We start from the raw sequence: 56,957 nt of genomic DNA, 5'->3' as shown, positions 1-56,957 counted from the left end.
GGTCGTGGACTTCAAGAACACGGTCATCATCATGACGACCAACCTCGGCACCCGGGACATCTCCAAGGGCTTCAACCTGGGCTTCGCCGCCACGGGTGACACGAAGTCCAACTACGAGCGCATGAAGAACAAGGTCTCGGACGAGCTCAAGCAGCACTTCCGGCCCGAGTTCCTCAACCGCGTCGACGACGTGGTCGTCTTCCCGCAGCTGACGCAGGAGGACATCCTGCGGATCGTCGACCTGATGATCGGCAAGGTGGACGAGCGCCTGAAGGACCGGGACATGGGCATCGAGCTCTCCCAGTCCGCCAAGGAGCTGCTGTCCAAGAAGGGTTACGACCCGGTGCTGGGTGCGCGTCCGCTGCGTCGCACGATCCAGCGCGAGATCGAGGACTCGCTCTCGGAGAAGATCCTCTTCGGCGAGCTGCGTCCCGGTCACATCGTGGTCGTGGACACCGAGGGCGAGGGCGAGTCCCAGACCTTCACCTTCCGCGGTGAGGAGAAGTCGGCGCTGCCCGACGTCCCGCCGATCGAGCAGGCGGCCGGCGGTGCCGGGCCGAACCTGAGCAAGGAGGCGTAAGCCTCCGGCGGATTGGCCGAGTTGAAAGGGGCCGGTGCCTTTGGGCGCCGGCCCCTTTTCGGGTGTCAGGACAACTGACCGTTGTAGTCGGGCAGTTTGAAGGTCTTGTCGGCGTGGCCGCCGGAGAGGTCGGTGGCGCTGTTGCCGATGTTCGCGATGATGTCGTAGCCCTTGTTCTCGATGTCGACGCGCTGGGCCGTCTTGTAGGCGGCGACGTCCTTGAAGAGGTCGAACAGGCCGCGGACGTACAGGCCGGAGACGGTGTAGCCGTCGTGTTCGAGGTTGTACTCGGTCGGCAGGTAGATGATGCCGGGGCGGGCCGTGACGAAGAACAGCGAGACGCCGTGCTCCTGGGCGTACTGGGCGACGTTCAGGACGGGCTTGTTGGCCGGCTGGGGGTAGCTGAAGCCGAAGTCGGTCTCCAGCGCGGTGTTGTCGATGTCGAAGACGATCGCCTGCTTCTCGCCCGGCCGAGCGGCGGCGATGCGCTCCTTCAGGTACGGCAGGGCCTGGTCCATCACCGCCTGGCAGTCCTTCTGCCAGGTCGCGTAGTCCACCTTCGTGGTGGCGGCGGTGACGGTGGTGACGGTGGTCTCGCTCGCGGTCGCGGCCTGGGCCGGGGCGGCCAGGGCGGTGAGCGCGGTGAGCGCGGTCACGGTGGCGGCGGTGGCGGCGATGCGGCCAGCCCAGGGGCCTGTGGTCATCGGTGGGGGTTCCTCTCGCGCAGGGCCTGAATGTCAGGTGCATGATCTGTGGCGAGGGTGGCGCGAGAGGAACCGTAGGGTTACCGGATGGTAGGCGCCTAGAGGTGTGCGTCACATTTCCGTGATCGTCGGCTCAGGGTTCAGGCGTGGGGCCATGTCATCGTGATCAAACACGGCAGCGGCAGCCACTCGCAGTGCGCGCACCTGCCCGTACGACCCCGAACTACGGCTCCGCCGTCGATCCGGTCGCCATTCTGCGCGGTAAGGGCGTCACCTTCTGGACCCCCTGGGCTAGTCCTTCCGGCGGGCGCGCTCGTGTGCCTGTGTGATCAGGTCGAGGGCGACTTCGAGAGCGGCCGCGCGCCTCTTCTCGGGGTCGCCCTCCAGGTCTTGCATCACGAACATCCCGGCGTGCATCGTGAACATCGCGCTGACCGAGCGCACCTGGTCGACCAGATCGGCGTCCGGGTCGATGAGGATGTCCCGCATGCCCCGCATCCGGTCCTTGAAGGTGTCGCCGATGCGCAGTTCCCGTACCGTCGCCTGGTTCTCCTGCATGAAGCGGAACAGCGGCTCCGCGCCGGCGAGGGCCGCGCTGTAGCGCCGTACGATCTCCTGCTTCGTCTCCAGTGTCTGCGGCTGCTGCCGGCCCCACTCGATCAGGTCCTCCAGCGGCTTCGTCAGATCCTCGAAGAGGCTGACGATGATCTCTTCCTTCGTCTTGAAGTGGTAGTACAGGGCTGCCTTCGTGACGTCGAGACGCTCGGCGATCTCGCGCAGTGAGGTCTTCTCGTAGCCCTGCTCCGCGAAGAGTTCGAGCGCCACGTCCTGGATGCGCTGGCGGGTGTTGCCGCGGCGCTGCTGCTTGGTGCCGTCCATGGTGACGCCCATCCTCGTACTCCTCCTGCGCTCACGGAAACTTACTTGACGCCCGGCTAGTAGCAGGTCTACCTTCCCAGTGTAGGCAACTAGCCGGGCGGCAAGTAAGTAGAAGTCGCAGAGGAATGGAAAGAGAGATGGCGGACACAGTCGAGAGCGCCGACGAGCTGAAACAACCTAAAAACGTACGGACCGTCATATTCGCGCTGATGATCGCGATGATGCTCGCGATGCTGGACAACATGATCGTGGGTACGGCGATGCCCACGATCGTGGGCGAACTGGGCGGCCTGGAGCACCTGTCCTGGGTGGTCACCGGCTACACCCTGGCGACCGCGGCCTCGACCCCGGTCTGGGGCAAGCTCGGTGACATGTACGGCCGCAAGGGCGCCTTTCTCAGCTCGATCGTGCTGTTCCTGGTCGGCTCCGCGCTGAGCGGCATGGCCCAGAACATGGGGCAGCTCATCGGTTTCCGGGCCGTTCAGGGGCTCGGCGCCGGCGGTCTGATGGTCGGTGTCATGGCGATCATCGGCGACCTCGTGCCGCCGCGGGAGCGGGGCAAGTACCAGGGCATGATGGCCGGCGTCATGGCGCTGGCGATGATCGGCGGCCCGCTGGTCGGCGGCACCATCACCGACAACTGGGGCTGGCGCTGGGCCTTCTACATCAACCTGCCGCTCGGCGCCGTCGCCCTCGCGCTGGTCAGCGCCGTGCTGCACCTGCCGAAGAAGCGGGCCAAGGCGGGCATCGACTACCTCGGTGTCGTCCTGCTGACCGTCGGCATCACCTCGATCGTGCTGGTCACCACCTGGGGCGGCAGCGAGTACGCCTGGACCTCCGCGCGGATCATGGAGCTGATCGGCATCGGTGTGGCCGCGCTGGTCGGGTTCGTGTTCTGGCAGACCAAGGCCGCCGAGCCGGTGGTGCCGCTGCACATCTTCAAGAGCCGCAACTTCACCCTGATGTCCTTCATCGGCTTCATCACCGGCTTCGTGATGTTCGGCGCGACCCTCTACCTGCCGCTGTACCAGCAGTCGGTGCAGGGCGCCTCCGCCACCAACTCCGGTCTGCTGCTCCTGCCGATGCTCGGCGCGATGCTGGTGACCTCGATGGTCGCGGGCCGGGTCACCACCAACAGCGGCCGCTACAAGGTCTTCCCGATCGCCGGCGGCGCCCTGATGGTCGTCGGCCTGTACCTGCTGTCCACCATGGACACCGGTACGACCCGGCTGACCTCCGGCATCTACATGGCCGTCCTCGGCCTGGGCATGGGCTGCCTGATGCAGATCACCATGCTGGTCGCGCAGAACAGCGTGGAGATGAAGGACATGGGCGTCGCGTCCTCGTCCACCACCCTGTTCCGTACGCTCGGCTCCTCCTTCGGTGTCGCCGTCATGGGCGCGCTGTTCAACGACCGCGTCAAGCACGTCATGGCGGAGCGGGCCGGCGCGGCCGGTAAGCACATGACCGAGAAGAGCGCGGCGCTGGACGCGAAGAGCCTGAAGAAGCTGCCGCCGCTGATCCGCGAGGCCTACCAGCACGCGGTGTCCGCCGGTACGCACTCGGCGTTCCTGCTGGGCGCGGTGATCGCGGTGCTGGTGCTGGCCGCGGCCCTGTTCGTGAAGGAGGTCCCGCTGCGGGGCGCCGGTGCCGGGCCTTCGCCGGAGAGTGAGGATGCCGCTCCGATGGTGATGGCCGAGGCCGTGTGACCTCACCCTGACTGAAGACCCCCGGTCGGTGTCCGCCCCGGGGGTCTTCCTTTTGCCCTGCCCGCCCGGGATCGAGCGGGCCGGGGAGATGCTGCGCCCCGCGGGGCTCAGCGGCCCGTCGCCAGGGTCGCTCCGCCCGTCGCCTCCAGGACCACGCCCGTCAGGAAGCCGTTGGTGGCGAGCAGGTGGACGGCGCGGGCGATGTCCTCGGGGCGGCCGACGCGGCCCACGGGAGTGATCGCGGCGAAGCCGTCGAAGAGGGACTGGCGCTGCTCCGCGGGCACGGCGTCCCACCAGGGCGTGTCGACGACGCCCGGCGAGACCGCGTTGATCCGGAGCGGGGCCAGCTCCACGGCGAGCGGCGGGACGAGGGATTCCAGGGCGCCGTTGATCGCGGCGAGGCCCGCGGTGCCGGGCAGGGCGGCGCGGGCGGAGGCGGCGGTCACCAGCGTCACCGAGCCGTCGCGGCGCAGTGCGGGCAGTGCGGCCTGCAGTGCCTGGACGTGCGGCCAGAACTTGCCGTCGAAACCGGCCGCCAGCTCGGTCAGGTCCAGCTCGGCGAAGGGGCCGCCGCCCTTGCTGCCGCTGAGCGCGAGGACCAGGTGGTCGACGGGGCCGCTGTCGGCGAAGAAGGTGTCCAGCGCGGCACGGTCCGTCGCGTCCAGCCGGCAGGCCGAGACCTTGCCGCCGATGCGGTCCGCCGCGGCGTCGAGGCGGTCCTGGCCGCGGCCGGTGACGATCACCTCCGCGCCGTCCGCCGCGAAGGCCGCGGCCGCCGCCTCCCCGATGCCCGAGCTGCCGCCCATGACGACGACTCGCTGTCCGGCGAGGGCGGGGGCGGGGATGCTGTCCGGAGTGCTCATGGGTGGCTCTCTCCCGAGGTTCACCGGGTTCCGGCCCTTTGCCGAGAACACCGGTCTCGTTAAAGAGTTACCGAGACCGGTAGTCTCGTCAAGCCTTTTTCGGGGAGGATGAGCCCGTGCACGACAGCAACGAACCCCGCCCGCACACCGGACGGCGCCGTAACGAGGCCGCGCGGCGGGCGATCCTCGATGCCGCGCTGGAGCTGCTCGCCGACGCCGACGGCGCCCCGGTGAGCGTGGAGACCATCGCGCGCGCGGCCGGGGTCGGCAAGCAGACCCTCTACCGCTGGTGGCCGTCGAAGGGTGCCGTCCTGTTGGACGCACTGACCGACCGCGCCGCCCAGGAGGTGCCCGCACCGGACACCGGCAGCCTGCGCGAGGACCTGCGCGCGCTGGCCGTCGCCACGTTCGAGGCGTCCGGGCGTCCGCCATCCGGGCCGGCGCTGCGGACCCTGGTCCGGGAGGCTGCCCGGGACGCGCACCTGGCCGACCTGATGCGGACGTTCACGCAGGCACGGCGGGATGACGTACGGGCGGTGCTGGAACGGGGGCGTGAGCGGGGGGAACTGGCCGCCGACCGGGATCTCGATCTGCTGGTCGACCAGTTCTACGGGTTCTTCTGGTACCGATTTCTGCTGGGGCATGCGCCGTTGGACGCGCGGACGGCGGTGCGGTTCGCCGACGACCTGCTTCGCTGAGCGACGTCAGGCCGTGCCCGACGGCATCATCGGGTAACTCCCCGTCGCCGTCGGCGCGTGTTCCGGGAGCCACAGGACCGCCACCGCGCCCTCCGCGGGGAGGTCGGGTGGGGAGCCGGCGGGGCGGATGTTGCGGAACGTCAGGCGGGCGCCGAGGACGCGGGCCTGGCCGGCCGCGATCGTCAGGCCCAGGCCGTGGCCCTGGCCGGCGCGGTCCATGCTGCCCGTGCGGAAGCGGCTCGGACCCTCCGCGAGGAGTTCCTCGGGGAAGCCGGGGCCGTGGTCCCTTATGCGGATGACCCGGCCCTCGACGGTCACCTCGATCGGCGGGCGGCCGTGCCGGGCGGCGTTGGTGAGGAGGTTGAACAGGACCCGTTCCAGGCGGCGCGGGTCGGTGGTGACCTCCGACTCGTGCACCACCCGTACGGCGATGTCCGGGTCCTTGGCCGCGACCCGCCGGGCGACGAACTCGCCGAGCAGGATGTCCTGCAGCTCCGCCCGCTCCGACGCGCCGTCGAGGCGGGCCACCTCCAGGACGTCCTCGACCAGCGTGCGCATCGCCTTCGCCCGGTCCAGGACCAGTTCGGTCGGGCGGCCCGGCGGGAGCAGTTCGGCGGCCGTGAGCAGGCCCGTCACCGGGGTGCGCAGCTCGTGCGCGATGTCGGCGGTGACCCGGCGCTCGGCCTCCAGGCGCTGGCGCAGCGCGTCCGCCATGGCGTCCACCGCGCGCGCGAGATCGTCGGTCTCGTCCCGTACGACCCCGCCGATGGCCTCGCGCACCCGGACGTCGGTCTCGCCCTTGGCGACCTGGTTCGCGGCCGCGGCCGCCTTGCGCAGCCGGCGGGACAGCTGGCCGCCGATCAGCACGCCGAGCGCGCTGCCGCCCAGGACGACCGAGACCGAGCCGATGATCAGCGCCGAGTCGAGATCCTTCATCATGCCGACCGAACGGTCCGGCAGATGGCTGTGGTACGACAGCACATGCCCGTTCTTGACCGGCACGGCCGCCCAGATGTCCGACAGCCCGCCGTGGTCGGTGACGTCGCTGCCCATCCGGCCGTCCTCGACCTTCTCGCGCAGCGCCTGCGGGAGGTCGGGGTCGTCGACCTTGACGTTGGGGAAGTTCGGGCGGCGGTTCAGCTCGTAGTTGCGCTGGGCGATCTGGACGCGGTCGTTGGCCAGTTCGCGCGCGTTGTCCAGCATCGAGACGCGGGCCGCATTGTGCACGACCAGGCTCAGCACGATCGCCACGAGCCCGGCCACCAGCGCGATCGCCGCGCTCAGCTTCCATCTGAGCCCGGTGCGCAGGTTCGCCTGCTCCATGAGCAGCATCGGCCGCCGAAGGAACCCCGTCATGCGCGCTCCGCTCAGGCCTTCAGCTTGTAGCCGAAGCCGCGGACCGTCTCGATCCGGTCCTGGCCGATCTTCTGGCGCAGCCGCTGCACATGCACGTCGACGACCCGGGTGTCCCCGCCCCAGCCGTAGTCCCACACGCGCTCCAGCAGCTTGTCCCGGGAGAGCACGGTGCCCGGCGCGGAGGAGAACTCCAGCAGCAGCCGCATCTCGGTGGGCGTCAGTGCCACCGGCTGTCCGGCGCGGCGCACCTCCATGCCCTCGGTGTCGATCTCCAGGTCCCCGAAGGTGAGCACGCCGCCGGACACCTCGTCCGCGGGCTGCTCGGCGTGCGCACCGCCGCCCGCGTGCCCGAAGCGGCGCAGCACCGCCCGGATCCGGGCGACCAGGACGGCACCGTCGAACGGCTTGGTCACATAGTCGTCGGCGCCCGCCTCCAGGCCGAGGACGACGTCGATGGAGTCGGCGCGCGCGGACAGCATGATCACCGGCACGGTCGACTCGTCCCGGATACGCCGGCACAGGCTGACCCCGTCCAGCCCCGGGACCATGACGTCCAGCAGCGCGATGTCGGGGCGGTCGGCCCGGAACGCCTCCAGGCCGGACAGCCCGTCGGGCATGGCGGTGACCGCGAAGCCGTCCCGCTCCAGGGCGAGCTGGGTGGCCTCGCGGATGACGTCGTCGTCCTCGACGAACAGGACGTGGGTCTGGTCTGCCATCCCGGTGCTCTCAGTCCTCGTGGTCGGTCGGCTGTGGTGGTCGGTCGATCGGCGCGATCGGTGGTGGGCGGTGGCGGTCGGTCAGTTGTCGGGCGCGGGCGTCGTGTCGCCGCCGGCCTTGCTGTAGTCGGTCTCGTGGCGGTTTGTCTCGGCGAACCGGCCCGTCTTCCAGCGGTACGTGATCACGGTCTCCTGGGACGGGTTCGACACCGGATCGTCCGTGTCGTAGACCTGCTTGGTCACGGTCAGGTTGTCCCCGTCGATCTCCGCGTAGACCGGCGACTCCTCCGCCTTGAAGACATTCTGGTACGTGCCGCCGACATTCCGGTACACATACGAGCCGATACCCACCAGGTCGCCGCAGGTCAGCACGTTGACCACGACGTCGTTGACGGATCCGCCGGTCAGGTCGCCGTAGGAGACGTCGACCTGGTACTCGCCGCCGCTGCACGGCTTCAGCTCACGCTTCACCGTCGTGGAGACCGCCGGGTCCTTCCTGATCAGTGCGACCGCGTCCACCCGCCGGTAGCCGCCGGACGGGCTCGGTGAGGGGGAGGCGACGGCTCCCGCGACCGCCGATGCGTGTGCCGGGCCCTCGTCCCGGGCGCCCGTGCCTCCCGTGCCGCACGCGGCTACGAAAAGGGCGAGGGCGGCGAGCACGGCCGCCGCCGTGATCACCGCCTGTGTACCGCCTGGGGCCCGGTCAGGCCCGGCCTCTGTCAGGCCGCGCAACGCTCCCGCTCCTCACGCTCCAGCGCGCGTGCGTCCAGATCGCGCGCCTCCAGCTCCTCGCGAAGCCGGGCGAGCGCCCGGTGCAGCGTGCTCTTGACCGTACCGGCCGACATGCCGAGGGCGGCGGCCGTCTCCTCCGTGGACATCTGCTCCCAGTGTCGCAGTACTACAACACTGCGCTGTTTCGGTGCGAGTACCTTCATGATGTCCATCAGGAGAGCCCGGTCGGCGTGCTGCTCGGTGGAGTCGTCCACGGACGCGTCCGGCAGCTGCTCGGTCGGGACCTCCTCCAGCTTGCGCGCCCGCCACCACTCGGTCCGAGTGTTGATCATGACGCGCCGCAGGTAGGCGTCGGCGAGCCGCTTGTCGGCGATGCCCTCCCAGCGGCCGTACGTCCGCACGAGCGCCGTCTGCAGCAGATCCTGGGCGTCGACGGGGTCCGGAACCAGCCGACGGGCGCTGCGCAGCAGCGCGTCCTGCCGGGTACGGACGTACTCCTCGAATTCGAGCACCTCGCCCTGCGCCATGATCAACCGCCTCCGTTGCCCGTGAACTCCGGCCTGTGCCTGAAGTCCCGTCCTGCGTTCCCCGTGTCTGTGTCCCGGTGGTCCGCCGGGCACGGAAACGAAGTTAGGCAGTCGTTGTCACGGCGTTGTGCGGGCCAGCCTTCGGCTAGCAATCGGCTATCCGTCGGTTGTGTAACGGCCGTAGGTTCGGGGTAAAGAAGGCGACCGGTATGTCCCTTTATGGGGAGGTATGTCGGCCGAGATGCTCGGTAACGGAAGCTCCGTCCCTGTGGCTTGGCTGTCCGTCAGCTCAGCGGCAGCCGGTACAGGCCGCCCGCCAACGGCTCCACCAGACCGTCCGTCACGAGCCCGTCGAGCGCGCGGGCGCGCTGCACCGGCTCGTGCCACACCCGGTCCAGTACCGCCTGCGGCACCGGCGCGTGCGCCTCGCGCAGCACGGCGAGCAGCTTGCCGCGCACCTGGCGGTCGGTGCCGGCGTACGTCTGCCCGCGCCGCGGCGGACCCTCGTGCTCCGGCTTGCCCGCCAGCCGCCAGGCGCACTGCGCGGCGATCGGGCACCGCGCGCACCCCTCGTTCTTCGCCGTGCACACCAGTGCGCCCAGCTCCATCGAGGCGGCGGCCCAGCGCGCGGCGGTCTTCTCGTCCGCGGGCAGCAGCTCGCGGGCGAGCCTGCGCTCGGCGGCCGTCGTCGCGTTGGGCGGGTACTGCACCCCCGTCACCGCCCGCGCGAAGACCCGGCGCACATTCGTGTCCAGCACCGCATGCCGCTGCCCGTACGCGAAGGAGGCGACGGCCGCCGCCGTGTACTCGCCGATCCCGGGCAGCGCCAGCAGCTGTGCATGATCCGTCGGTACGTCCCCGCCGTGCCGTTCCGTTATGGCGACCGCGGCCCCGTGCAGCCTGAGCGCCCGGCGCGGATAGCCGAGCCGCCCCCAGGCGCGCACCGCTTCCCCGGGAGCCTCCTTCGCGAGATCGGCCGGGCGCGGCCAGCGGGCCAGCCACTCCTCATACACCGGCAGCACCCGGCTGACCGGGGTCTGCTGGAGCATGAACTCGCTGACCATCACACCCCACGGGCCCGCCTCCGGGCGGCGCCAGGGGAGGTCGCGGGCATGGGCGTCGAACCAGGCGATCACGGGGGTGTGCAGCTTCTCAGTCATGGCCTTCCGATCCTGCCACGCCTCACCGGGCAGGACGGGTGACGGCACGGTCACCGAGCGTGGCGAAACGCGAAGAACCTTGGCCGTTACGGCAGTTACCGGAATGATGATCCGGAAAAGTTGGCGTTCGCGCGGCGGGTGGCGCAAGACAGCGCGCCGATCTCTCGTACAGTTTGGGCCGTGGGATCTCTGCGCAATCCGGTCGGGCCGCTTCCCTCCTCCATCTACTGGCGAAGGAGGGCCGTCATGCTGGCCGTGGTCGCCGTACTGGCGCTGCTGATCACCTGGATCGTCATGGCCGGCGGCGGGGGCGGCAAGAAGAACACCGACGCGTCCAACGGCAAGAATCCCGCGCACACGATCACGCCCGGCCCGTCCTCGTCGGGGCCCGCGATCAGCCAACACCCGGGCGGGCGCGACGAGTCGAGCGGTGGGGACTCCGGCGGGAGCGGCTCGGGTTCGGGTGACGGTTCTTCTTCGGGTTCCGCCGGCTCCTCCGGCTCCACGGGTTCGGCAGGCTCCTCGGGCTCCGGTGACGGCTCGGCCTCGGGTGCGGCGGGCGGCACCGGCGTCGTCGCGGGCGACGCGCTCCCGGCTTCCTCCCCGCTGCCCGCCTGCACGTCCTCCGCAGTGGCGTTGAGCCTGAAGAGCCTGAGCAACACCTACTCGCCGGACCAGACGCCCACCTTCCAACTCACCGCGAAGAACAGCTCTTCCGCCGACTGCAAGATCGATCTCGGCCCGAAGAACGCCGTGTTGACCATCACGCCGTCGACCGGCAGCCACGCCTACTGGACGTCGTCCGACTGCCCCAAGGGCGCGGCGAACCTCGTCTTCCGGGTGCCGGCGGGCCAGAGCATCACGTACACGGTGAAGTGGGACCGCAAGCCGAGCGCCCCGCAGTGCGGGACGCCTGCGGCGGGCTCGGCCAAGGCGGACACGTATCTGTTGGAGGCGCGGACGCCGGGGTTCGGGCAGCAGCAGGCTTCGTTCGTGCTGTCGGCGGACTAGGGCGCCTGGCAGCTCGGGCGGCCCCGTCGTAGGGCGGCTGCGGTTTGTCGTGGTGCTTCGCGCCCACGCGGCGGAGCCGCATATCGATACAGCCCCGCGCCCCTTTGGGGCGCGCTACACGTACCGCTCCAGAATCGAAGACTCGGCCAGCCGGGACAAGCCCTCCCGCACGCTCCTCGCCCGCGCCTCGCCCACCCCGTCCACGGTCTGCAGGTCGTCCACACTCGCGGCGAGCAGCTTCTGCAGGCCTCCGAAGTGCTCCACCAGCCGGTCGATGATCGCGCCGGGCAGGCGCGGGACCTTGGCCAGGAGACGGAAGCCGCGCGGGGACACCGCGGAGTCCAGGGTCTCGGGAGACCCGGTGTAGCCCAGTGCCCGCGCCACCGTGCTGAGTTCGATGAGCTCCCCATGGGTCAGCGCGTCCAGCTCGGACAGCGCCTCCTCGACCGTGCGGGAGCGCTTCGCCGTCGGCTCGGGGACGTAGTCCCGTACGACCAGCTCGCGGTCCGGCTCGACGCCCGCGATCAACTCCTCCAGCTGGAGGGCGAGAAGGCGGCCGTCCGTGCCCAGTTCGACCACGTACTCGGCGATTTCGGTGGCGATGCGGCGGACCATCTCCAGCCGCTGCGCGACGGCGGACACGTCTCGGACCGTCACCAGGTCCTCGATCTCCAGCGCCGACAGCGTGCCCGCCACCTCGTCCAGCCGGAGCTTGTACCGCTCCAGCGTGGCCAGTGCCTGGTTCGCGCGGGACAGGATCGCCGCCGAGTCCTCCAGTACGCGGCGCTGGCCGTCGACGTAGAGGGCGATCAGCCGCATCGACTGGGAGACGGAGACGACGGGGAAGCCGACCTGCTTGCTGACCCGGTCCGCCGTACGGTGCCGGGTGCCCGTCTCCTCCGTCGGGATCGTCGGGTCCGGCACCAGTTGCACGCCGGCGCGCAGGATCTTGGACAGGTCCGACGACAGCACGATGCCGCCGTCCAGCTTGCACAGCTCGCGCAGCCGGGTCGCGGTGAACTCCACGTCCAGCACGAAGCCGCCCGTGCACATCGCCTCGACCGTCTTGTCGGAGCCGAGGACGATCAGCCCGCCGGTGTTGCCGCGCAGCACGCGCTCAAGGCCGTCACGCAGGGCCGTACCGGGAGCCACGGCGCTCAGCGAGGCGCGCATCAGGCCATCGGAACCGGCACTCCCACCGGACTTTCCGGGAGCTGCTGCCCGGTCGTTGGCTGCCACTGCACTCCTCCGGTCGCAGGTTCTGACGCGCCCCCGCTCCCGCACGCGGTTCGTACGGACGGGCGAGACCTGGGCAAAGTCTACCGGCGCTGCTCCGCCTCCCGTGGGGCCTCTCCGCGACGGGAGCGGGGCAGGACCCGCAGCGCGTCCCCCATGTCCGCGACTTCCAGGACCTTCATACCGGGCGGCACCTTGCCGGGATCGGTCGGCACGAGCGCGTGTGTGAAGCCCAGCCGGTGCGCCTCGGCGAGCCGGCGCTGCACGCCCGTCACCCGTCTGACCTCGCCCGCGAGGCCCACCTCGCCGATCGCCACCAGGTTCTTCGGCAGCGGGGTGTCGCTCGCGGCGGAGGCCAGCGCCAGCGCGATCGCGAGGTCGGCGGCAGGCTCGGACAGCTTCACTCCGCCCACCGTCGCCGAGTAGATGTCCCGCTTGCCGAGCGCGCTGATCCGCCCGCGCTGCTCCAGCACCGCCAGCATCATCGACACCCGGGACGTCTCCAGGCCCGAGGTCGTCCGGCGCGGGGAGGGGATCTGGGAGTCCACGGTCAGCGCCTGCACCTCGGCCACCAGCGGGCGGCGGCCCTCCAGGGTGACGGTCAGGCACGTGCCCGGCACCGGTTCGTCCCGCCGGGTCAGGAACAGGCCGCTGGGGTCGGCGAGGCCCGTGATGCCCTCGTCGTGCAGCTCGAAGCAGCCGACCTCGTCCGTGGCGCCGTAGCGGTTCTTCACACCGCGCACCAGGCGCAGGCGCGCGTGCCGGTCGCCCTCGAAGTGGAGGACGACGTCCACGAGGTGTTCGAGGAGGCGGGGGCCCGCGATCGCGCCGTCCTTCGTGACATGGCCCACGAGGAGCGTGGACATGCCCCGCTCCTTCGAGGCGCGGATGAGGGCGCCCGCGACCTCCCGCACCTGGGCCATGCCGCCGGGTGCGCCGTCGATCTCCGGGGAGGCGACCGTCTGCACCGAGTCCAGGATCAGCAGGGACGGCTTGATCTCGTCCAAGTGACCGAGGACGGCGGACAGGTCGGTCTCGGCGGCGAGATAGAGGTGGTCGTCGAGGGCGCCGATACGGTCGGCGCGCAGCCGCACCTGGCTCGCCGACTCCTCACCCGTCACATAGAGCGTGCGGTGCTGGTCGCTCGCGGACTTGGCGGCCACGTCCAGCAGCAGGGTGGACTTGCCGACCCCGGGCTCGCCCGCGAGCAGCACGACCGCGCCGGGGACGAGTCCGCCGCCGAGCACCCGGTCCAGCTCCGGCACGCCGGTCGTGCGGGCGGTGGCCTGGCGGCCGTCGACCTGGCCGATCGGCAGCGCGGAGGTGGTGACCCGGCCGGGTGCCGTCGTACGGACCGCGGGGGCGCCGTACTCCTCGACCGTGCCCCACGCCTGGCATTCGGGGCAGCGGCCGAGCCACTTGGCCGTCTGCCAGCCGCACTCGGTGCAGCGGTAGGACGGGCGGTCCTTGGTGGTCTTCGTACGGGCAGCCATGCGGAAACCGTAGCCCGCGGCACTGACAATCGGCGGGCCGGTGCGGCAGGAGCGGCGGGCGGGACACATGTGGGTGGGCCGATATCAGCCACCGCCCATCGGAATCCGGCCGCGGAATGAAGGGTTCCTGTCCCCTTATGAGGGATCGTTTCACCCGTACGGATTAAAAGTGCTCAAGGTACGCGAAGGGGCACCCCAGCGCCGCCTACGGTCGCACGGATGATGAGCAGCAGTCCGGGGACCACGACCCGCACCACCGGCGCGCACCGGGCGCAAGGCGCGGCGCGCGAAGCACGTGAGGCGCGCGAGGAACGCGACCGCGCCGCCGCGCGCACCCTCGCCCACCGGCCGCCGGCGCGCTACGAGCCGTATCTGGACGGACTGTTCACCTACTGCCTGTCGGTGCTGTGCGACCACGACGCGGCCACCGCCGCCCTCGGCGACGTCCTCGCCCTGGCCGAGCGGCGTGCCCACCGCGTCCCGGAGGCCGCCGCCGACCGCAGGGCCTGGCTCTACGCCCTGGCCCGCTGGGCATGCCTGCGCGGGCTGGCCGAGGCCAAGCAGAAACGTCAGGCCACGCATGCGGCGGGCCGCCCGGCGCCGGCGAAGGCGGGCGGGGCGGTGGCGAAGGCGGATCGTGCGGCGGCGGGCGCAGGCGGTGCGGCGGCGGGCGCAGCCGGCGGTCCGGCGGGGAAGCAGGTCCCCGCGCCCTCCCTCGCCCCCGAGATCCAGGAGCAGCGGCGTCGTGAACTCGCCCTGCTCGCGTGGCCGGAGGCGGCCGGTACCACCCCGGAGCAGCGCGAGGCGCTGGAACTGGCCGTCCGCCACCACCTCACCGCCCACGAGGTCGCCGCCGTCCTCGGCATGGAGCCCGCCGTCGCGCGCGAACTGCTCGCCTCCGCCGCCTGCGAGGTCGAGCGCACGCGCGCGGCCCTCGCCGTGGTCGAGACCGGCGTCTGCCCGAGCGTGGCCCACCTCACGGGCGACAGCCGCCTGGTCCTGAGCACCGCGCTGCGCCGGGAACTGGTCCGGCACGTCGACGACTGTCCGCGCTGCCGCCGGATCGCCGAGCGCGCCGTCCCCGGCCGCTGGCCCGGCGCCACGGTCACCCCGGCAGAGCTGCCGGTGCTGGAGGCTCCCCGTGCGGCCCTGCACCTGGCCCTGGCCCACCACCCGCGCGCGCGTGGCGCGGCCGTACCCCGCTTCGACCGGCGCGGCTTCCCGATGGACCCCAAGGACCGCGCGGCCCGCCGCGACCGCCTTCGCGCGCGTGCGGTGACGACGACGGTCGTCGCCACGGTCGTCGCCGCCCCCGTGCTGGCCCTGTGGGCCGCGTACCGGGGCGCGCCCACGGCGGAGGGGGACGGCCGGTCGCCCACCGCGAGCGAGACACAGGGTCCCGACGCCCTCGCCGACGACCAGGGAGGCGGCTACGAGAACGCGGGCAACGCGCGCGTGAAGCCCGGCGATCGCATCGGCAGGAACGGCAAGGCGGACGTCTCCGTGGAGGTGGTCAGCGTCGCGGGGGCGGGTACGAAAGGCGCCGGACAGCTGGCCGTCAGCGCGGCCAACGACGGCGACACCACGCTGATCACCCTCACGGCCTCGGGCCCCGCCCCGGTCCGCTGGTCGGCGTCCACGTCGGCGGTGTGGCTCTACCTCAGCCGGTCATCGGGAACCCTGAACCCCGGCGACACGTTGACGATCAAGGTGTACGTCGACCACCTCCGCGAGCCCTCCGGCCACTGGCACGCACAGGTGGCGATCTCCCCGGCGGGCGCGGTGGTCACGATCGACGGCTACGGCACAGCCCCCACCGGCCCGACGTCCCCACCCCCGAACACCCCGACCCCCACACCAACCCCGACAAACCCACCCACAACAACCCCACCGACCTCCCCACCCCCCACCACCTCAACTCCCACACCACCGCCCACAAGCCCACCTCCCTCACCCACCCCGACGCCGACTCCGTCCGACAGCGGGACGCCGAGTCCGTCAGGCAGTCAGGGATGAGCTGGGGGAAGAGCGGGAAAAGGGGTGAGGGCGGCCGGCGGGCGAGTTGCGGCCGGCGGGCGAGTTACGGTGCCGGGTCCGCCGGGTGCGGGGCGAGGAGGGGGAGCTGGGATGCCAGGCGGGCCTCGCAGAGCTCGACCAGGCGGTCGTACCCCGCCTTGCCCATCAGCTCGGTCAGCTCGGCCCGGTACGAGACGTACACCGGCTCGCCCGCGCCGTGCGCCGACGTCGCCGACGTACACCACCAGTGCAGGTCGTGCCCGCCCGGACCCCAGCCCCGGCGGTCGTACTCGCCGATGGAGACCTGGAGGACGCGCGTGTCGTCGGGGCGGTCGATCCAGTCGTACGTCCGCCGGATCGGCAGCTGCCAGCACACGTCCGGCTTGGTCTCCAGCGGCTCCCGGCCCTCCCGCAGCGCGAGGATGTGCAGCGAGCAGCCCGCGCCGCCCGCGAAACCGGGCCGGTTCTGGAAGATGCAGGAGCCCTGGAAGGGGCGGGTCTGGCGGGAGCCCTCGTCGTCCTCCGACACCCAGCCGTGCCGCGTGCCCTCGGCGTGGTGCTGCCAGATCTCCGGCGTGAGCCGCGCCACATGCGCGGCGACCCGCTTCTCGTCGTCCTCGTCGGAGAAGTGCGCGCCCAGCGAGCAGCACCCGTCGTCCGCGCGGCCCGCCTGGATGCCCTGGCAGCCGCTGCCGAAGATGCAGTTCCAGCGAGAGGTCAGCCATGTCAGATCACAGCGGAAGACCTGTTCGTCGTCCGCCGGATCAGGAAACTCCACCCACGCGCGCGCGAAGTCGAGCCCCTTCTCGTCGCTCACCTTCGGGGCCTGCTCGGACTTCTTGGACGACTTCTTGGACACGGACGACCTCGCCTGCGCAGAATCCTTCGCTCCCTTGGAGGATTTGGGATCCTTCGCCTTTTTCGTCTTTGGCACAGCACCAGGGTAAGTGGCCCGGCACCGCTTCGGGGACCGAGGACGGACGATCTGGCAGTAGCGTTCCGTATATGAGACTCGGTGTCCTGGACGTGGGTTCGAACACGGTGCATCTGCTGGTGGTGGACGCACACCCCGGCGCGCGCCCGCTGCCCGCGCATTCGCACAAGGCCGACCTTCGGCTCGCCCAACTGCTCGACGGCAGCGGTGCCATCGGCGAGGACGGCATCCACAAGCTGGTCGCCGTCGTCCAGGACGCGCTCCAGGCCGCCGAGGACAAGGGTGTCGAGGACCTGCTGCCGTTCGCGACCTCTGCCGTCCGCGAGGCCGACAACGCCGACGACGTCCTTGCGCGCGTGGAGGCCGAGACCGGCGTACGCCTCCAGGTCCTCTCCGGCGCTGAGGAGGCCCGGCTCACCTTCCTCGCCGTCCGCCGCTGGTTCGGCTGGTCCGCCGGGAAGCTGCTGGTCCTGGACATCGGCGGCGGCTCCCTGGAGATCGCCTACGGCATAGACGAGGAGCCGGACGCCGCCGTCTCCCTGCCGCTCGGCGCCGGCCGGCTCACCGCAGGCTGGCTGCCCGGCGACCCACCCGCCCCCGAGGACATCCGCGCCCTGCGCCGCCATGTGCGCACGGAGATCGCCCGCACGGTCGGCGAATTCAGCCGCCGCGGCACCCCGGACCACGTCGTCGCCACCTCCAAGACCTTCAAGCAGCTCGCCCGCATCGCCGGCGCCGCCCGCAGCGCCGAGGGCCTCTACGTCCAGCGGGAACTCAAGCGCGAGTCCCTGGAGGCCTGGGTCCCGCGCCTGGCCGGCATGACGGCCGAGCAGCGCGGCGAGCTCCCGGGAGTCTCGGAGGGCAGGGCCGGCCAGCTGCTGGCGGGTGCGCTGGTGGCCGAGGCGGCGATGGATCTTTTCGGGGTGGAAAGCCTTGAGGTCTGCCCGTGGGCGCTGCGCGAGGGCGTGATCCTGCGGCGCCTGGATCACATGGGATCCGCGTAGAAACCCAAGGGGCGCGGGGCTGCATCGATATGCGGCTCCGCCGCGATGGGGGTACCTCCCTGCTCGAACGAAGTTGAGAGCTTGGGGGAGCGAGAACGCACCACGCACCCGCACCCGCCCGAATGGCAAAGCTCACAACGGCGAACAGGCACCCAACGCCCGAGCCATTCAACCCCGTAAGGTGACGGACGTGGCTGAACCCAGGTACGTCCCCGTCGCGCTGTCGACAGCCTCCGTCTACCCGGAGTCCACTGCGACGGCCTTCGAGATCGCCGCGCGCCTCGGGTACGACGGTGTCGAGGTCATGGTGTGGACGGACCCGGTCAGCCAGGACATCGAGGCGCTGCGCCGCCTGTCGGACTACCACGGCATCCCGGTCCTGGCCGTGCACGCCCCCTGTCTGCTGATCACACAGCGGGTCTGGTCGACCGACCCCTGGGTCAAGCTCCAGCGGGCCCGCGCGGCCGCCGAGAAGCTGGGCGCCTCCACCGTCGTCGTACACCCGCCCTTCCGCTGGCAGCGGCAGTACGCGCGCGACTTCGTCGACGGGATCTGGCGGATGGCGGACGAGACGGATGTACGGTTCGCCGTCGAGAACATGTACCCGTGGCGCTACCGCGACCGGGAGATGCTCGCCTACGCGCCCGACTGGGACGTCACCCAGCACGACTACCGGCACTTCACGATCGACCTCAGCCACACGGCGACGGCCCGCGCCGACGCCCTGGAGATGGTCGACCGCATGGGCGGCCGGCTCGGCCATGTCCACCTCGCCGACGGCCGGGGCTCCGCCAAGGACGAGCACCTGGTGCCCGGCCGCGGCACCCAGCCCTGTGCCGAGCTGCTGGAGCACCTCGTGGTCAGCGGATTCGACGGCCATGTCGTGATCGAGGTCAACACGCGGCGGGCGATGTCCGGCGCCGAGCGCGAGGCCGATCTCGCCGAGGCCCTGTCCTTCACCCGCAAACACCTGTCCTCGGCGGTACGGGTGTCCCGGCCATGAGCGAGACCCCGTCCTCCGCCGAGAGGGATGCCGAGAAGCCCGCCGAGCAGGCTGTCGGGAAGCCCGCCGAGCAGGCTGTCGGGAAGCCCGCCGAGCAGGCTGCCGGAAAGGCGGCCCGCAGAAGGGGCAGGCCCCCGCGCACGGAATCCGCCGACACCCGCGACCGCATTCTCACCGCGGCCCGCGAGGAGTTCTCCGAGCGCGGCTACGAGAAGGCGTCCGTCCGGGGCATCGCCAAGGCGGCCGGGGTCGACTCGGCGCTCGTCCACCACTACTTCGGCACCAAGGAACAGGTCTTCGAGGCGGCCGTCGCCGTGGCCTTCGCGCCCGCGCTCGACGCGCCGGACGCGGTCGCAGCCGGCCCGCTGGACGGGGTGGGGGAGCGGCTGACCCGCTTCATCTTCGGCATCTGGGAGAACCCCACGACCCGCACCCCGCTGCTGGCCATCGTCCGCTCGGCGGTCAACAACGACACCGCGGCCGCCGTCTTCCGCCGGCTGATCGCCTCCCAGCTGCTGCGCCGGGTCGCCGCCCGGGTGGACCTGCCGGACCCGGAACTGCGCGCCGAGCTGGCGGCCGCGCAGCTGGTCGGTGCGGCGATGCTGCGCTACGTGATCAAGCTGGAGCCGCTGGCGTCGGCCGACCTGGAGCAGATCGTCGCGCGCGTCGCCCCGGTCGTACAGCACCACCTCACGGACCGGTGAGACCGACGGCCGGGTGAACGGCCGCGATGAAACGCGCGTCCCGCATTCCGGACAACCACGTCCAGCCCTTGGAGCACCGGCGTACGCTCGGAGACAACCAGAAATGTCTGGCAGATCTTCGAAGGAGCGAGCGACGATGCCCGAGCTGAGGTCCCGCACAGTCACCCACGGCCGCAACATGGCGGGCGCCCGCGCCCTGATGCGCGCCTCCGGTGTACCCGGTGCGGACATCGGCCGGAAGCCGATCATCGCGGTCGCGAACTCCTTCACCGAGTTCGTGCCGGGCCACACCCACCTCCAGCCGGTCGGCCGGATCGTCAGCGAGGCGATCACGGAGGCGGGCGGCATCCCGCGCGAGTTCAACACGATCGCCGTGGACGACGGCATCGCCATGGGCCACGGCGGCATGCTGTACTCCCTGCCCTCCCGCGACCTGATCGCGGACTCGGTGGAGTACATGGTCGAGGCCCACTGCGCCGACGCCCTGGTCTGCATCTCCAACTGCGACAAGATCACCCCGGGCATGCTGCTGGCGGCCCTGCGCCTGAACATCCCGACGGTCTTCGTCTCCGGCGGCCCGATGGAGTCCGGCCGGGCCACGCTGGTCGACGGCACGGTCCGCACGCTCGACCTGGTCGACGCGATCTCCGACGCCGTCAACGACAAGATCTCGGACGCGGACATCCTCCGTATCGAGGAGAACGCCTGCCCGACCTGCGGCAGCTGTTCCGGCATGTTCACCGCCAACTCGATGAACTGCCTGACCGAGGCCATCGGCCTGTCCCTGCCCGGCAACGGCTCGGTCCTCGCCACCCACACCGCGCGCAAGCAGCTCTACGTCGACGCCGCCCGCACGGTCATGGACCTCACCCGCCGCTACTACGAGCACGACGACGAGTCGGTCCTCCCGCTCAACATCGCCACCTTCCAGGCCTTCGAGAACGCCATGGCCCTGGACATCGCGATGGGCGGCTCCACCAACACGATCCTGCACCTGCTGGCCGCCGCCCAGGAGGCGGGCGTCCCCTTCGGGCTGGAGCAGATCGACGCCGTCTCGCGCCGGGTGCCGTGCCTGGCGAAGGTGGCCCCGAACGTCGCGAAGAACCGCACGTACTACATGGAGGACGTGCACCGTGCCGGCGGCATCCCGGCCCTGCTCGGCGAACTGCACCGCGCGGGCCTGCTCAACGAGGACGTCCACGCCGTCCACAGCCCCTCCCTCGCCGACTGGCTGAAGACCTGGGACGTGCGCGGCGGCTCCCCCTCCCCGGAGGCGGTGGAGCTGTGGCACGCGGCGCCGGGCTGCGTCCGCTCCGCCGAGGCCTTCTCCCAGTCCGAGCGCTGGGAGGCCCTGGACGAGGACGCGGAGGGCGGCTGCATCCGCTCCGTCGAGCACGCGTACTCCAAGGACGGCGGCCTGGCCGTGCTGAAGGGCAACCTGGCGGTCGACGGCTGTGTGGTGAAGACGGCCGGTGTGGACGAGTCGATCTGGACCTTCGAGGGCCCGGCCGTCGTCTGCGAGTCCCAGGAGGAGGCCGTCCAGCGGATCCTCACCCACGAGGTCAAGGACGGCGACGTCGTCGTCATCCGCTACGAGGGCCCCAAGGGCGGCCCCGGCATGCAGGAGATGCTCTACCCGACCTCGTACCTGAAGGGCCGCGGCCTCGGCAAGAGCTGCGCCCTGATCACCGACGGCCGCTTCTCCGGCGGCACCTCGGGCCTGTCCATCGGCCACGCCTCCCCCGAGGCGGCCTCCGGCGGCACGATCGCCCTGGTCCAGGACGGCGACCGCATCCGCATCGACATCCCGAACCGCACGATCGAGCTCCTCGTCGACGAGGCGGAACTCGCCCGCCGCGAGCAGGCGCTGGGCGGGGTGTACGCCCCGAAGAACCGCGAGCGCAAGGTGTCGGCCGCCCTGCGCGCCTACGCGGCGATGGCCACCAGCGCGGACAAGGGCGCCGTGCGCGATGTGACCAAGCTGGGCTGAGCCCGCGCATCCGCCGAGGGGCCGCTCCCGACGGGGGCGGCCCCTCGGCATGTCAGCAGCCGGCCGGACTCCGTAGGTCACCAGTCGGCCGGGTTCCGCGCGGCCACGCCGAACACGGTTCCGTCGGGGGCGCCGGCGTAGACGTGGCCGTCGACGACCAGCGGTGCCGGCAGGTCGGCGGTGACCACGTCCGCGTCGGCGCCGAGCCGCGCCGGAGTCTGCCCGACGAGGCGCCCGCTGCGCGCGTCGACGGCCAGCAGGCGCCCGTCGGCGGCGGTGACGTAGACGTGCGCACCGTCGCCGACCGGGACCGAACCGCGGCTGACGGACGTCTCCAGGTGCCACAGCCGCTTGCCCGCGCCCAGGTCGACGGCCTCCAACGAGCCGCCCGCGGCCAGCAGATACACGGTGTCCGCGTGCACGGAGGCCTGCGGTGACACACGCGGGACCGGGAGGGCCACCCGGCGCGAGGCCTTGGCGGCCGGTGTGTAGCGGACCACGGCGTCGGTGGCCCAGGACTTGTCGACGGACAGGAAGAACACGGATCCGCCCTGGCTCCCGACGGGGTCCAGGATGCCGTCCAGCGACGCCTCCCAGCGCACCGCACCCGTGCCCGGATCCACGGCGGCGACATGCGTGTGCGCCCCGTCCCGCGACGAGGTGGTCGCGTACGCCAGCGGATCCCCGGCGAACGAGGCGAGCGACGGCGTGCTGTAGCCGGGCAGGCGCCGGTGCCACCTGGTCCGGCCCGACCTGCCGTCCACCCCGGTGACCGTTCCGTCCGCGCCCGTGATCAGGGCCGCACCCCCGGCGTACCGGACCGTGGTGCCGTGTGGCAGCCGCCGCTTCCACACCTCGGCGCCGGAGCGCGGGTCGCGTGCGGTCAGCAGGGAGCCGCCGGCCGTGCAGAACTGCACGAGCGAGCCGGCCGGAACCGGCGCCCCGCACACGGGCCCGGCGGCAGCGGAGCGACGCCACAGCAGCTTCCCGTCGGCAGGGGAGAGGGCGAAAGCGGCGCCGCCCCGTGCGCAGAACACCGCCCCCGCCCCGTACGCGCACTGCGGCATCCCCGACGCCTCGGACGCCGGCCTGACCTGCCAGGAACTGAACGCGGCCGCCTTGGCGTGCGGGCTCGCACCGGCCGGCGTACGGCCACCGCCCCCGAGCAGCTGGACCGAGGCCACCGCGGCGGCCACGACGAGCCCGAGCACCCCGGCCCCCACCGCCACCTTCCTGCCGACCCGCCTGCGGCCCACCGGCTCGGGCCGCTTCCCCGCGGCCGGCCGCTCGGCCGCCGATTCGTCGTCGCCGCCCGTGCGCTGCGCCGGTATGAACGCCTGCGTGTCGTACGAGGCCGCCACCGACCGCAGCTCCCGCATCAGCTCGTCGGGCGTCGGCCGGTCCTCGGGCTCCTTGGCCAGACAGCGCAGCACCAGCGGCGCGAGACTCTCCGGCACCCCGGTCAGATCGGGCTCGTCGTGCACGACCTGGTAGGCGACGACGTACGGGCTGTCCGAGTCGAACGGCCCGCGCCCGGTCGCCGCGTGCACCAGCACCGAGCCGAGCGCGAAGATGTCGGCGGCGGGCCCGACCTCGCGCGGCCGCCGGAACTGCTCGGGCGCCATGAAGGGCGGCGTACCGATCAACTTCCCGGTCTCGGTGCGCAGTTCACTGTCCTTGGGTCGGGAGATACCGAAGTCGATGACCTTCGGCCCGTCCTCCGCGAGCAGCACATTGCTCGGCTTCAGATCCCGGTGCACGACCCCCACCCGGTGGATGTCGCGCAACGCCTCGGCGAGCCCGGCCATGAGCCGCCGCAACTGCGCCGCCGGCATCGGCCCGTTCCGCTTGACGTGCTCGGAGAGCGTGGGCCCGGGAATGAACAGCGTGGCCATCCAGGGCCGCTCGGCCTCCGGATCGGCATCGACGACGGACGCGGTGAAGGCACCGCTCACCCTCCGGGCGGCGGCCACCTCCTGCCGGAAACGGCCCCTGAACTCCCGGTCCCGGGCGAACTCGGCGTGTACGACCTTCACCGCGAGCTTCATCCCGGAGGTGCTGCGGGCCAGATGGACGACCCCCATGCCGCCCGACCCCAGACAGGACTCCAGCAGATAGTGACCGGCGTACTCGGGAAGTTCCGCTTCCGCGCCCGCCCCCGTGTTTCTCCGTGGCGCCATGGGACCACCCCCGTGCTGTTCGTCCGCGCGCGCGACGCACGGAGCCTAGTCGATGACTCGTGCGAGACAGAGGCGGCTTGCTAGCCTGCGCGCGCGAGTCGCGCACACCTGTGCCGCGGCCCGATCACGGGGATCACTGACACCCATGGCGACCATGGGGTTCACGGGGAGGTTTCACATGGCTGTTGACCGTACCGAAGAGGTCGAGGCCGACGCGGTGACGGCGGAGACGACCATCCGCACGTACCCGGTCGCTCCGGGCGTCCGTCTGAACGTCCGCAGCGGCCCGGGCACCAACTACGGCATCGTCCGCGTCCTGCCCGAGGGCATGAGCGTCCCGATCTTCTGCCAGGCCCCCGGCACGACGGTCTCGGGCCCGTACGGCACGTCGAACATCTGGGACAACATCGACAACGGCGAGTACGTCTCCGACGCCTACGTCCAGACCGGCAGCGACGGTTACATCGCCTCGCGCTGCGGCTGACCCCACTCGGAGCCCGCCCCTGCCCGGCGCCGCAGCCGTTCGCCATAATCGATGCCGTGAGCGACGAAACCGGCACCCCCGGCACCCCGGCGGGCTCCCCAGGCGGCGCGGCCCAGGGCGGAGGCCCCCGCCCCGAGCCCCTGCGCTTCTTCGGCACCTCCTGGGTGGACCACGACAACGGCTACGCGGCCCGCCGCGCCGGCGTCGCCGCCGGCTCCCTCGCCGCGGCCGTCGCCGCCTGCCTGATCCTGCGCTTCGCCTACGAGGGCATCCGGATCGCCGACACCGGCTCCTTCGTGACCGTGCTGGTCATCGCCATGTTCGCGATCTGCAGCGCGCTCGCCTTCCGCAACACCTGGGAAGGCTTCGGCAAGCGCCAGGACCCCCAGCGCCAGGCCTCCCTGCGCGGCCTCCTGGCCATCGGCTTCGTCGGCTCCCTCCTCGCCTACTTCTTCCGCTCCCTCACCGAGGCCCCGGGCGAGAAGCTCCACCGCGAGGAGTACGACAGCGCCCGCGAGGCCTACGACCGCCGCACCTCCCGCCGCACCGGCAACCCGTCGAAGAAGAAGCGCCGCACGTGAGGAAGCCACGGCACACGTGAGGAAGCCACGGCGCACGTGAGGCCGGCGGCCACGGGTGCGACCGGGTCCACCGGGCTGCGGCTCGCTTTCGGCCGACGGTTCCCGCCCCGAAAACCACCTGTGGCGCCCTCGTCCCCTCACCCACCATGGCCGTATGACCACGACGCCACCACCGCCGGCCTCACCCGCCGCCCGAGCCCACTCCTTCAACGCCGCAGCCGCCCAGTACGCCGCGCACCGCCCCTCCTACCCGCCCGCCCTCTTCGACACCGTCGAGGAGCTGGCCGGCCGTCCGCTCACCGGGGCCAGGGTTTTGGACGTGGGCGCCGGCACCGGAATCGCCACCTCCCTCCTGCACGAGCGCGGCGCCGACGTCCTCGCCGTCGAGCCCGGTGCGGGCATGGCCGCGGAGTTCCGCCGCGCGCTGCCCCACCTCCCGATCGTCCGCGGCAGCGGCGACGCCCTCCCCGTCGCCGACGCCCACGCGGACGTCGTCACCTACGCCCAGGCGTGGCACTGGACCGACACCACCCGTTCGGTGCCGGAGGCCCTGCGCGTGCTGCGGCCGGGCGGCGCGCTGGCGCTGTGGTGGAACACCGACGCCTTCGACATCGACTGGATCGCGGCGGCGGCCGAACGCAAAGGCCGTTTCTTCGGCATCGACATCGCCGAGGCACGCAAGGCCGCCGAACGCACCGAACGGGCCGACCCCAGCGGCCGTCTGGACTTCACCCGCCGCACGGTCCGCTGGAGCCGCCGCGTCCCGATCGACACCCGCCTCGGCAACATCGGCAGCCAGTCGATGTTCCTCGTCGCGCCCGAGGACCGCAGGACCGCCTTCCTGGAGGAGGAGCGCGGCCACCTGCTGAAGGTCTTCCCGGACGGGATCGTCGAGGAGACGTACGACGTGCTCCTGCTCGTGGCCCGCAAACCCTGACCTCGACGCAGTCCCACCCACAGCGGCGGCCGGACCCTCCCGGCCGCCGCTGCCGTATGCGCACCCCTTGACGGCTGTGCCGACCCGGAACCATTATTCATCACATGATGAATTATGCGGCCGCCGGCCACGCCGCCATCCGCGCCGACGACCTCACCGTCGTCCGCGGCCGACGCACGGTCCTGCACCACCTCCGCTTCACCGTCCCGCCCGGCCAGATCACCGGCCTGCTCGGCCCCTCCGGCTGCGGCAAATCCACCCTCATGCGCACCGTCGTCGGCACTCAGGCCAGGGCCACCGGCACCCTGGACGTCCTCGGCCGGCCGGCCGGCCACGCCACCCTGCGCAGCCGCGTCGGCTACGTCACCCAGGCGCCCTCCGTCTACGACGACCTGACCGTCCGCCAGAACCTGGAGTACTTCGCCGCGATCCTCGACCCGGGCCGAGCCGCCGCCGAACGCCGCCACGACCACGTCACCCGGGCCATCGCCGACGTCGACCTCACCCGCCACGCCGACGCCCTCGCCGGCACCCTCTCCGGCGGCCAGCACAGCCGCGTCTCCCTGGCCGTCGCCCTGCTCGGCGCCCCCGAACTCCTCGTCCTCGACGAACCCACCGTCGGCCTCGACCCCGTCCTGCGCCGCGACCTGTGGAACCTCTTCCACGCCCTCGCCGCCGACCGCGGCGCCACCCTCCTCATCTCCTCCCACGTCATGGACGAGGCCGAGCGCTGCCACCGCCTCCTCCTCATGCGGGAGGGCGAGATCCTCGCCGACGACACCCCCGACGCCCTGCGCACCCGGACCGGCGCGGACACCGTCGAAGCCGCCTTCCTCCACCTGGTCGACGAAGCCGCCACCGCACACCGCACCCAGGAGCAGAACCGATGAGCACGATCACCCCCGCGACCGCGACCGCGCCCGCCACCCCCACCGGCGCGCTCAGTGCCTCCCGCACCACCGCCACCGCGCTCCGGGTCCTGCGCCAGCTCCGCCACGACCCGCGCACGATCGCGCTGATGCTGCTCGTCCCCTGCGTGATGCTCATACTGCTGCGCTACGTCTTCGACGCGAGCCCCCGCACCTTCGACAACATCGGCGCCTCGCTGCTCGGCATCTTCCCGCTGATCACGATGTTCCTGGTCACGTCCATCGCCACCCTGCGCGAACGCACCTCCGGCACCCTGGAACGCCTCCTCGCCATGCCCCTCGGCAAGGCCGACCTCATCGCCGGCTACGCCCTCGCCTTCGGCGCCATCGCGATCATCCAGTCGGCCCTGGCCACCGGCCTGGCGCTCTGGCTCCTCGGCCTGGACGTCACCGGCTCCCCCTGGCTGCTACTCCTGGTGGCCCTCCTCGACGCCCTGCTCGGCACGGCCCTCGGCCTCTTCGTCTCGGCCTTCGCGGCCTCGGAATTCCAGGCGGTCCAGTTCATGCCGGCGGTGATCTTCCCCCAGCTCCTCCTGTGCGGCCTGTTCACCCCGCGCTCCGACATGCACCCCGCCCTGACGGCGATCTCCGACGTCCTCCCCATGTCGTACGCCGTCGACGGCATGAACGAGGTCCTCCACCACACCGACATGACCGCGACGTTCGTACGCGACGTCCTGATCGTGGCCGGCTGCGCACTCCTGGTCCTGGCGCTGGGCGCGGCGACGCTACGGCGCCGCACCGCGTAGCCGTTCCGCCCACCGGACAACGGGCCCGTACGCCGGAACCCGGTGCCAGACTGGCCTCCATGAGCCAGAAAGTCGCAGTCCTCGGCACCGGCAAGATCGGCGAAGCCCTGCTCAGCGGAATGATCCGCGCCGGCTGGGCCCCCGCCGACCTCCTGGTCACGGCCCGCCGCCCCGAACGCGCCGAAGAACTCCGCGCCCGCTACGGAGTCAGCCCGGTCACCAACGCCGAGGCCGCCAAGACCGCCGACACCCTGATCCTCACGGTCAAGCCGCAGGACATGGGCACCCTCCTGGACGAGCTGGCTCCGCACGTCCCCGCCGACCGCCTGATCATCAGCGGTGCCGCCGGCATCCCCACCTCCTTCTTCGAGGAGCGGCTGCCCGCGGGCACCCCGGTGGTCCGCGTCATGACCAACACCCCCGCCCTCGTCGACGAGGCCATGTCGGTCATCTCCGCCGGCAGCCACGCCACCGAGGCGCATGTCGCGCACGCCGAGGAGATCTTCGGCGCCGTCGGCAAGACCCTCCGCGTCCCCGAGTCCCAGCAGGACGCCTGCACCGCCCTGTCCGGCTCCGGCCCGGCGTACTTCTTCTATCTGGTCGAGGCCATGACCGACGCCGGCATCCTGCTCGGCCTGCCCCGCGACAAGGCCCACGACCTCATCGTCCAGTCCGCGATCGGCGCCGCCGTGATGCTCCGCGACAGCGGCGAACACCCCGTCAAGCTCCGCGAGAACGTCACCTCACCGGCCGGTACGACGATCAACGCCATCCGTGAGCTGGAGAACCACGGTGTCCGCGCCGCCCTCATCGCCGCCCTGGAAGCCGCCCGCGACCGCAGCCGCGAGCTCGCCTCCGGTAAGAAGGACTGAACTTCAGGGACGAGAGTTGACACACCTCACCTCGATCCGTAGTGTTCTCCGAGTTGTCTGACGTGAGCGCCGATCCAGGTCGGTCCCCGGACAGCCATTCCGCAAGTCCCCGCCACTCATCGGCGCTTCGGCGTCGACTGCTTTGGCGTGCGTATTTGCGAAATGAGGAATCCGCGTTCGAAAGGACGCCGCCCCCCGATTAGCTCGGGAGCAAGGAATCCGCTAAAGTCTCACTCGTCGGAACGGCCCAACGGACCGGGAAGACAAACCCCCTGACTGGGAGTCAGACGCCGAAAGGATCTGATAGAGTCAGAACCGCCGGAAAGGGAAACGCGAGAGCGAGGACCTGGAAAGCGCCGAGGAAATCGGATCGAGAAAAGATCTGATAGAGTCGGAAACACCGAAGGGAAGCCCGGAGGAAAGCCCGAGAGGGTGAGTACAAAGGAAGCGACCGTTCCTTGAGAACTCAACAGCGTGCCAAAAATCAACGCCAGATATGTTGATACCCCGTCTCCAGCATCTGCTGGGGCGAGGTTCCTTTGAAATAACACAGCGAGGACGCTGTGTGCGAGAGGATCATTCCTCCTCTTGCACCGCTCTCGTGGTGTTCATCCCGATCACGGGAAAACATTCACGGAGAGTTTGATCCTGGCTCAGGACGAACGCTGGCGGCGTGCTTAACACATGCAAGTCGAACGATGAAGCCCTTCGGGGTGGATTAGTGGCGAACGGGTGAGTAACACGTGGGCAATCTGCCCTTCACTCTGGGACAAGCCCTGGAAACGGGGTCTAATACCGGATACGAGGTTCGGAGGCATCTCCGATCCTGGAAAGCTCCGGCGGTGAAGGATGAGCCCGCGGCCTATCAGCTTGTTGGTGAGGTAATGGCTCACCAAGGCGACGACGGGTAGCCGGCCTGAGAGGGCGACCGGCCACACTGGGACTGAGACACGGCCCAGACTCCTACGGGAGGCAGCAGTGGGGAATATTGCACAATGGGCGAAAGCCTGATGCAGCGACGCCGCGTGAGGGATGACGGCCTTCGGGTTGTAAACCTCTTTCAGCAGGGAAGAAGCGCAAGTGACGGTACCTGCAGAAGAAGCGCCGGCTAACTACGTGCCAGCAGCCGCGGTAATACGTAGGGCGCAAGCGTTGTCCGGAATTATTGGGCGTAAAGAGCTCGTAGGCGGCTTGTCACGTCGATTGTGAAAGCCCGAGGCTTAACCTCGGGTCTGCAGTCGATACGGGCTAGCTAGAGTGTGGTAGGGGAGATCGGAATTCCTGGTGTAGCGGTGAAATGCGCAGATATCAGGAGGAACACCGGTGGCGAAGGCGGATCTCTGGGCCATTACTGACGCTGAGGAGCGAAAGCGTGGGGAGCGAACAGGATTAGATACCCTGGTAGTCCACGCCGTAAACGGTGGGAACTAGGTGTTGGCGACATTCCACGTCGTCGGTGCCGCAGCTAACGCATTAAGTTCCCCGCCTGGGGAGTACGGCCGCAAGGCTAAAACTCAAAGGAATTGACGGGGGCCCGCACAAGCGGCGGAGCATGTGGCTTAATTCGACGCAACGCGAAGAACCTTACCAAGGCTTGACATACACCGGAAAGCATTAGAGATAGTGCCCCCCTTGTGGTCGGTGTACAGGTGGTGCATGGCTGTCGTCAGCTCGTGTCGTGAGATGTTGGGTTAAGTCCCGCAACGAGCGCAACCCTTGTTCTGTGTTGCCAGCATGCCCTTCGGGGTGATGGGGACTCACAGGAGACCGCCGGGGTCAACTCGGAGGAAGGTGGGGACGACGTCAAGTCATCATGCCCCTTATGTCTTGGGCTGCACACGTGCTACAATGGCCGGTACAAAGAGCTGCGATACCGTGAGGTGGAGCGAATCTCAAAAAGCCGGTCTCAGTTCGGATTGGGGTCTGCAACTCGACCCCATGAAGTCGGAGTCGCTAGTAATCGCAGATCAGCATTGCTGCGGTGAATACGTTCCCGGGCCTTGTACACACCGCCCGTCACGTCACGAAAGTTGGTAACACCCGAAGCCGGTGGCCCAACCCCTTGTGGGAGGGAGCTGTCGAAGGTGGGACTAGCGATTGGGACGAAGTCGTAACAAGGTAGCCGTACCGGAAGGTGCGGCTGGATCACCTCCTTTCTAAGGAGCACTTCTTACCGGGTTCGCTCGGTCAGAGGCCAGTACATCGGCGAACGTCCGGTGCTGGTTGCTCATGGGTGGAACGTTGATTATTCGGCCGGATGTCACGGGTCGGAGGCTGCTAGTACTGCTCGCAAGAGCGTGGAACGCATGATCTCCGGACGGGGTCCGGCCGGGCACGCTGTTGGGTGTCTGAGGGAACGAACTTTCCTCAGTCGCCGGCCCCAGTAAACTCACTGGCTTGCTAGTGGGGTGATGGGTGGCTGGTCGTTGTTTGAGAACTGCACAGTGGACGCGAGCATCTGTGGCCAAGTTTTTAAGGGCGCACGGTGGATGCCTTGGCACCAGGAACCGATGAAGGACGTGGGAGGCCGCGATAGTCCCCGGGGAGTCGTCAACCAGGCTTTGATCCGGGGGTTTCCGAATGGGGAAACCCGGCAGTCGTCATGGGCTGTCACCCTTGCCTGAACACATAGGGCAAGTGGAGGGAACGAGGGGAAGTGAAACATCTCAGTACCCTCAGGAAGAGAAAACAACCGTGATTCCGGGAGTAGTGGCGAGCGAAACCGGATGAGGCCAAACCGTATGCGTGTGAGACCCGGCAGGGGTTGCGCATGCGGGGTTGTGGGATCTCTCTTCCACGGTCTGCCGGCCGTGGGACGAGTCAGAAACCGTTGATGTAGGCGAAGGACATGCGAAAGGTCCGGCGTAGAGGGTAAGACCCCCGTAGTCGAAACGTCAGCGGCTCGTTTGAGAGACACCCAAGTAGCACGGGGCCCGAGAAATCCCGTGTGAATCTGGCGGGACCACCCGCTAAGCCTAAATATTCCCTGGTGACCGATAGCGGATAGTACCGTGAGGGAATGGTGAAAAGTACCCCGGGAGGGGAGTGAAATAGTACCTGAAACCGTGTGCCTACAAGCCGTGGGAGCGTCGGAATGTGCTTGCACATTCTCGTGACTGCGTGCCTTTTGAAGAATGAGCCTGCGAGTTTGCGGTGTGTTGCGAGGTTAACCCGGGTGGGGAAGCCGTAGCGAAAGCGAGTCCGAACAGGGCGATTTTAGTAGCACGCTCAAGACCCGAAGCGGAGTGATCTAGCCATGGGCAGGTTGAAGCGGAGGTAAGACTTCGTGGAGGACCGAACCCACCAGGGTTGAAAACCTGGGGGATGACCTGTGGTTAGGGGTGAAAGGCCAATCAAACTCCGTGATAGCTGGTTCTCCCCGAAATGCATTTAGGTGCAGCGTCGTGTGTTTCTTGCCGGAGGTAGAGCACTGGATAGGCGATGGGCCCTACCGGGTTACTGACCTTAGCCAAACTCCGAATGCCGGTAAGTGAGAGCGCGGCAGTGAGACTGTGGGGGATAAGCTCCATGGTCGAGAGGGAAACAGCCCAGAGCATCGACTAAGGCCCCTAAGCGTACGCTAAGTGGGAAAGGATGTGGAGTCGCACAGACAACCAGGAGGTTGGCTTAGAAGCAGCCACCCTTGAAAGAGTGCGTAATAGCTCACTGGTCTAGTGATTCCGCGCCGACAATGTAGCGGGGCTCAAGCGTACCGCCGAAGTCGTGTCATTGCAGCATATAGCCCCAACGGGTGCTGTGATGGGTAGGGGAGCGTCGTCTGCCGGGTGAAGCAGCACCGGAAGGTAGTTGTGGACGGTTGACGAGTGAGAATGCAGGCATGAGTAGCGATTCACACGTGAGAAACGTGTGCGCCGATTGACTAAGGGTTCCTGGGTCAAGCTGATCTGCCCAGGGTAAGTCGGGACCTAAGGCGAGGCCGACAGGCGTAGTCGATGGATAACCGGTTGATATTCCGGTACCCGCTGTGAAGCGTCAAACATCGAATCCAGTGATGCTAAGCCCGTGAAGCCGCCTGCCCCCAGCTTTGCTGTGGGTGGGAGTGGTGGAGCCGGTGACCCGAGCTGGTAGTAGGTGAGTGATGGGGTGACGCAGGAAGGTAGTCCATCCCGGGCGGTGGTTGTCCCGGGGTAAGGGTGTAGGCCGCAAGGTAGGCAAATCCGCCTTGCATACGGCTGAGACCTGATGCCGAGCCGATTGTGGTGAAGTGGATGATCCTATGCTGTCGAGAAAAGCCTCTAGCGAGTTTCATGGCGGCCCGTACCCTAAACCGACTCAGGTGGTCAGGTAGAGAATACCGAGGCGTTCGGGTGAACTATGGTTAAGGAACTCGGCAAAATGCCCCCGTAACTTCGGGAGAAGGGGGGCCACGCCTGGTGATCCGATTTACTCGGTGAGCTGGGGGTGGCCGCAGAGACCAGCGAGAAGCGACTGTTTACTAAAAACACAGGTCCGTGCGAAGCCGTAAGGCGATGTATACGGACTGACGCCTGCCCGGTGCTGGAACGTTAAGGGGACCGGTTAGCTCACTTTCGGGTGGGCGAAGCTGAGAACTTAAGCGCCAGTAAACGGCGGTGGTAACTATAACCATCCTAAGGTAGCGAAATTCCTTGTCGGGTAAGTTCCGACCTGCACGAATGGCGTAACGACTTCTCGACTGTCTCAACCATAGGCCCGGTGAAATTGCACTACGAGTAAAGATGCTCGTTTCGCGCAGCAGGACGGAAAGACCCCGGGACCTTTACTACAGTTTGATATTGGTGTTCGGTTCGGCTTGTGTAGGATAGCTGGGAGACTTTGAAGCAGGCACGCCAGTGTTTGTGGAGTCGTCGTTGAAATACCAGTCTGGTCGTGCTGGATGTCTAACCTGGGTCCGTGATCCGGATCAGGGACAGTGTCTGATGGGTAGTTTAACTGGGGCGGTTGCCTCCTAAAGGGTAACGGAGGCGCCCAAAGGTTCCCTCAGCCTGGTTGGCAATCAGGTGTTGAGTGTAAGTGCACAAGGGAGCTTGACTGTGAGACCGACGGGTCGAGCAGGGACGAAAGTCGGGACTAGTGATCCGGCGGTGGCTTGTGGAAGCGCCGTCGCTCAACGGATAAAAGGTACCCCGGGGATAACAGGCTGATCTTCCCCAAGAGTCCATATCGACGGGATGGTTTGGCACCTCGATGTCGGCTCGTCGCATCCTGGGGCTGGAGTCGGTCCCAAGGGTTGGGCTGTTCGCCCATTAAAGCGGTACGCGAGCTGGGTTTAGAACGTCGTGAGACAGTTCGGTCCCTATCCGCTGTGCGCGTAGGAGTCTTGAGAAGGGCTGTCCCTAGTACGAGAGGACCGGGACGGACGAACCTCTGGTGTGCCAGTTGTTCTGCCAAGGGCATGGCTGGTTGGCTACGTTCGGGAGGGATAACCGCTGAAAGCATCTAAGCGGGAAGCCTGCTTCGAGATGAGGACTCCCACCCACTTGATGGGGTAAGGCTCCCAGTAGACGACTGGGTTGATAGGCCGGATCTGGAAGCCAGGTAACTGGTGGAGGTGACCGGTACTAATAGGCCGAGGGCTTGTCCTCAGTTGCTCGCGTCCACTGTGTTGGTTCTGAAACCACGAACAGCCCCATGTGCCACACATGGTTCGGTTGTCAGTTTCATAGTGTTTCGGTGGTCATAGCGTGAGGGAAACGCCCGGTTACATTCCGAACCCGGAAGCTAAGCCTCACAGCGCCGATGGTACTGCAGGGGGGACCCTGTGGGAGAGTAGGACGCCGCCGAACAATTCTTGGGAAAGGCCCACGCCGGATGGCGTGGGCCTTTCTGCGTTTATGCTCGACACCATGCGCTACGACCTGGTCATCTTCGACAACGACGGGGTGCTCGTCGACAGCGAGCCCATATCCAATCGGCATCTCGCCGCTTATCTGACCGAGTTGGGGCACCCGACCTCGTACGAGGACTCCATCCGTGACTACATGGGGTCGGCTATGCACCGGATTCACGAGCTGGTGCTGGAGCGGACGGGGCAGCGGTTGCCGGACGACTTCGACGACGTCTTCCACGCGCGCGTGTTCGCCGCGTTCGAGCGGGAGTTGGAGCCGGTGGCCGGCGTCACCGGCGTACTGGAGAAGCTGGCCGGGGACGGGGTGCCGTACTGTGTGGCTTCCTCCGGGAGTCATGCGCGGATCCGGGTGGGGCATCGGACGACCGGGCTCGACCGGTGGTTCGAGGAGGAGCGGATCTTCAGCTCGGAGGACGTGGGGCGGGGGAAGCCGTGGCCCGATCTCTTCCTCTACGCGGCCGAGCGGATGGGGGTGGCCCCCGAGCGCTGTGTGGTCGTGGAGGACTCGCCGCTGGGTGTGAGGGCCGCCGTGGCGGCCGGGATGGACGTCTGCGGGTTCACCGCGATGACGCCCGCCGGGAAGCTGGCCGGTGCCAGTCAACTCTTCGGCGACATGGGCGAGTTGCTTGACCTGCTGATATGACCCGAGCCATCGCTCGGAGCCTGACAATTGTCATGCGGACCTCCGGACGATCGTTTCTACTGGCGGACCCCCGGCGGCGGCGAAGCTAGGGGCATGACGAAGAACACGGGGATCCAGAACTTCCGGCCGCTGCTCCTGGACGTGGCTGTGCCGCTCGGGTCGTACTACCTCTTCAAGGACGCCTTCGGGATGAGCACCTTCGCCTCCCTCGCCTGGAGCAGTGTGGTGCCGGCGGTGCGGACCGTGGGAAGCCTGGTGCGGGAGCGGAAGACGAACGCGCTGGCCGGTCTCATCCTGGTCGTCAACGTCGTCTCGCTGCTGCTGAGCTTCGTCTCCGGCGACCCCCGGCTGATGCTCGCCAAGGACAGCGGGGTCAGCAGCGTCATCGCCCTCGGCATCCTGGCATCGGTCTGGCTCGGCAAGCCGATGATGACCGCCGGTATGAAGCCTTTCCTGGTGAAGGGCGACGCGGCCAAGGAGGCGGCCTGGCAGCGGCTCGTGTCCGGGGTGTCGGTCCGGTCCGCGGCCTTCCGGAGCAAGGAGAAGGCGTTCTCGGTGGTCTGGGGGCTGGTGCTGCTCGCCGAGTGTTCCGCCCGGGTCGTGGGGGCGTACACCCTTCCCGTGGACACGATGGTGTGGCTCGGCTCCGTCTTCCTGGTCGGCGCGATGGTGATCGGGTTCGTGGTCAGTGGCGGGCTGGCCGTCGGGCCGATGGAGCGGATGCTCGCCGCCGAGGTGGCGGACGGCGCGGCCCAGCAGGCGGCCGGACGGCCCGCGGTGGCTGTCGCCGCCTGAGGCGCCCCTGGCCTCTCGGTGAAGCTGAAGGAAATTCATCTTTGGCTGGATCTACCCACAGGTAGCCCGGGGCCCTACGCTCGCCGCCATGACTGATGTGCTGCGGCGCGGTAGGGCCTCGCTGGCGTTCAGCTTCTTCGCGCAGGGTGCCACCTTCGCGCTGCTGGTGACACGGATCCCGGCCATCCAGGACCGGTACGGCGTCTCCGACGCGCTGCTGCCGGTCTTCCTGGCCGCCGTACCGGTCCTGGCCGGGGTCGGCAGCGTGACCACCGAGCAGCTGGTGAAGCGGATACGGCCCAGCCGGCTGCTGCGCTGGTCCCAGCCGGTGGTGCTGCTGGCGCTGCTCGGTGCCGGGGCCGGCGGGCAGATCGCGGAACTGGCCGTGGCGCTGGGGGCGTTCGGGCTGGCCGTGGGGGCGCTGGACGCCTCCATGAACATGCTCGGGGTGAGCCTCCAGCGGTCGTACGGGCGCAGCATCATGCTCAGCTTCCATGCCGCGTACAGCCTGGGCGGGATCCTGGGGGCCTCGCTGGCCTGGGTCGGGGCGCACTGGCATCTCGCGCTCTGGGTGTCGTACCTGCCCGTGGTGGCCGTACTGCTGCCGGCGGCGTTCGTCGGGAGCCGGTGGTACGTCGACGGGGAGCCCGCGCCGGCGGAGGAGGCGCAGGGTGCCGGTGGGGGCGTCGTCTTCAAGCTGCTGTTGCCGCTGTGTCTGGTGATGACCTTCGCCTACATCGGGGACTCGACCGTCTCCAACTGGAGCGCGAAGTATCTGAAGGACGTGCTGGGGAGCAGCGAGCAGCTGGCGACTGTGCCGTACAACGTGTACATGGTGACCACACTGGTGGGGCGGACCGTCGGGGACTTCGGGGTGCGGCGGTTCGGGGCCGTGGCGGTCGTACGGCTGGGGGCGCTGGTGGCGGCCGGCGGGTTCGCGGTGGTGGCGTCGGCGCCCGGGGCGTGGGTCGGGATGCTCGGGTTCACGCTGCTGGGGCTGGGGTTGTGCGTGCTGGTGCCACAGACGTTCGCGGCGGCCGGCAGGCTGTTTCCCGGGGCTTCGGATGCGGCCGTCGCGCGGCTGAACATCTTCAATTACGTGGGTTTTCTGGTCGGTTCGCCGTTGGTGGGGGCCTTGGGCGATGCGTGGAGCTATCGCGGGGCGATGCTGGTGCCGATGGTGTTGGTGCTGGTGACGTTGGTGTACGCCAGGTCGTTCGCCGCTCAACCGGACCGATACGGTGGCGGGCATGAGCGGCCGCGCACAGCTGATGTGGGACGAGGCAGTAACGGGCTATGACTTCGGCCCGGACCATCCGATGGATCCGGTCCGGCTGGCACTGACCCGGAAACTGGTGGGTGCCTTCGGGCTCGACCGGGAGGTGGAGGTCGTCGCGGCGAAGCCGGCCGGGGAGTCGACGCTGCGGCTGGTCCATCGTGAGGACTACATCGACGCCGTGAAGGCCGCGTCCGCCGATCCGGCGGGGGCCGACGGGTCGTACGGGCTGGGTACGGTCGACGATCCCGCGTTCGCCGGGATGCACGAGGTGTCCGCGCTGATCGCGGGGCAGTCGGTGGGGGCGGCGGAGGCGGTGTGGCGGGGGGACGCGGATCATGCCGTGAACTTCGCGGGCGGGCTGCATCACGCGATGCCGGGGGGCGCGTCGGGGTTCTGTATCTACAACGACGCCTCGCTGGCCATCGCCCGGCTGCTGGAGCTGGGGGCCGAGCGGGTCGCGTATGTGGATGTGGACGTGCATCACGGGGACGGGGTGCAGGCCGCGTTCTGGGAGGATCCGCGGGTTCTGACGATCTCGCTGCATGAGCATCCTCGTACGTTGTTCCCGCAGACCGGGTGGCCGGAGGAGGTCGGCGCCGGGGCCGGGGAGGGGTCCGCCGTGAATGTGGCGCTGCCGGCGGGGACCGGGGACGCGGGGTGGCTGCGGGCGTTTCACGCGGTGGTGCCGGAGCTGCTCGCCGAGTTCCGGCCGCAGGTGGTCGTGTCGCAGCACGGGGCCGACACGCACTTCGAGGATCCGCTGGCTCATCTCGCGGTGTCGCTGGACGCGCAGCGGGCGGTGCAGGTGGCGTGTCATGAGCTGGCGCACGAGTACGCCGACGGGAAGTGGGTCGCACTGGGCGGGGGCGGGTACGCGGTGGTGGAGGTCGTGCCGCGGTCGTGGACGCATCTGGTGGGGATCGCCGCGGGGAAGCCGGTGGCGCCGGAGGCGGTGATTCCCGAGGGGTGGCGTCAGGAGGTGTTCGCCCGGACTCGGCAGCTGGGGCCGCAGCGGATGACCGATGGGCGGTGGCCGGTGAGCTGGGCGTCGTGGGAGGCGGGTTACGACCCCGCCGATCGCTTGGACCAGGCCGTGCTGGCGACTCGGCGGGCGGCGTTTCCGTTGCGAGGGCTGCTGCCCTGACCGGTCCAGGGGGCTCCGTCCCCCTGGACCCCCGTTACGCCAACCGTGCGGAATTCCCCGCGTTCCCCGTCCGCCCCCGCCCTCGGTGCGCGAGCATCGCTGGCGTGGTGGACGCCGGTGTTCTGCGTGCGCATCTGGTGGCTGTCCGGCTGGCCGGGGAGGTGGCCACCTCCCGGGAGGACAGTCTGCGGAGTTATCGGCTGTTCGCTGCGCGGGATCCCCGGGTGCTGATCGGGATCGATCCCCAACGGCCCTGGAAGCAGCCGGAATTACTTGCGCTGATGGCGGAGAAGTGCGGGGTCTCGGCTGATCCTCGGCACACGTCCGGTCCGGATGTGATCGATCCGGAGCTGACCGTCGCCGCGCTGGACGCCTTCGCCGGGCGGGTCAGGGACGTCGCGCGGCGGGGGGCGCCCGTGTTGTTCGGGACCGGGCATCCGGGACGCCTGCTCGGGTTCTACGCCGGCTTGGCGGACGCGCTCTCGGCGGTGGGATGTGAGGTGCTCACCCCGGCGCAGGGTCGCTGTGTCGACATATTGACCCGGTTCGGTCTACGTACCCATCGCCTCGACTACGTACGAGGGGTTGCCTTGGTGCGAGAACCGGGAGCCGAGCGCCCCGGTTGTGAGCCGGGTGTCCACAGTCATTCTCCGCTGCCGGTTCGGGTCGCGCTGGAGGCCGCGGCGGAGGCGGGGGGACCCCTGCCCGAGTTGGTCATCGGGGATCATGGTTGGGTCTGCGGTGCAGGTCAGCTGGGGTTCGAGGCCATCGGGCTCGGCGATGTCGACGATCCCGCGCTGTTCGTGGGGGAGGCTGAGGGGGCCGTGTCCGTCGCCGTTCCGGTTGATGACGGTGTGCGGTCCGTGTACTACCGCCCGCTTACCCGCTACGTACTCAAACGAGCGTGTCTGTCACAGTAGGCCTGCGATGGGTGCACCTCTTCCCCACTCGCATCACCCGCCCCTACATTGGGGAGTGAGCACGCAGCGACGAAGAGTCACCGGAAGGGGAAGCCGGTGGCCGTCGAGTGCGGAAGGTTCAGGTGTGTCATGGGTGCAGCTGGCGAGAGGCCTCTGAACGAGGTTCAGTTCCTTACCGTGGCGGAGGTCGCCTCGGTGATGCGAGTGTCGAAGATGACCGTGTACCGGCTGGTGCACAGCGGTCATCTGCCCGCGATCCGGGTGGGGCGGTCCTTCCGCGTCCCCGAGCAAGCGGTACACGAGTACCTTCGCGACAGCTATGTGGGGGTGGAAACGGCCTGACAACGCTTCCGGGAAGACCCGGAGGACCCTCGATTACGACCTCGGCGCTCGGTTGGGTAGGCTAGCCCCTCGTAGGTCGTGTGGGCCCATGGCGCCCAAACAACCGAGTGATGAGAAGTGAGCGAGGGTAGTCGTGGGCTCTGTTATCAAGAAGCGGCGCAAGCGGATGGCCAAGAAGAAGCACCGCAAGCTGCTCAAGCGCACGCGCGTTCAGCGTCGCAACAAGAAGTAAGCGACGGCGCGCGAGAAGCGTGTGTCCCTGTGGCCTCCCATCGACACTGGTGGGGGGCCACAGGCGTATCCGGAGTCGCACGGATCCGAGGATCCGGGGACCCGGCATATTCCGTTCAGTGAATTTCCGTCACTTCGTGCATCAGGGGGTCATCACAGCGCAACACCGACCCGCTAAGTTGGCCGCACACGGCAGACGGAAGGAAGGCGCTGATCTTGGGGAAGGTCGTGCTCGTCACCGGAGTGGCCCGGCAGCTGGGCGGCCGGTTCGTACGGCGGATCCAGCGGGATCCGGAGGTCGACCGGGTGATCGCCGTGGACGCGGTGCCGCCGGCGCATCATCTGGGCGGAGCCGACTTCATCCAGGCCGACATCCGGCTGCCGACGATAGCCCGGGTACTGGCCGAGACCGGCGCGGACACGGTCGTCCACATGGATGTGACGGGCACGGCGCTGGGCGGCGGCAACCGGGCCACGGTCAAGGAGACCAACGTCATCGGCACCATGCAGCTGCTCGGTGCCTGCCAGAAGTCGCCGGCCGTCAGGCGACTGGTGGTCAAATCCAGTACGAACGTCTACGGCTCCGCGTCGCGCGATCCGGCCGTGTTCACCGAGACGACGTCGGCGAAGTCGCTGCCGAGCGGCGGGTTCGCGAAGGACACCGTCGAGGTCGAGGGGTATGTGCGCGGGTTCGCCCGGCGGCGCCCGGACGTCGCGGTGTGCGTGCTGCGGTTCGCCAACATCCTCGGGCCGACCGCCGACACCCCGCTCGCCTCGTACTTCGCGCTGCCCGTCCTGCCGACCGTGTTCGGCTACGACCCGCGGCTGCAGTTCGTGCACGAGGACGACGTCGTCGAAGTGCTCAGGATCGCCTCGCACGAGCCGCGCCGGGGCACGCTCAACAGCGGCACGTTCAACATCGCCGGGGACGGTGTGCTGCTGCTCTCGCAGTGCTCGCGGCGGCTCGGGCGGCCCACCGTGCCGCTGCTGCTGCCCGCGGTCACCTGGGCCGGTTCCCTGGTGCGTACGCTCGGTATGACGGACTTCTCACCGGAGCAGATCCGGCTGCTCACGCACGGGCGGGTGGTGGACACCGGCCAGATGCGCGAGACGCTCGGCTTCACCCCCCGGTACACGACGGCGGAGACATTCGCGGACTTCGTACGCGGCCAGGGCCCGGGCCTGCTGCCGCCGGAGGCCCTCGCGGGGGCCGTCGACCGCATCGCCGCGCTGGCCGCGAAAGGCGGCGGTCACCTCCCCACGCACGGCGCCAACTGAGGAGCGCAGCAACGATGGCGGATGCCAAGGTCATTCCGTTCGACGACGACCACCGGTCCCGCGGGGGTGCCGCGGCACGCCCGGCGCGGCGCCGGAGCGGGGGCGGCCGGCGCGGTGCGCTGGGCGAGTCCGGTGAGCTGGGTGAGGTCCAGCCGCTGCCGGGGCGGGGCCGGTCGCGGGAAGATGGGTTTGTGAGGCGTGCGGAGGGGCCCGAGGGGCCTGAGGGACCGGAGGAGGCGGAGGAGTCGCTGGACCGGCGCTCGGGTGCCGGTGGGCGGGACGGCGGTCTGGAGCGGCGTGTGGCGGCCGGGCTGGCCTTTCTGCGGCGCCGGCTGACCGGGGACTACGACGTCGACGACTTCGGTTTCGACGAGGAGCTGACCGACCAGGTCCTGATGTCGCTGCTGCGGCCGGTGTACGAGAAGTACTTCCGGGTCGACGTGAAGGGCATCGAGAACATCCCGGCCGAGGGCGGGGCGCTCATCGTCGCCAACCACTCCGGGACGCTGCCGCTGGACGGCCTCATGATGCAGGTCGCCGTCCACGACCACCATCCCGCCGACCGCCATCTACGGCTGCTCGCGGCCGACCTGGTCTTCGTGCTGCCGGTGGTGAACGAACTGGCGCGCAAGCTCGGGCACACGCTGGCGTGCGCGGAGGACGCCGAACGGCTGCTGGCGCAGGGCGAACTGGTCGGGGTGATGCCGGAAGGGTTCAAGGGGATCGGGAAACCCTTCGGCGAGCGGTACAAGCTTCAGCGGTTCGGCCGGGGTGGTTTCGTCTCCACGGCGCTGCGGCAGGGGGCGCCGATCATTCCGTGCTCGATCGTCGGGGCGGAGGAGATCTACCCGATGATCGGCAACGCGAAGACGCTGGCGCGGCTGCTGGGCTTCCCGTACTTCCCGCTGACGCCGACGTTTCCCTGGCTGGGTCCGCTGGGCGCGATTCCGCTGCCGACGAAGTGGACGATCCAGTTCGGCGAGCCGATCCCCACGGACGGCTATCCGCCGGAGGCCGCGGAGGACCCGATGCTGATGTTCAACCTGACCGACCAGGTGAGGGAGCAGATCCAGCACACGCTGTACAAGCTGTTGGTGCAGCGCCGCTCGGTGTTCTTCTGAGCGACCGGCGCATGGTGGCCTCGGATTCCGGCTGTCTGGAGTCGGCGGACGGAGTCCGGCGCGGCTGTCCGAAGCCTGCGGAGCAGTGCGAGGGCAGCAGACAGGAGGGGCCAAGCTGTTGGTGCAGCGCCGCTCGGTGTTCTTCTGAGCGACCGGCGCATGGTGGCCTCGGATTCCGGCTGTCTGGAGTCGGCGGACGGAGTCCGGCGCGGCTGTCCGAAGCCTGCGGAGCAGTGCGAGGGCAGCAGACAGGAGGGGCCAAGCTGTTGGTGCAGCGCCGCTCGGTGTTCTTCTGAGCGACCGGCGCATGGTGGCCTCGGATTCCGGCTGTCTGGAGTCGGCGGACGGAGTCCGGCGCAGCTGTCCGAAGCCTGCGGAGCAGTGCGAGGGCAGCAGACAGGAGGGGCCAAACTGCTGGTGCAGCGCCGCTCGGTGTTCTTCTGATCCGCTTGACCGCTCACGTACGGCGATGGGGGCGCTCCGCTCGGGTGGGGCGCCCCCATCGTTGTGCTGTCGTATCGGACTAGTTCGTCTCCTCGCCCTGGATCCCCAGTCCTGGCAGGAGCCCTGGGAGGAGTGGGGGCAGGGTGACGTCCGGGGCCGGGGTCGAGGGCTTGCCGGTGGGTTGGGTGGTGTTGCCGCCCGTGCCTGTCTTCGGCGGGTCGAGCAGGCCGCCGGTGTTGCCGCCGATGAGGCCGTCGCCGGTGGTGCTGGTCGCCGGGCCGGTCGGGTCGTCCGGGCGGGCGTGTCTGCCGGTGGACGGGGTCGAGCCGGAGGAGCTGGGGGTGGCGGAGCCGCGGTGGGTGCCCGAGGGGCCTGTCGATGTCGAGCCGGTGCCCTGGTCCGTGCCGGTGCCGGTGCCCGTGGGGGGCTTCGGGAGGCGGGACTCCAGGGGGGCGACCTCCTGGTCTATGGCGTCGAAGACCGACGAGACCTGTTGTTTGACGTCCCCGAGCTGCACCGGGAGCCTGTCGCTGAGCGCGCTCCAGGCCTCGCGGTGGGACCGGGAGAAGGTCGACAGGGCCTGGATGGGGCCCAGGGAGTCCGGGTCGGCCTCATAGGCCTCGTGCAGCAGGCGGTGGCCCTCGGTGACATCGCTCTGCATGCCGGAGAGCGTGCGCCGGATCTCGCCGATGGACTCGTGGTCGAGGTGTCCGCCGCGGCCGCGCTCCAGCAGCCGGCGGGCCTCGCTGAGCCTGGTCGAGGCCTGGTCGAGGTAGGTCTGGCCGCGTGCGTTGTCGCCGTCGGTCAGGTAGTTGAGCTTGAAGTCCTCGATGCCGCGTTTGAGGCCGTAGAGGGAGTCACCGGGCAGGGCGTCCGAACTGGCGGCGGCGACTCCGCCGAAGGCTCCCGCGGCCACGCCCACGCTGAGCCCGCCCGCCGCGAGCCCCTTGGTCAGCCGGGAACGCGGGCGGAGCTTGCCCAGCGGACCCGCCCGGTGCGCGCCCCGGGAACGGGCCGCGCGCCCACCCGTCTCCCGCCACCGCCCTTCCAACGAAGTCGCTTCGCTCCCTTTTTGATTGGGTACCGACGCATCCGCCGCTCCGGTTCCCTCCTGGAGCATGGCCTCCATCGCGGCCACCAGCTGGGCGCGCTGGACGACCTTGACCTCGGGGTCGAGCTGTGGCTTGGGCAGCGCGCCGAGGCCGGCCGCGAGGGCCAGCAGCTCGCCCTGCTCGGACTGTTCCTCGGTGGCCGGTGGTGACTCCGCCGGTGCTGACCGCTCGGCCGCCGTGTCCCGGTCGGACTGCTCGTCCAGGGCCTGGGCGAAGGCGTTCGCCCGCCGGTGGGCCGATACGTTCGCGATCACTGGCGGCACCTCCTCTCGTCATGACGGTCGACTCCCCAGGGGGTCCTGAGGGTTGCACGTCCGTGACCGATCCACACGATCGAGTGATCAGGGTCGGCCAGGACGTGACCACAGGGAGCCTGTATCCCGCACAACGACTGGCGCGGCACTTGGGTTACGGATGCCGGATGATCGGGTCAGAAAGGCAACGGGCTTTCACGGAACGTGAGTTGAACGTCGCCCAGAGTCGCGGCGGGCTCAGCGTGCGTCGTCCGGCAGGAGCCGGGCGAGGGTGCGGACGGCGCGGTACTGGAGGGTCTTGATGGCGCCCTCGTTCTTGCCCATGACGCGGGCGGTCTCGGCGACCGAGAGGCCCTGGAGGAAGCGGAGGGTCACGCACTCCTGCTGCTGGGGGTTGAGCCGGCGTACGGCGTCGAGCAGCGCGGCGTTCGACAGCGACTCCAGGACGGAGTCCTCCGGGGAGCGCTCGACCTCGTTGGCGTCGAGCATCTCGCCGGTGGTGACCTCCAGGCGGAAGCGGCTGGACTTGAAGTGGTCGGCGACGAGGTTCCGGGCGATCGTCACCAGCCAGGCGCCGAAGTCGCGGCCCTGCCAGGTGAAGGTGCCGATCCGGCGGAGGGCCCGCAGAAAGGTCTCGCTCGTGAGGTCCTCGGCCGTGGCCCGGCCGCCGACGCGGTAGTAGATGTACCGGTACACCGTGTCGCTGTACTGGTCGTACAGCCGGCCGAAGGCCTCGGCCTCCCCGGCCTGGGCGCGCTCGACCAGGTCCATCATCCGGGCGCTGTCGCTGTCGGCGGCCGGGCGGCGGGCGGTGGCGGCGCCGGTGGCGCGGCCTCGTCTGCCGACGGCGGCGCTGCCGTCGGCCAGTGCGTAGCACGGGCTCGCGGGCGCGGCGGCGGCGAAGGCAGGGACGGCGTACGCGGTGGGGACGAGGCCGCGCAGCGTCTCTTTGACCGTTGCGACTGTTGCGCGCAGCGTAGCCAGGCCCGAGGCGTCAACCCCGACGTGTGGGTACACGGGACTCCCAGAGGCAGAGCTTCCATCACGTGCAGTGCGGGACCGTTCACCCGTCGTAGCGACGGAAGGGGTACCGGTTTGCGTCTGAGGAGAATAACGCTTCGTGCAGGCACTGCTACACCGAGTTGCTCAAATCATCGATTGAGTCGCTTCTGTTGCTGATTGACGCCCAATCAAGTGCCGTAGCCTGATCGGTTGTTGATCGAAAACAGGCCTGTTTCGGTGAGGTACAGGGCGTGTTGAAATGGCCGCGGCATAATTCAGGCGCGCGCGGCCGGGGGTGTGGACGGAGAGGTGTGGACGAAGGGGTGTCGCCTAGCGGCGGCGCCGGCTCAGGGCGATCGCCGCCGCGGTGCCACCGGCCACGGCTCCGACGCCCGCCGCCGCGGGGATGCCGACCTTTGCCGCCTTGCGTCCGGTGCGGTAGTCCCGCAGGCGCCAGTCCTTCTCCCGGGCGTGTTTGCGGAGCTTGGCGTCCGGGTTGATGGCGTAGGGGTGGCCGACCAGGGAGAGCATCGGGATGTCGTTGTGGCTGTCGCTGTAGGCCGCGCAGCGGGACAGGTCGAGGCCCTCGGCCGCGGCCAGGGCGCGCACCGCCTCCGCCTTCGCCGGGCCGTGCAGCGGTTCGCCGACCAGCTTGCCGGTGTAGATGCCGCTGACCGACTCCGCGACCGTGCCGAGCGCGCCGGTGAGGCCGAGGCGGCGGGCGATCACCTGGGCGATCTCCACCGGGGCCGCGGTGACCAGCCACACCTTCTGGCCCGCGTCCAGGTGGGCCTGGGCCAGGGCACGGGTGCCCGGCCAGATGCGGTCGGCCATGTACTCGTCGTAGATCTCCTCGCCGATCGACTCCAGCTCGGCGACCCGGTGGCCCTTGACGATCGACAGCGCGGAGTCGCGGGCGTCCTGCATGTGCTCGGGGTCCTCGACGCCGGCCAGCCGGAACCACGCCTGCTGCCAGGCGAACCTGGCGAGGTCGCGGGTCTCGAAGAACTTGCGCTTGTACAGACCGCGGCCGAAGTGGAACAGCGCGGCGCCCTGCATCACGGTGTTGTCGAGGTCGAAGAACGCCGCTGCCCGGGTGTCGCCGATGACCGGGAACTCCGGTTCCGTCCGCGCGGGCGGCGCGGTCTCCTGCGCCTCCAGCGAGGACTTGCGGGCGGCCTCCGCCGAGGCCTCGCCTGCCAACACGCTCCGCGCCGTGGCGGAGCGCCTACGGGGAGTGAGCCATCCGAGAGCGGCCATGCGGTGAGCATAGCCAGTTTGTTCGGTGCTTCCGGAGTCGAGAGGTTGGAAGGTCGTGAACTCTCCGCTACCGAGCCGTTAAGCAGGCGCGAGAATGGGCCGTATGAGCCCTCTCTTCCGTCGTGACGCCGCGCCGCGCGAGCGGCTGGTCACCCTCGTCCGCAAGCCCGGCTGCCATCTGTGCGACGACGCGCAGACCGTGGTCGAGAAGGTCTGCGGTGATCTGGGTGTCCCCGTCGAGCTGAAGGACATCACCCAGGACCGGGCGCTGCACGATCAGTACTGGGAGCAGATTCCGGTCGTACTGATCGACGGTGAACAGCACACCTTCTGGCGCGTGAACGAGGAGCGGCTGCGCCGGGCACTGACCGACTAGTCCAAACTGGCCGGAAAGTCGCTTAGGATCGACGGCGGTTTGGTCTCGGGGGCGGGATTTGTGAGGAGAGTGTGCGGTTTTGCCCCCAGTGTCGAAGGAACGCGCACGCGTGGGTGGCGGTTCCCGCCAAAGGCCCCGCGGCTGCGTGACCCCGGTCACTTCTGCCGGGCAAATCGGACACCATCTTTGTGCACGCGTTCACAAAGACATAGCCTGCTGTCGACGGGGCGGTCTGGGGACGTATGACCGCCTGCAGCCCCGCTCTACCCGCAGGAGCACCGTGGCAACTGGCCGAACACACCGACCGGCGACCCGTAGCCGAGGGATTCCCGAGGCCACCGTCGCCCGTCTTCCGCTGTACCTCCGAGCCCTGACCGCGCTGTCGGAGCGCTCGGTGCCCACGGTCTCCTCCGAGGAGCTGGCGGCCGCCGCGGGGGTCAACTCCGCCAAGCTGCGCAAGGACTTCTCGTACCTGGGCTCCTACGGAACGCGCGGTGTCGGCTACGACGTGGAGTATCTCGTCTACCAGATCTCCCGCGAACTCGGCCTCACCCAGGACTGGCCGGTCGTGATCGTCGGTATCGGTAACCTCGGCGCCGCCCTGGCCAACTACGGCGGGTTCGCCTCCCGTGGCTTCCGCGTGGCCGCCCTGATCGACGCCGACCCGGCGATGGCCGGCAAGCCCGTCGCCGGCATCCCGGTGCAGCACACGGACGACCTTGAGCGGATCATCAAGGACAACGGGGTCTCCATCGGCGTCATCGCCACCCCCGCCGGCGCCGCCCAGCAGGTCTGCGACCGGCTCGTGACCGCCGGGGTCACCTCCATCCTGAACTTCGCGCCGACCGTGCTGACCGTCCCGGACGGCGTCGACGTGCGCAAGGTCGACCTCTCGATCGAACTCCAGATCCTCGCCTTCCACGAGCAGCGCAAGGCCGGCGAGGAGACCACCATGGAGACCGCGGCCGGCGACATCGGCTCCCTGCCCGCCGCCGCTGCTGCCCATGGCACGTCCGCCGACGATTCCGCCGACCAGGGGCCCGACGGGGACGTACCCGCCGTGATGCCGGCATGAGTCTCCTCGTCGTCGGACTGAGCCACCGCAGCGCCCCGGTGAGCGTGCTGGAGCGGGCCGCGCTGAGCGCGGACGCCCAGATCAAGCTGCTCCAGGACACGGTCGCCGCGGAGCCCGCCACCGAGGCCGCGGTGCTCGCCACCTGCAACCGCATCGAGCTGTACGCCGACGTGGACAAGTTCCACGCCGGTGTCGCCGAGCTGTCCACGCTGCTCGCCCAGCACAGCGGCGTCGGCCTGGAGGAGCTCACCCCCTACCTCTACGTCCACTACGAGGACCGGGCCGTCCACCACCTGTTCTCGGTGGCCTGCGGCCTGGACTCGATGGTCGTCGGCGAGGGGCAGATCCTCGGCCAGATCAAGGACTCCCTGGCCAAGGCGCAGGACCTGCACACCGCCGGCCGGCTCCTCAACGACCTGTTCCAGCAGGCCCTGCGGGTCGGCAAGCGCGCCCACTCCGAGACCGGCATCGACCGCGCCGGCCAGTCCCTGGTCACCTTCGGCCTGGAGCAGCTGGCCGCCGGCGGAGCTGTGCGGGACTGGGCCGCGGGCAAGAAGGCCCTGGTCATCGGTGCCGGGTCGATGTCCTCGCTGGCCGCCGCCACGCTCGCGCGGGCCGGGGTCGCCGAGGTCGTCGTCGCCAACCGGACCTTCGAGCGCGCCGACCGCCTCGCTCAGATCCTGACCGACGCCGACGACAACGCGGTGACCGCCCGTGCCGTGGAGATGTCCGCCGTGCCGGGCGAACTGACACGTGCCGACGTCGTCGTCTCCTGTACCGGGGCGACGGGCCTGGTGCTGACGGCGGCGGCGGTCGCGCAGGCGGCCGAGGGCCGTACCGGACAGCCGGTCGTCGCCGAGACCGCGTTCGCCGAGGTGCACACCAAGACGCTGCCGGCGCCCGCCGACGAGAACTGCCCGCTGGACCTGGCCGCCGTACAGCCCGGGTTCTCGGTCATGGGCGAGGCCGCCGTGGCCGGGATGGACGCGGCCACCCTGGAGCAGCACGCGGCCTGGGTCGCGGGGGCGACGGCCGGCCGCCGGGAGCGTCGTACGCCCGAGGCGGACGCCGAGCTGATCACCGCGCTCGCCGCGACCGTCGCGACGGCCGGCCGGATCCCCGAGCGGCGCAAGCCCGAGCCGCCGGCCGAGCGGCCGGCGCCCTTCCTCTTCCTCCTCGACCTGGCCATGCCCCGCGACATCGACGCGGCCGTGCACCGGCTGGCCGGGGTGCGGCTGGTGGACATCGAGTCCCTCGCCGAGGCCTCCGCGGACGCTCCGATGGCGGCCGATGTGGACCTGGTCCGGCGTATCGTCTCCGACGAGGTCGCGGCCTTCGGCGCGGCACAGCGGGCGGCACGCATCACGCCGACCGTGGTCGCGCTGCGCACCATGGCCGCCGACGTCGTCGCCGGTGAGATCGCGCGGCTCGACGGCCGCCTGCCCGACCTCGACGAACGGCAGCGCGGCGAGATCCGGCAGGCCGTGCACCGGGTCGTCGACAAGCTGTTGCACGCGCCGACCGTACGCGTCAAGCAGCTCGCGGCCGAGCCCGGCGGCGCCGGGTACGCGGACGCGCTGCGCACCCTGTTCGACCTCGACCCCGAGACGGTCGCCTCCGTCTCCCGGGCCGAGGACAGCACAGACACGAAGGACCGACCGGCATGACTGAGAGAGCACTGAGGCTGGGGACGAGGCGGAGCAAGCTCGCCATGGCCCAGTCCGGGCAGGTGGCGCAGGCCGTCCGCCAGGTGACCGGACGGCCCGTGGAGCTGGTCGAGATCACCACCTACGGCGACACCTCCCGCGAGCACCTCGCGCAGATCGGCGGCACCGGCGTCTTCGTGACGGCGCTGCGCGACGCGCTGATACGTGGCGAGGTCGACTTCGCGGTTCATTCGCTCAAGGACCTCCCGACCGCGCAGCCCACGGACCTGGTGTTGGCCGCCGTACCGGAGCGCGAGGACCCGCGCGATGTGATCGTCGCCCGGGACGCCCTGAAGTTCACCGACCTGCCGCGCGGGGCCCGCATCGGCACCGGTTCGCCGCGCCGCATGGCGCAGCTGAACGCGTACGCCCGCGCCCACGGCCTGGACATAGAGACGGTCCCGATCCGCGGCAACGTGGACACCCGCATCCGGTACGTCCACGACGGCGAACTGGACGCGGTCGTGCTGGCCGCCGCCGGACTCAACCGGATCGGCCGGATCGACGAGGTGACCGACTTCCTGTCGGTCGACACGGTTCTGCCCGCCCCCGGCCAGGGGGCCCTGGCGATCGAGTGTGCCGCGGGCAACGCGGACCTGATCGCCGCGCTCGGCGAGCTCGACGACCCGTTCACCCGGGTCGCCGTCACCGCCGAACGGTCACTGCTCGCCGCCCTGGAGGCCGGCTGCTCCGCCCCTGTGGGCGCGCTGGCCGACCTTCTGGCCGACGGGCAGACTGTCAACGAAATGCGCCTGCGCGGCGTCGTCGGCACGACCGACGGCACCCGCATGGTGCAGTTGTCCACCACCGGTCCCGTGCCCCAGACGGAGACCCAGGCGATCGCACTCGGCCGCGACCTCGCGACCCGGATGCTCGCCCAGGGCGCGGCCGGTCTGATGGGGGAGCGAGCACATTGAGCCCCACCACCCTTCCCGCCGGCCTCGAACACGGGCACGTCACCTTCCTCGGTGCCGGACCCGGGGATCCGGGACTGCTGACTCTGCGCGCAGTGGAGGCGCTGTCGCACGCGGACGTCCTGATCGCCGAGCACGAGGTGCTCGACGTCATCCGGACGCACGCACGGCAGGGCGTCTCCGTCGTGCGGACGGACGCTCCCTCCTCGGTTTCGCCACCGGGCACGGGCACGCCGCAGCTCACGGTCGTTGACGGCACGTCAACAACCGCCGCTGCCCCGTCTCCTGCCCGGGATGCCGCTCATCTTGTCATGGAGGCCGCGCGGTCCGGCAGGCGGGTCGTCCGTGCGGTGTCCGGGGACCCGGGACTTGATACGTACGCGGCCGAGGAAATGCTCGCCTGCGCCTCCGCCGGTGTGCCCTTCGAGGTCGTACCGGGTGTGGCGGCCGCCGTCGGCGTGCCCGCGTACGCCGGTGTGCCGCTGCGGGACGCGCAGGGCGCGGACGTCCGGTTCGTGGACGCCCGTACGGCCTCCCACCGCTGCTGGACGGAGGTGGGCGCGTCGGACGGCACGGTGGTCGTGTCGACGACCCTCGACTCGGTGGCCGCGGCGGCGGGCGAGCTGGTCTCCGCGGGCCGCAAGCCGGACACCCCGCTGACGGTCACGATCGCCGGTACGACGACCCGCCAGCGCACCTGGACGGCGACGCTCGGCACGATCGCGCAGACCCTGAAGCAGGCGAAGGTCCTGCCGTCGCCGGACGGCGGCCGGCCGGTGATAGCCGTGGTCGGTGAGCGTTCCGCCGCCGCCCAGCGCGACCAGCTGTCGTGGTTCGAGTCCAAGCCGCTGTTCGGCTGGAAGGTGCTCGTGCCGCGTACGAAGGAGCAGGCGGCGTCGCTCTCCGACCAGCTGCGGTCCTACGGCGCCGTCCCGCACGAGGTCCCGACCATCGCGGTGGAGCCCCCGCGCACGCCCCAGCAGATGGAGCGGGCGGTCAAGGGCCTGGTGACGGGCCGCTACGAGTGGATCGCGTTCACGTCGGTCAACGCGGTGAAGGCGGTCCGGGAGAAGTTCGAGGAGTACGGCCTTGACGCTCGGGCTTTTGCGGGTATCAAGGTGGCTGCGGTCGGTGAGCAGACGGCGAAGGCGCTGGTCGCCTTCGGCGTGAAGCCGGATCTGGTGCCGAGCGGTGAGCAGTCGGCGGCGGGTCTGCTGGAGGACTGGCCGCCGTACGACCCGGTGTTCGACCCCATCGACCGGGTGTTCCTGCCGCGGGCGGACATCGCCACGGAGACGCTGGTCGCCGGTCTCATCGAGCTGGGCTGGGAGGTCGACGACGTCACGGCCTACCGGACCGTGCGCGCCTCGCCGCCGCCGGCGGAGACGCGGGAGGCGATCAAGGGCGGCGGCTTCGACGCGGTCCTCTTCACGTCGTCGTCCACGGTGCGGAACCTGGTGGGTATCGCGGGCAAGCCGCACAACGTGACGGTGATCGCGTGTATCGGCCCGGCGACCGCCAAGACCGCCGAGGAGCACGGCCTGCGGGTCGACGTCATGGCTCCGGAGCCGTCCGTGCACAAGCTGGCGGAGGCGCTGGCGGAGTACGGCATGAAGCGGCGGGCCGCGGCGGTGGAGGCCGGGGATCCGGTGACACGGCCGAGCGAACGACGGCCGGGGTCGCGCCGGCGCCGCACGACGACCTGAGAGACGGCGGAGCGCTCCTTTCCGGGGCGCTCCGCCGGATCCGTTCCCCGGCGGTGCCGGGGCCACTCCTGACCGGGGGATGGCAGCGCATCCCGTGTGTCTGCGATGCTGCCCGGTATGGCTGAGGGGGAGCGGGGGCGGCGTGCGGGGGCGGCCTGGATACGGCGTCGTGCCGTCGCGGTGGTGTTGACGTGCCTCGGAGTGGGAGCCGCTGTTCTGCATGTCCTGGCGCCCGGACTCAGGATCGACGGCGTCACGGTGATGCTGCTCGCGGTGGCGGTCGTGCCGTGGCTCGGAGACCTGTTCCGCAGTATCGAGGTGCCGGGCATCGGCAGGATCGAGTTCCGGGACATCGAGCGCAGGATCGACGCCGTCCAGCGGACGGCGAACGCGGCGCTCGTCGGTGACGGCCCTGAGGGCGGGACCGTGGACGACACCGCCGCCTGGGACGCGGTCCGGGAACTGGCCGCCGAATACGTGAACGTACGCCTGCAGCAGCGCAGCGGTGCGGCGCGGAACCACCGGATGGACCAGATCTTCGCCCGCCTGGTGCGCGTGACCCAGCGGGTGCGTGACTTCGACGCCGGTACGCTGCTCGGCTCCCAGGACGCCGGACTGCGCCTGGCGGCCTACGCGCGCCTGTACGCGCTGCCGGAGCCGGAGGTGCTCGGCGCGCTGGTGGACGCGGCCACCGGCGAACCGCTGCCCTTCAACCAGTACTGGGCGCTCCAGGCGGTCGGCAGATGCGTGGACGACCTGGAGGCGGAGCAGGTTCCGCTCAGCGTGGTCCGCCGCCTGGAGCAGCTCCGTTCCGGGCTGCTCCGCGCCAACGACCGCAGGGAGATCGCCGATCGCGTGCTCGCGAGGTTCGGCGGACGCTGAGGGGCGGGTGGGAGCCGACCCGGCACCCACCCGGCCCTCTCCGGTCAGGCCGCCGTGCCGCCCGCGTAGTCGCCGGCGAACGTCGTCTCGATCGTCTGGGCCACCGGCTGGGCCACGCCCGTGCCGGTCAGGATGATGCCCAGCTCCCTGTTGTTGCTCAGGGAGTTGCTGCTGATGTTCATCGAGCCGGCCTCCACCTCCTGGGTGGACAGGCCGTAGTCGGCGACCATCGCCTTGGCGTGGATGTAGAAACCGTTGGGGTCGGAGTAGCCGACGACCGTGCCGCCGGCGGCCTTGATCTCGGCGACCTCGCTGGAGTAGCTGGAGGGGTTCTCCAGGACCACGCGGACCGTCACGCCCGCCTTGGCGCGGGCCACGATCGCGTTGACCACCGTGCTGTCGCTGAACTCCAGTTCCTCCACGTCGAGCGTCCTGGTCGCGGAGTTGATGAAGGACACCAGGCGGTTGCGGGAGTCGGTGGGGGACCACAGGAGGTGGTCGCCGTCGGTGGGGGTGATCGACGTGGCCGTGTAGTCGGCGTTGAAGACCTTTTCGATGGAGGCGACGTCCCGGGTGTCGTCGGTGAAGACCCCGTAGTCCCGGCTGGTCGTGTAGTACTGGGACGTCAGGTTCCCCGTCATGATCAGGGACTTCACGCCGTCGACCGTGATCGTCTTCTGGTGGGTGTAGACGTAGGCGGAGGAGGACCAGACGACGCCTATGCCCGCGTTCGTCAGGGACGTGTACGCCGGGCCGTTGGCGCTCTGGTGCTGGCGGTCGAGGATGACGCGGACCGTCACGCCCTTGTTCTTCAGGGCTATGAGGTCGTTGACGGCGGTGGTGTCCTCCAGCTCGTACATCGTCATGTCGAGCGTGGTGGTGGCCGAGTTGATGAAGTCGTAGACGGCGGGCTGGCTGCCGCTCTGGGAGAAGGCGAACGCGGAGTAGCTCGCGGCGTTCGCGGGGATGGCGGTGGCGACGACGGCGGCGCCGGCGGCCAGGGCGACGCCCGCCCGGCCGAGGACCTTCCACAGCATGCGTGACTCCTGGGGTGAGCTCACGGGAGGGGGTGGCGCGTGCATGACACCACGCGCGTAGAACGCTGGGGAGGCGTGCGGTTCCAGGGACGGCCAGGGGAGCGCAAAAACTTGGTATCAGGGCGCCGCTATGCCCCGGTTGAGGCCTCTCGGCGGCCGACATGGTGTTGGCAAAGGCGGTGTCCGGGCGGGCGTAGCGTAGAAGGCATGACGAAGTACGGATCCTTTCCCGGTACGCGTCCCCGGCGGCTGCGGACCTCGCCCGTCATGCGCCGGATGGTCGCCGAGACCCGCCTGCACCCCGCCGACTTCATCCTTCCGGCGTTCATCCGCGAGGGCGTGAGCGAGCCCGTGCCGATCGCCGCGATGCCCGGGGTCGTGCAGCACACCCGCGACAGCCTGAAGAAGGCCGCGCTGGAGGCCGTCCAGGCCGGAATCTCCGGGATCATGCTGTTCGGCGTGCCGGAGGAGGCGAAGAAGGACGCGCTCGGGACGCCGGGGACGGACCCGGACGGCATCCTGCAGGTCGCCATCCGGGACGTACGCGCCGAGGTCGGTGACGACCTGCTCGTCATGTCCGACCTCTGCCTCGACGAGACCACCGACCACGGCCACTGCGGCGTGCTGGACGCCGAGGGCCGGGTCGACAACGACGCCACCCTGGAGCGGTACGCCGAGATGGCCCAGGTGCAGGCCGACGCCGGAGCCCATGTCGTGGGCCCCAGCGGGATGATGGACGGCCAGATCGGCGTCATCCGTGACGCGCTCGACCAGATCGGCCGCGAGGACGTCGCCATCCTCGCCTACACCGTCAAGTACTCCTCCGCCTTCTTCGGCCCCTTCCGCGAGGCCATCGCCTCCTCGCTCAAGGGCGACCGCAAGACGTACCAGCAGGACCCCGCCAACTGGCGCGAGTCCCTGCGGGAGCTGTCCCTCGATCTGGAAGAGGGCGCCGACATGGTCATGGTCAAGCCGGCCGGGCCGTACCTCGACATCCTCGCCCGGGTCGCCGACAGCGTGGACGTGCCGGTCGTCGCCTACCAGATCTCCGGCGAGTACTCGATGGTCGAGGCCGCCGCCGAGAAGGGCTGGGTGGACCGGGACCAGGCCATCTTCGAGACCCTGACGGGCATCAAGCGGGCCGGCGCCCGGAACATCCTCACCTACTGGGCGACCGAGGTGGCCCGGAAGCTGCACTAGTCCCTTGCGGGGCTCACCAGTTGAGGGCGTCTTCCCGGTTCTGCTGCCAGTACGTCACGGTCAGCGAGCTGTCGTAGTAGACGCCCTTCGCCGGCAGGGCCGGGGTCGCGGCGGGGCCGCCGTCGCTGTTCGGCGTGCGGCCCTGGAACATCACCGTCAGCTTGTGGCCGGTCGTCCCGCCCTCGCCGCTGCCGTCGGCGGCCGACAGCAGCACGCCCGCGTACCCCGACTCGCCCGGCTGCAGCGTCGTCACCGCCTGCGGCTGGGTGTCCTTCGCCCCCTGCGGCGCCCACTGCATCTCGTCGAAGCGCAGCACCGGGTAGTACGGCAGCAGGCAGGTCCTGCTGCCCGTGTTCGTCACCGTGAGCAGCATGTGGTTCAGGGGGCGGGTGACCGGCTGGGCGGTGACGCGGGTGTTCGCGCCGTTGCAGAGGACGGGTGAGGAGCCGGTGCCGGTGCCCGTCGTCTTGCCGGCGCCCGGCTTGGCGACCGGTCCGTGGGTACGGGCCACGGGTGTGCCGTTCGCCGTCCCGCCACCGGTCGTCCCGCCGCCCGCCGTGGCGCCGGAGGACGTCTGGGTACCCGTCGACGCCGACGACGATGACGACGCCGTCGGCGACACCGACCGCGAGGCGCCCTCGTCCTTCGTTCCCGTCCCGTTGCCACCGCACGCGCTGAGCGCGAGGGCGGTCACCGCGGTGCCGGTGGCGGCGAGCAGACGGATGTGGCGCATTCGCATGGCAAGTCCTCTTTCAGGCTGGGCCAGTTGGCGTGTTTGGATGAGTCACAGCCTGTGCGGGGCCTTGTCCCGGCCGCCAGAGATCACGGCCGATCCGGGACGCTGGAACGCCCCCACAGGTGCTGACCTGCGGAAACAGCCCCTTCCTGGAACGCCGGGATGGGACGAGGGGGAGGGGAGACGGTGGCAGACGGCACCATGGAGAGCGGTTTCGCCGAGCTTCTGCGGGAGTTGAAGAACCGCTCCGGACACAGCTACGGCACGCTCGCCAAGCGGCTCCACATGAGTACGTCGACGCTCCACCGCTACTGCAACGGGGACGCCGTACCGACCGACTACGCCCCCGTCGAGCGTTTTGCCCGCCTGTGCAAGGCCACGCCGGAGGAGCTGGTGGAGCTGCACCGGCGGTGGGTGCTGGCGGACGCGGGGCGGGGGAGGAAGGATCCGGCGGCACGGGAGGAGGCCGCGCAGGAGGCGGTGCCGGTGCCGGTGCCGACGTCGGCGTCGGCGTCGGCGTCGGAGACGGTGGCTGCCCCGGAGCCGGAGCCGGAGCCGGCGCCGGAGGCGGTGCCGGTGCAGGTGCCGGTGGGGGGTGTCCCGGAGCCGGAGGCCGAGCCGGCGCCGAGTGTCCCGGAGCTGGAGCCGCCGGTGTCGGATGTCCCCGAGCCCGTGCCGGACGCCCGCATCCGCACCCGGCGCCGTACCCGGACCGTCCTCCTCTCCGCCCTCGCCCTCACCGCCGTGCTCGGCAGCGTGGCGCTCGCCCTCACCCTTCCCTCCGGCGGCGCGGAGGCGGACGGAAAGGGCGGGCCGGCCGCCGCGGGCTCCGGGGCCGTAGGGCAGCACGCGCCGACGGCCGGCGCGGCGCACGGGACGGACCCCAGCCGTTCGCCCTCTTCGTCCTCGTCCCCGTCCGGTACCTCGGCCACGGGCTCCGGTGCGTCGCCCGGCGACCAGCCGAGCGGCGCCGCACGCACCCCCACCGGCGCGGCCGGCGGCACGGACACCGCCGCTGTGCCCCTCGCGGTGACCACGCACCCGTACTCCTGGCCGTCCCCCTGTTCCCAGCACTATCTGATCGACCGGGCGCCGGGCGACGTCTCCCCGCCGCCGCTGGAGCAGGACGCGCCCGCCTGGGTGGCCGTGCACCAGGCGGTCTCGGCGGGGGAGCAGTACGTCACGTTCACCGTGCAGGGCACCGGCGCGGACACCGTCGTACTGGAGGGGCTGTCCGTGCGCATGGCCGGCCGGCGGGCGCCGCTCGCGTGGAACGACTACGCCATGGGCTATCCCGGTGTGGGCTGCGGCGGGGGCGTGCCGACGCGGGCCTTCACGGTCGCCCTGGACGCCCTGCGCCCCCAGGTCGTACCGGAGTCCGGGCAGCAGGACTTCCCGTTCAAGGTGAGCCGCGCGGACCCCGAGGTCTTCCATGTCACGGCCGACGCGTCCGCGTACGACGTCAGCTGGTACCTGGAGCTGTCCTGGTCCAGCGGGACCCGGCACGGCACGCTGCTGATCGGCGACAACGGCCGGCCGCTGCGCACCAGCGGGAACAACGGGCGGCCCGCGTACGCCTTCCCGCTGGGCGGCAACACCTGGAAA

The 56,957-nt window shown here is 69.9% G+C and carries 49 protein-coding genes, 3 rRNA genes and 1 pseudogene (2 of these 53 only partly in view); 36 read left to right on the top strand and 17 right to left on the bottom strand.

The window, feature by feature from the left end; genetic code table 11:
- Positions 1-580, top strand: partial view of an ATP-dependent Clp protease ATP-binding subunit gene (locus O1G22_RS18475; RefSeq protein WP_225097193.1) — the final stretch only. 1,946 nt of this gene lie to the left of the window's left edge; the window shows 580 of its 2,526 coding nt (coding positions 1,947-2,526); the start codon falls outside the window, past its left edge; its stop codon occupies positions 578-580.
- Positions 581-645: 65 nt separating this feature from the next.
- Here the strand turns inward: O1G22_RS18475 and O1G22_RS18470 are convergent, their stop codons facing one another.
- Positions 646-1,284, bottom strand: coding sequence for an HAD family acid phosphatase (locus O1G22_RS18470; protein WP_270082351.1), 639 nt, complete (start codon positions 1,282-1,284; stop codon positions 646-648).
- A 144-nt stretch (positions 1,285-1,428) separates the two neighbouring features.
- On the opposite strand from O1G22_RS18470, the pseudogene O1G22_RS18465 reads away from it, so the two are divergent.
- Positions 1,429-1,613, top strand: a pseudogene (locus O1G22_RS18465) (hypothetical protein); the annotation flags it as partial.
- On the opposite strand, the gene O1G22_RS18460 reads toward O1G22_RS18465, so the two are convergent.
- Positions 1,576-2,175 carry a TetR/AcrR family transcriptional regulator gene (locus O1G22_RS18460; protein ID WP_270082350.1) on the bottom strand — a complete coding sequence of 200 codons (600 nt, stop codon included), beginning with the start codon at positions 2,173-2,175 and terminating at the stop codon, positions 1,576-1,578. The pseudogene O1G22_RS18465 and the gene O1G22_RS18460 overlap by 38 nt on opposite strands.
- Before the next feature lie 125 nt (positions 2,176-2,300).
- Here O1G22_RS18460 and O1G22_RS18455 point away from each other — a divergent pair, with 125 nt between their 5' ends.
- Positions 2,301-3,872 (top strand): MDR family MFS transporter, encoded by a 1,572-nt coding sequence (locus O1G22_RS18455; RefSeq protein ID WP_270082349.1) that lies wholly within the window; start codon positions 2,301-2,303, stop codon positions 3,870-3,872.
- 107 nt (positions 3,873-3,979) lie between these two features.
- Here O1G22_RS18455 and O1G22_RS18450 read toward each other — a convergent pair whose 3' ends face one another.
- Positions 3,980-4,735, bottom strand: coding sequence for an SDR family oxidoreductase (locus tag O1G22_RS18450; RefSeq protein WP_270082348.1), 756 nt, complete (start codon positions 4,733-4,735; stop codon positions 3,980-3,982).
- A gap of 116 nt (positions 4,736-4,851) precedes the next feature.
- Here O1G22_RS18450 and O1G22_RS18445 point away from each other — a divergent pair, with 116 nt between their 5' ends.
- Positions 4,852-5,433, top strand: a complete 582-nt coding sequence (locus O1G22_RS18445) for a TetR/AcrR family transcriptional regulator (RefSeq protein ID WP_270082347.1) — start codon at positions 4,852-4,854, stop codon at positions 5,431-5,433.
- A gap of 6 nt (positions 5,434-5,439) precedes the next feature.
- On the opposite strand, the gene cseC is transcribed toward O1G22_RS18445, so the two are convergent.
- The 5 genes from cseC to O1G22_RS18420 form a co-directional block, all read right to left on the bottom strand.
- Positions 5,440-6,789: a two-component system sensor histidine kinase CseC gene (gene cseC, locus O1G22_RS18440; RefSeq protein WP_270082346.1), complete on the bottom strand. Its 1,350-nt coding sequence runs from the start codon at positions 6,787-6,789 to the stop codon at positions 5,440-5,442.
- An 11-nt stretch (positions 6,790-6,800) separates the two neighbouring features.
- Complete coding sequence (gene cseB, locus O1G22_RS18435) at positions 6,801-7,505, bottom strand: two-component system response regulator CseB (RefSeq protein WP_225097186.1); 705 nt, start codon at positions 7,503-7,505, stop codon at positions 6,801-6,803.
- Between the two features lie 81 nt (positions 7,506-7,586).
- Positions 7,587-8,237, bottom strand: coding sequence for a hypothetical protein (locus tag O1G22_RS18430; protein ID WP_270082345.1), 651 nt, complete (start codon positions 8,235-8,237; stop codon positions 7,587-7,589).
- Positions 8,225-8,764, bottom strand: coding sequence for a SigE family RNA polymerase sigma factor (locus O1G22_RS18425; RefSeq protein WP_067006350.1), 540 nt, complete (start codon positions 8,762-8,764; stop codon positions 8,225-8,227). The genes O1G22_RS18430 and O1G22_RS18425 overlap by 13 nt, the downstream gene beginning before the upstream one ends.
- A 284-nt stretch (positions 8,765-9,048) precedes the next feature.
- Positions 9,049-9,924 (bottom strand): HhH-GPD family protein, encoded by an 876-nt coding sequence (locus tag O1G22_RS18420; RefSeq protein WP_270082344.1) that lies wholly within the window; start codon positions 9,922-9,924, stop codon positions 9,049-9,051.
- Positions 9,925-10,104: 180 nt separating this feature from the next.
- On the opposite strand from O1G22_RS18420, the gene O1G22_RS18415 reads away from it, so the two are divergent.
- The gene (locus O1G22_RS18415) at positions 10,105-10,935 is read left to right on the top strand and encodes a hypothetical protein (protein ID WP_270082343.1); all 831 of its coding nucleotides are present in this window, start codon (positions 10,105-10,107) and stop codon (positions 10,933-10,935) included.
- A gap of 114 nt (positions 10,936-11,049) precedes the next feature.
- On the opposite strand, the gene disA is transcribed toward O1G22_RS18415, so the two are convergent.
- Both disA and radA read right to left on the bottom strand, forming a co-directional pair.
- Complete coding sequence (disA, locus tag O1G22_RS18410) at positions 11,050-12,174, bottom strand: DNA integrity scanning diadenylate cyclase DisA (RefSeq protein WP_270082342.1); 1,125 nt, start codon at positions 12,172-12,174, stop codon at positions 11,050-11,052.
- Between the two features lie 80 nt (positions 12,175-12,254).
- Entirely contained in the window at positions 12,255-13,664 is a 1,410-nt protein-coding gene (gene radA / locus O1G22_RS18405; protein ID WP_270082341.1) for a DNA repair protein RadA, read from the bottom strand.
- Between the two features lie 219 nt (positions 13,665-13,883).
- Between radA and O1G22_RS18400 the strand changes: the two genes are divergently transcribed.
- Positions 13,884-15,680 (top strand): BACON domain-containing protein, encoded by a 1,797-nt coding sequence (locus O1G22_RS18400; RefSeq protein WP_270082340.1) that lies wholly within the window; start codon positions 13,884-13,886, stop codon positions 15,678-15,680.
- A 64-nt stretch (positions 15,681-15,744) separates the two neighbouring features.
- Here O1G22_RS18400 and O1G22_RS18395 read toward each other — a convergent pair whose 3' ends face one another.
- A complete protein-coding gene (locus O1G22_RS18395) occupies positions 15,745-16,539 on the bottom strand; it encodes a DUF3109 family protein (RefSeq protein ID WP_428986377.1) in 795 nt (264 codons plus the stop codon).
- A 146-nt stretch (positions 16,540-16,685) separates the two neighbouring features.
- Between O1G22_RS18395 and O1G22_RS18390 the strand changes: the two genes are divergently transcribed.
- The 4 genes from O1G22_RS18390 to ilvD all read left to right on the top strand — a co-directional run bounded on the left by O1G22_RS18390 (position 16,686) and on the right by ilvD (position 21,315).
- Positions 16,686-17,618 carry a Ppx/GppA family phosphatase gene (locus tag O1G22_RS18390; RefSeq protein ID WP_270082338.1) on the top strand — a complete coding sequence of 311 codons (933 nt, stop codon included), beginning with the start codon at positions 16,686-16,688 and terminating at the stop codon, positions 17,616-17,618.
- 181 nt (positions 17,619-17,799) lie between these two features.
- Positions 17,800-18,621, top strand: a complete 822-nt coding sequence (locus O1G22_RS18385; protein ID WP_428986376.1) for a sugar phosphate isomerase/epimerase family protein — start codon at positions 17,800-17,802, stop codon at positions 18,619-18,621.
- A complete protein-coding gene (locus O1G22_RS18380; protein WP_270082336.1) occupies positions 18,618-19,325 on the top strand; it encodes a TetR/AcrR family transcriptional regulator in 708 nt (235 codons plus the stop codon). Before O1G22_RS18385 ends, O1G22_RS18380 begins: the two co-directional genes overlap by 4 nt.
- A 136-nt stretch (positions 19,326-19,461) precedes the next feature.
- Positions 19,462-21,315 (top strand): dihydroxy-acid dehydratase, encoded by a 1,854-nt coding sequence (gene ilvD, locus O1G22_RS18375; protein ID WP_270082335.1) that lies wholly within the window; start codon positions 19,462-19,464, stop codon positions 21,313-21,315.
- A gap of 77 nt (positions 21,316-21,392) precedes the next feature.
- On the opposite strand, the gene O1G22_RS18370 is transcribed toward ilvD, so the two are convergent.
- Positions 21,393-23,495: an outer membrane protein assembly factor BamB family protein gene (locus tag O1G22_RS18370; RefSeq protein WP_270082334.1), complete on the bottom strand. Its 2,103-nt coding sequence runs from the start codon at positions 23,493-23,495 to the stop codon at positions 21,393-21,395.
- A gap of 178 nt (positions 23,496-23,673) precedes the next feature.
- Here O1G22_RS18370 and O1G22_RS18365 point away from each other — a divergent pair, with 178 nt between their 5' ends.
- The 18 genes from O1G22_RS18365 to O1G22_RS18280 all read left to right on the top strand — a co-directional run bounded on the left by O1G22_RS18365 (position 23,674) and on the right by O1G22_RS18280 (position 41,648).
- Complete coding sequence (locus tag O1G22_RS18365; RefSeq protein WP_270082333.1) at positions 23,674-23,979, top strand: SH3 domain-containing protein; 306 nt, start codon at positions 23,674-23,676, stop codon at positions 23,977-23,979.
- Between the two features lie 56 nt (positions 23,980-24,035).
- Positions 24,036-24,560 carry an EamA/RhaT family transporter gene (locus tag O1G22_RS18360; protein ID WP_270082332.1) on the top strand — a complete coding sequence of 175 codons (525 nt, stop codon included), beginning with the start codon at positions 24,036-24,038 and terminating at the stop codon, positions 24,558-24,560.
- Positions 24,561-24,714: 154 nt separating this feature from the next.
- Positions 24,715-25,497 carry a class I SAM-dependent methyltransferase gene (locus tag O1G22_RS18355; RefSeq protein ID WP_270082331.1) on the top strand — a complete coding sequence of 261 codons (783 nt, stop codon included), beginning with the start codon at positions 24,715-24,717 and terminating at the stop codon, positions 25,495-25,497.
- A 104-nt stretch (positions 25,498-25,601) separates the two neighbouring features.
- On the top strand, positions 25,602-26,387 hold the full coding sequence (locus tag O1G22_RS18350; protein WP_270082330.1) for an ABC transporter ATP-binding protein: 786 nt from the start codon (positions 25,602-25,604) through the stop codon (positions 26,385-26,387).
- Positions 26,384-27,175 carry an ABC transporter permease gene (locus O1G22_RS18345; RefSeq protein WP_270082329.1) on the top strand — a complete coding sequence of 264 codons (792 nt, stop codon included), beginning with the start codon at positions 26,384-26,386 and terminating at the stop codon, positions 27,173-27,175. The genes O1G22_RS18350 and O1G22_RS18345 overlap by 4 nt, the downstream gene beginning before the upstream one ends.
- Before the next feature lie 59 nt (positions 27,176-27,234).
- Positions 27,235-28,047, top strand: a complete 813-nt coding sequence (gene proC, locus O1G22_RS18340) for a pyrroline-5-carboxylate reductase (protein ID WP_225097168.1) — start codon at positions 27,235-27,237, stop codon at positions 28,045-28,047.
- A gap of 630 nt (positions 28,048-28,677) precedes the next feature.
- Positions 28,678-30,203: ribosomal RNA gene (locus O1G22_RS18335) — 16S ribosomal RNA — on the top strand.
- Between the two features lie 306 nt (positions 30,204-30,509).
- A 23S ribosomal RNA gene (locus O1G22_RS18330) occupies positions 30,510-33,632 on the top strand.
- An 84-nt stretch (positions 33,633-33,716) separates the two neighbouring features.
- Positions 33,717-33,833 (top strand): 5S ribosomal RNA (rrf, locus tag O1G22_RS18325).
- The 16S, 23S and 5S rRNA genes sit together here, the layout of an rRNA operon.
- Positions 33,834-33,893: 60 nt before the next feature.
- The gene (locus tag O1G22_RS18320; RefSeq protein ID WP_270082328.1) at positions 33,894-34,538 is read left to right on the top strand and encodes an HAD family hydrolase; all 645 of its coding nucleotides are present in this window, start codon (positions 33,894-33,896) and stop codon (positions 34,536-34,538) included.
- 93 nt (positions 34,539-34,631) lie between these two features.
- Positions 34,632-35,333, top strand: a complete 702-nt coding sequence (locus tag O1G22_RS18315; protein WP_270082327.1) for a VC0807 family protein — start codon at positions 34,632-34,634, stop codon at positions 35,331-35,333.
- An 88-nt stretch (positions 35,334-35,421) separates the two neighbouring features.
- On the top strand, positions 35,422-36,633 hold the full coding sequence (locus O1G22_RS18310) for an MFS transporter (RefSeq protein ID WP_270082326.1): 1,212 nt from the start codon (positions 35,422-35,424) through the stop codon (positions 36,631-36,633).
- Complete coding sequence (locus tag O1G22_RS18305; protein WP_225101558.1) at positions 36,584-37,756, top strand: acetoin utilization protein AcuC; 1,173 nt, start codon at positions 36,584-36,586, stop codon at positions 37,754-37,756. The genes O1G22_RS18310 and O1G22_RS18305 overlap by 50 nt, the downstream gene beginning before the upstream one ends.
- Positions 37,757-37,851: 95 nt before the next feature.
- On the top strand, positions 37,852-38,676 hold the full coding sequence (locus tag O1G22_RS18300) for a phosphatase (RefSeq protein ID WP_428986496.1): 825 nt from the start codon (positions 37,852-37,854) through the stop codon (positions 38,674-38,676).
- A gap of 129 nt (positions 38,677-38,805) precedes the next feature.
- A complete protein-coding gene (locus O1G22_RS18295) occupies positions 38,806-39,018 on the top strand; it encodes a helix-turn-helix domain-containing protein (RefSeq protein WP_158727370.1) in 213 nt (70 codons plus the stop codon).
- A 133-nt stretch (positions 39,019-39,151) separates the two neighbouring features.
- Complete coding sequence (locus O1G22_RS18290) at positions 39,152-39,250, top strand: 30S ribosomal protein bS22 (protein WP_003948845.1); 99 nt, start codon at positions 39,152-39,154, stop codon at positions 39,248-39,250.
- 215 nt (positions 39,251-39,465) lie between these two features.
- Positions 39,466-40,527 (top strand): NAD-dependent epimerase/dehydratase family protein, encoded by a 1,062-nt coding sequence (locus O1G22_RS18285; RefSeq protein ID WP_270082324.1) that lies wholly within the window; start codon positions 39,466-39,468, stop codon positions 40,525-40,527.
- 14 nt (positions 40,528-40,541) lie between these two features.
- Entirely contained in the window at positions 40,542-41,648 is a 1,107-nt protein-coding gene (locus O1G22_RS18280; RefSeq protein WP_270082323.1) for a lysophospholipid acyltransferase family protein, read from the top strand.
- Positions 41,649-42,171: 523 nt separating this feature from the next.
- Here the strand turns inward: O1G22_RS18280 and O1G22_RS18275 are convergent.
- The 3 genes from O1G22_RS18275 to O1G22_RS18265 form a co-directional block, all read right to left on the bottom strand.
- On the bottom strand, positions 42,172-43,458 hold the full coding sequence (locus O1G22_RS18275) for a DUF5667 domain-containing protein (protein ID WP_270082322.1): 1,287 nt from the start codon (positions 43,456-43,458) through the stop codon (positions 42,172-42,174).
- 237 nt (positions 43,459-43,695) lie between these two features.
- On the bottom strand, positions 43,696-44,475 hold the full coding sequence (locus O1G22_RS18270; RefSeq protein WP_225101553.1) for an ECF subfamily RNA polymerase sigma factor, BldN family: 780 nt from the start codon (positions 44,473-44,475) through the stop codon (positions 43,696-43,698).
- Between the two features lie 315 nt (positions 44,476-44,790).
- Entirely contained in the window at positions 44,791-45,720 is a 930-nt protein-coding gene (locus tag O1G22_RS18265; RefSeq protein ID WP_225101552.1) for an HAD family hydrolase, read from the bottom strand.
- Between the two features lie 94 nt (positions 45,721-45,814).
- Between O1G22_RS18265 and O1G22_RS18260 the strand changes: the two genes are divergently transcribed.
- From O1G22_RS18260 to O1G22_RS18235, 6 genes are all read left to right on the top strand, one after another.
- Positions 45,815-46,096: a glutaredoxin family protein gene (locus O1G22_RS18260; RefSeq protein ID WP_270082321.1), complete on the top strand. Its 282-nt coding sequence runs from the start codon at positions 45,815-45,817 to the stop codon at positions 46,094-46,096.
- Between the two features lie 280 nt (positions 46,097-46,376).
- A complete protein-coding gene (locus O1G22_RS18255; RefSeq protein ID WP_270082320.1) occupies positions 46,377-47,171 on the top strand; it encodes a redox-sensing transcriptional repressor Rex in 795 nt (264 codons plus the stop codon).
- A complete protein-coding gene (locus O1G22_RS18250; protein WP_270082319.1) occupies positions 47,168-48,838 on the top strand; it encodes a glutamyl-tRNA reductase in 1,671 nt (556 codons plus the stop codon). The genes O1G22_RS18255 and O1G22_RS18250 overlap by 4 nt, the downstream gene beginning before the upstream one ends.
- The gene (hemC, locus tag O1G22_RS18245; protein WP_270082318.1) at positions 48,835-49,794 is read left to right on the top strand and encodes a hydroxymethylbilane synthase; all 960 of its coding nucleotides are present in this window, start codon (positions 48,835-48,837) and stop codon (positions 49,792-49,794) included. The genes O1G22_RS18250 and hemC overlap by 4 nt, the downstream gene beginning before the upstream one ends.
- On the top strand, positions 49,791-51,497 hold the full coding sequence (locus O1G22_RS18240) for a bifunctional uroporphyrinogen-III C-methyltransferase/uroporphyrinogen-III synthase (RefSeq protein WP_270082317.1): 1,707 nt from the start codon (positions 49,791-49,793) through the stop codon (positions 51,495-51,497). The genes hemC and O1G22_RS18240 overlap by 4 nt, the downstream gene beginning before the upstream one ends.
- Positions 51,498-51,614: 117 nt before the next feature.
- Positions 51,615-52,379, top strand: a complete 765-nt coding sequence (locus O1G22_RS18235; RefSeq protein WP_270082316.1) for a hypothetical protein — start codon at positions 51,615-51,617, stop codon at positions 52,377-52,379.
- 44 nt (positions 52,380-52,423) lie between these two features.
- Here O1G22_RS18235 and O1G22_RS18230 read toward each other — a convergent pair whose 3' ends face one another.
- Positions 52,424-53,416: a phospholipase D-like domain-containing protein gene (locus O1G22_RS18230; protein WP_270082315.1), complete on the bottom strand. Its 993-nt coding sequence runs from the start codon at positions 53,414-53,416 to the stop codon at positions 52,424-52,426.
- A gap of 207 nt (positions 53,417-53,623) precedes the next feature.
- Between O1G22_RS18230 and hemB the strand changes: the two genes are divergently transcribed.
- A complete protein-coding gene (gene hemB / locus O1G22_RS18225) occupies positions 53,624-54,616 on the top strand; it encodes a porphobilinogen synthase (RefSeq protein ID WP_270082314.1) in 993 nt (330 codons plus the stop codon).
- Between the two features lie 13 nt (positions 54,617-54,629).
- On the opposite strand, the gene O1G22_RS18220 is transcribed toward hemB, so the two are convergent.
- A complete protein-coding gene (locus O1G22_RS18220) occupies positions 54,630-55,349 on the bottom strand; it encodes a DUF4232 domain-containing protein (protein WP_428986375.1) in 720 nt (239 codons plus the stop codon).
- A gap of 189 nt (positions 55,350-55,538) precedes the next feature.
- On the opposite strand from O1G22_RS18220, the gene O1G22_RS18215 reads away from it, so the two are divergent.
- A protein-coding gene (locus O1G22_RS18215) for a helix-turn-helix domain-containing protein (protein ID WP_270082312.1) crosses the window boundary here: on the top strand, positions 55,539-56,957 show its 5' portion. 21 nt of this gene lie beyond the right edge of the window; the window shows 1,419 of its 1,440 coding nt (coding positions 1-1,419); its start codon is at positions 55,539-55,541; the stop codon falls past the right edge of the window.

The organism is Streptomyces camelliae, from assembly GCF_027625935.1.
Lineage (GTDB): Bacteria > Actinomycetota > Actinomycetes > Streptomycetales > Streptomycetaceae > Streptomyces > Streptomyces camelliae.
The sequence above is the reverse complement of the archived record's forward strand: the minus strand, read 5'-3'. Positions and strand labels throughout refer to the sequence as shown.

Excerpts from the sequence above, each read along its gene's own strand:
- cseC (WP_270082346.1), bottom strand. The coding sequence starts at position 6,789 with ATGACGGGGTTCCTTCGGCGGCCGATGCTGCTCATGGAGCAGGCGAAC.
- O1G22_RS18265 (WP_225101552.1), bottom strand. The coding sequence starts at position 45,720 with ATGGCCGCTCTCGGATGGCTCACTCCCCGTAGGCGCTCCGCCACGGCG.
- O1G22_RS18400 (WP_270082340.1), top strand. The coding sequence starts at position 13,884 with ATGATGAGCAGCAGTCCGGGGACCACGACCCGCACCACCGGCGCGCAC.
- O1G22_RS18425 (WP_067006350.1), bottom strand. The coding sequence starts at position 8,764 with ATGGCGCAGGGCGAGGTGCTCGAATTCGAGGAGTACGTCCGTACCCGG.
- radA (WP_270082341.1), bottom strand. The coding sequence starts at position 13,664 with ATGGCTGCCCGTACGAAGACCACCAAGGACCGCCCGTCCTACCGCTGC.
- O1G22_RS18355 (WP_270082331.1), top strand. The coding sequence starts at position 24,715 with ATGACCACGACGCCACCACCGCCGGCCTCACCCGCCGCCCGAGCCCAC.
- O1G22_RS18345 (WP_270082329.1), top strand. The coding sequence starts at position 26,384 with ATGAGCACGATCACCCCCGCGACCGCGACCGCGCCCGCCACCCCCACC.
- O1G22_RS18230 (WP_270082315.1), bottom strand. The coding sequence starts at position 53,416 with ATGCTGTGGAAGGTCCTCGGCCGGGCGGGCGTCGCCCTGGCCGCCGGC.
- O1G22_RS18250 (WP_270082319.1), top strand. The coding sequence starts at position 47,168 with ATGAGTCTCCTCGTCGTCGGACTGAGCCACCGCAGCGCCCCGGTGAGC.
- O1G22_RS18280 (WP_270082323.1), top strand. The coding sequence starts at position 40,542 with ATGGCGGATGCCAAGGTCATTCCGTTCGACGACGACCACCGGTCCCGC.
- O1G22_RS18390 (WP_270082338.1), top strand. The coding sequence starts at position 16,686 with ATGAGACTCGGTGTCCTGGACGTGGGTTCGAACACGGTGCATCTGCTG.
- O1G22_RS18455 (WP_270082349.1), top strand. The coding sequence starts at position 2,301 with ATGGCGGACACAGTCGAGAGCGCCGACGAGCTGAAACAACCTAAAAAC.
- O1G22_RS18420 (WP_270082344.1), bottom strand. The coding sequence starts at position 9,924 with ATGACTGAGAAGCTGCACACCCCCGTGATCGCCTGGTTCGACGCCCAT.
- O1G22_RS18470 (WP_270082351.1), bottom strand. The coding sequence starts at position 1,284 with ATGACCACAGGCCCCTGGGCTGGCCGCATCGCCGCCACCGCCGCCACC.
- O1G22_RS18350 (WP_270082330.1), top strand. The coding sequence starts at position 25,602 with ATGATGAATTATGCGGCCGCCGGCCACGCCGCCATCCGCGCCGACGAC.
- O1G22_RS18220 (WP_428986375.1), bottom strand. The coding sequence starts at position 55,349 with ATGCGCCACATCCGTCTGCTCGCCGCCACCGGCACCGCGGTGACCGCC.
- O1G22_RS18235 (WP_270082316.1), top strand. The coding sequence starts at position 51,615 with ATGGCTGAGGGGGAGCGGGGGCGGCGTGCGGGGGCGGCCTGGATACGG.
- O1G22_RS18315 (WP_270082327.1), top strand. The coding sequence starts at position 34,632 with ATGACGAAGAACACGGGGATCCAGAACTTCCGGCCGCTGCTCCTGGAC.
- O1G22_RS18450 (WP_270082348.1), bottom strand. The coding sequence starts at position 4,735 with ATGAGCACTCCGGACAGCATCCCCGCCCCCGCCCTCGCCGGACAGCGA.
- hemC (WP_270082318.1), top strand. The coding sequence starts at position 48,835 with ATGACTGAGAGAGCACTGAGGCTGGGGACGAGGCGGAGCAAGCTCGCC.
- O1G22_RS18260 (WP_270082321.1), top strand. The coding sequence starts at position 45,815 with ATGGGCCGTATGAGCCCTCTCTTCCGTCGTGACGCCGCGCCGCGCGAG.
- O1G22_RS18460 (WP_270082350.1), bottom strand. The coding sequence starts at position 2,175 with ATGGGCGTCACCATGGACGGCACCAAGCAGCAGCGCCGCGGCAACACC.
- O1G22_RS18365 (WP_270082333.1), top strand. The coding sequence starts at position 23,674 with ATGGCTGTTGACCGTACCGAAGAGGTCGAGGCCGACGCGGTGACGGCG.
- cseB (WP_225097186.1), bottom strand. The coding sequence starts at position 7,505 with ATGGCAGACCAGACCCACGTCCTGTTCGTCGAGGACGACGACGTCATC.
- O1G22_RS18380 (WP_270082336.1), top strand. The coding sequence starts at position 18,618 with ATGAGCGAGACCCCGTCCTCCGCCGAGAGGGATGCCGAGAAGCCCGCC.
- ilvD (WP_270082335.1), top strand. The coding sequence starts at position 19,462 with ATGCCCGAGCTGAGGTCCCGCACAGTCACCCACGGCCGCAACATGGCG.
- O1G22_RS18295 (WP_158727370.1), top strand. The coding sequence starts at position 38,806 with ATGGGTGCAGCTGGCGAGAGGCCTCTGAACGAGGTTCAGTTCCTTACC.
- O1G22_RS18310 (WP_270082326.1), top strand. The coding sequence starts at position 35,422 with ATGACTGATGTGCTGCGGCGCGGTAGGGCCTCGCTGGCGTTCAGCTTC.
- O1G22_RS18320 (WP_270082328.1), top strand. The coding sequence starts at position 33,894 with ATGCGCTACGACCTGGTCATCTTCGACAACGACGGGGTGCTCGTCGAC.
- O1G22_RS18305 (WP_225101558.1), top strand. The coding sequence starts at position 36,584 with ATGAGCGGCCGCGCACAGCTGATGTGGGACGAGGCAGTAACGGGCTAT.
- O1G22_RS18370 (WP_270082334.1), bottom strand. The coding sequence starts at position 23,495 with ATGGCGCCACGGAGAAACACGGGGGCGGGCGCGGAAGCGGAACTTCCC.
- hemB (WP_270082314.1), top strand. The coding sequence starts at position 53,624 with ATGACGAAGTACGGATCCTTTCCCGGTACGCGTCCCCGGCGGCTGCGG.
- proC (WP_225097168.1), top strand. The coding sequence starts at position 27,235 with ATGAGCCAGAAAGTCGCAGTCCTCGGCACCGGCAAGATCGGCGAAGCC.